Raw genomic sequence first — 55372 nt, forward strand, 5'->3', positions numbered from 1 at the left:
GTTGCGCGCGCGCGGCGCGCTCCATCCCGGCCAGCGTGAGTTCTCCCACGGGCATCCTCGATTCCGGGCGGCCACGCGTGGACCAGCCCCGGTTCCGCAGCGTAGGAGCAACAACCACATTGGTATAGACCTTGATTTGACCAAACGTCTGTGCAATCGTCTGGCAACGGAATTGACCGTTTTGGTTGTGAACGGCGTCCATGTCAAATCCCCTCACTTGTGTGGAGCGGTGTTGACCGGCATTTCCCCCTCTTCACTTCCGCCTTCCTCACCGCCGCACGCCGACGCCCCGGACGCCTGGGTCGACCGGCTGTTGCTGGCCGGTCCTGGAGGCGAGGAGTGCCTGCATCTCGGCGTACCACTCGACCGGAACGCCCTGCGCGCCCTGGTCGACGAACAGGCCGCGCACCTCGCCGCGGCCGGACTCGGCCCCGGCGGCACGGCCGCGCTACGGCTGCCGCCCTCGGTGGCGTTCGTCACGGTGCTGCTGGCGTGCTGGCGGCTCGGCGCCCAAGTGGCGCTGCTCGACCACCGATTGACGGACCACGAGGTCGACGCGGCGGTGGCGCGGCTGGCCCCGCAGGTCCTGGTAGGCTCCGCCCACCGGCCCGCGGCGGCCCTGCGCGGCTTCTCCGAGGTCGAGCCGGTGGCCGTCCGGCTGCCGGAAGGGCGCCCGGCCCGCACCGGGCACGCGCTGATCCAGCTCAGCTCCGGGTCCACCGGCCCGGCCAAGGTCATCGCCCGCACGGCCTCCGACCTGCTCCGCGAACTCGACTGCTACCACAGGCTGGTGGAGTTCCCCGGCGAGGGCGAGCGGGTCGTCCTGCTGTCCTCCGTGGTGCACGTGCTCGGCCTGGTCGGCGGACTGCTCAACAGTCTGCACGCCCGGGCCTCGCTCACCGTGCCCGAGCGGATGACGGCGGCGGGCATCCTCGCCGCGGTCGCCGCCGGCGACCGGCCGACCACCGTCATCGGAGTGCCCTTCCACGCCGAACTGCTGGCCGGCGCCGTCGCTCCCCCGGCGCTGCCGGGGCTGCGGCGGATGATCGTGGCCGGCGAGCTGGTCCGCCCGGGCCTGCCCGCGCTGTTCGCCGACCGCTACGGCGTCCCGCTCGGCACCATGTACGGGATGACCGAGACCGGGGTCATCGCCACCGACCTGTCCGGCACGCTCCACCCGGCCAAGCAGCCCGTCCACGGGATGCGGCTGCGGCTGGTCGCGGGCGAGCTGCGAATCGGCGCGGAATCCTCGCCCTACCCGGGGCTGGACGACCCGACCCGCTGGTCGGACGGCTGGCTGCACACCCGCGACGCGGCCGAACTCGACCCGGCCACCGGCCTGGTCACCGTCCTCGGCCGCCTGGACTCGCAGGTCTCGATCGGCGGCCTCAAGGTCGACCTCACCGAGGTCGAGCAGACGCTCACCGCGCTGCCCGAGGTCCGCGAGGCCGTCGTGGTCTTCGAGGACGGCGCGATCGAGGCCTACCTCGCCACCGAACCCGACGCCGACCTCGCCCTCGTCCAGGACGGGCTGGCCCGCCGGCTCGCCGCCTACAAGCGGCCGCGACGGCTCGCCCTGCTGCCCCGACTCCCCCGTACCGCCACCGGAAAACTCCTGCGCGACCCGGCCGCCCTGCGCAGCACCGCCACGGCCGCCGCGCTCTGATCCACCGCACGCACCCCGACAAGGAGCCACACCATGCAGGACCGCGTCCGCGAGTTCGTCCTCGCCTCGCTCACCGAGATGCAGTACGACGTCTCCGAGGTCACCGGGGACACCGACCTCGGCCCGGCCGGGCTGGACCTCGAATCGCTCGCGCTGGCCGAGCTGTCGGTGCAGGTCGAGGACGAGTTCGGGATCAAGTTCGACCTCGACGAGATGGAGACCACCGCGCTGATGACCCTCGACGAGTTCACCGCCGACGTCGTCAAGCGGATCGCCGCCAGCGCCACCGCTGCCACCGCCACCGCCGGCAGCCCGGCGTGAGCGGCTCCGCCCTCCCCGACCGGGCCGAGGTCCGCGCCATGCTGGCGGCGTTCGGGCAGCGCGCCGCCGACACCGTGCCCGACGACCTCGGATCGCTCGAACTCACCTGGCTCATAGCCGAGTTCGAGCAGCGCTACGGCATCCAGGTGGACCTCGACGACGACCGCTTCGGCGCCATCCGGACGGTCGACGACGCCACCGAACTGCTGCGTTCGGCCGTCCTCGCCGAACGTGTGGGCGCCCGGCCATGACCACCGGCGCGCCCTCCGCACACCGGCCGCGCGGCCGGCCGGTGGTCACCGGGCTCGGCGTGCTCAGCGCCGCCGGGCGCGGACTCGGCCCGCTGACCGAGGCCGCCGCCCACGGCAAGACCGCCTTCGGCCCCGTCACCCGCTTCGACGTGAGCGCCCGCCGCACCACCCGGGCCGCCCTGCTGCCCGACGACGTGCCGCTCGCGCACACCTTCCCGCTGGCCCGCGCGGTGCTCGACGCCGTCGGCCAGGCCTGCCGCCAGGCCGGACTGACCGCCGCCGACGGCGCGGACACGCCCGTCCTGCTCGCCCTGCACAGCGACGAACGGACCAGGGGCACCGCCGACGCGGTGGCCGCCGGCGTCCGCGCCGCCTGGGGCACCGCGGGCGTCACCCGGGTGTACACCGGCGCCTGCGTGGCAGCCGCGACCGCCGTCGCGGACGCCGCGGCGCTGGTCGCCACCGGGCGGCACGAGCGGGTCCTGGTCGCGGCCGGGCACCTGGTCGAGCCGGGCGTGTTCGCCGTCTTCGACGCCGGCCGCGCGCTGGCCCGGGACGGCGAGCTGCGCCCGTTCAGCACCGGCCGCACGGGCACCCTGCTCGGCGACGCGGCCGCCGCCGTGGTGGTCGAGGCCGCCCCGGCCGCCGAACGGCGCGGCGCCACCGCCCTCGCCCGGCTGGCCGGCTGGGGCCGCGCCGGGGACGCCCACCACGTGTGCCGCCCCGAACCGGACGGCGCCGGAGTCGCCCGGGCCGTCGAGGCCGCGCTCACCCGCGCCGGCGTCGCCCCGGCCGAGGTCGGCTACGTCAACGCCAACGGCACCGGCTCCACCCTCGCCGACCAGGCCGAGGCGAGCGCGCTGCGCCGGGTCTTCGGCACGCACACCGCCGAACTCCCGGTCAGCTCCAGCAAATCCGTCCACGGGCACGCTCTGGAAGCCTCCGCCCTGCTCGAACTCGCCGTCACCATCGGCGCGTTGGGCACCGGCCTGCTCCCGGTCAATGCCGGCTGGCTCGGCCCGGACCCGGACGTCGGCCTGGACCTCGTCCTGGACGGCCCCCGCGCCGCCCGCCCCCGCTACGCACTCAGCCTCAACTCCGCCTTCGGCGGCGCCAACACCGCCCTGCTGGTGGCCCCCGCATGACCGGCCACCGGCCCCCGCCCGCCGTTCGACGGCGCCGACCCCGTACCCCGGCACCCACACCATGACCACCGACGCCACAGACCCCGACGCCACAGACCCCGACGCCACAGACCCCGACGCCACAGACCCCGACGCCACAGACTCCGATGCCACAGCGCCCGACGCCACGAGCTTCGGCGCCGCACCCGCGCCGGCCGCCGCCCGGCTGCGGGTCCTCGCCGAGGCCCGCCGACCCGACCCCGGCTCGGCCGACCCCGACCTGGCCGGCCCGCCGCCACCGCTGCCCGGCTTCGCCGCCTCCGGCTTCAACCCGCTGGTCGCCGACACCGCCGACCGCTGCCTGCGCGCCCACCACGGCGCCCCGCCCGCCCCCGGGCGGACCGCACTGCTGCTGGCCAGCGCCGGCGGCGACCGCGCCACCGCGCGGGCCATCGACCGGAGCGCCGAACCCGGACGGCGCCCCGCACCCCTGTTGTTCTTCCAGTCCAACCCCAACGCCGTCCTCGGGCACATCGCCGCCCGCTGGGGCCTGACCGGCCCCGTCGTGGCGATCAGCCCGGCCCGCGCCGTCCCCGGGCAGGTGCCCTCGGACGCGCTCGACCTCGCGGCGCTGCTCCTCGCGGACGGCGACGCCGACCAGGTGCTGGTCATCGCCGCCGAACCGGGCGACGACGGACCGGGCGGGGCCGCCGGACACGCGGTGGCCGTCCTGGTCACCGGCTGACGTCCCGGTCACCGCCTCAGTCACCGCCTCAGTCACCGACCGAGTCACCGACTGAACCGTCCGGCCACCGCCGGCCGTACCCACGAACGAGGCCCGACGACTGAAGCAGCCGCACCCGGCAGACCAGCACCCGGCCCCGTCACCCACCCAGGCCCCGTCGCACCCGCCGACAGCCCACCGACACCCGCCGACACCCTTCGCCGCCCGCGCGGCCGCCCGACCCACGCCAACCGATCAGCCGCCCGGGCCGTCTCCGGCCCCGAGGGAGGGATCCACCCCGTGACCATCCGCAGTGTCCGCAGCCTGATCGCGGACGACCCCGACGTGGGCGCCGGCAACGTCCTGACCGCCCGGCTCGCACTCGGCCTCGGCCTCGACGAACCGCTGCTGACCTTCGACACCCCGGTGGACGACCACCCCGCCTGGCAACCGCTCACCCTGCGCGAACTCGACCGCGCCGTCCGGGCCCGCGCCGCCGCCCTGCACGCCCTCGGCATCACCCGGCGCGACCCGGTGGTGGTCTTCGCGAGCGACGCCGCAGACCACGTGCTCGCCTTCCTCGCCCTGACCCGGCTCGGCGCCATCCCCGCGCTGCTCAACCCCAACGTGGACGGCGAGCGGGCCGCCCGCTACATCGCCCGCCTCGGCGCCGTCGGCGTCCTCGCCGACCCGGCCCACCTGGCCGCGCTGGTCGGCCACGACCCCGGCGCGCCGCTGCTGCCCGAGATCTCCACCCTCGGCGCGGGCGACCCGGACGCCGCCCCCGAGCCGTACCGGCACTGGTCCGGCGACCCGGTGGCGATCACCCACTCCTCCGGCACCACCGGAATGCCCAAGGCCGTCGTCCACTCGCACGCGAGCCTGTACGCGGCGATCCGCCACCGGCTGCGGCTGCCCCGCCCGCAGGGCCAGGACCGGATGCTCAGCGCACTGCCCGCGCCGCACGCCGCCACCCTGATCGCGCTCAACCTGGCGCTCAGCTCGCACACCGAACTCGCCGTGCTGTCACGGCAGTCCGGCGCCGGGGTGCTGGACGCGATCGAGCAGTGGCGGCCCACCGGGGTGATCGGCTTCGCCGCCACCTGGGCCGAACTCGCCCACCACGACCTCGCCGCCCGGGACCTCGCCACCGTCGCCCTGTGGTGGAACACCGGCGACTGCGCGCACGAGGTGCACATCCGCCGCCTGATCGCCACCGGCAGCCGGGAGTCCGTCACCCGCGCGGGCCGCACCCGGACGCCGGGCTCGCTGTTCGTCGACGGCCTGGGCTCCACCGAGATGGGCCACTCGCACTTCTTCATCACCCACGGCCCCGGCACCGAGCGCTACGGGCGCTGCGTCGGGCGCCCGCACGCCTTCGTCGACTGCGAGGTGGTCGGCCCGGACGGCGAGCCGCTCGACCCCGGCGAGGTCGGCGAACTCGCCACCTCCTCACCGACCCTGGCGCTCGGCTACTGGAACGACTCGGCCACCACCTTCCGCACCCGGATCCGCGGCCGCTTCCTCACCGGCGACCTGATGTACCGGGACGAGGAGGGCTACTACTACCACGTCGACCGGGCCGTCGACTCGGTCGAACTCGGCGACGGCAAGCGGCTGTTCACCGCCATGTCGGAGGAGCGGGTGCTGGCCGCCCGCCCGGACGTGGCGGACTGCACGGTGGTCGCCGTACGGGACGGCGAGCGCGTGGTCACCGACGTGCTGCTGATCCTCACCGCCGACGCCGACCCGACCGCCGACCGGACCAAGGACGTCATCGCCGCCCTGGACGAGGCCGCCGCCGCGACCGTACGCCAGGTGCTGGTCGTCTCCGGGGACGACATCCCGCTCGGCCCCACCGGCAAGGTCCGCAAGGTGCTGCTGCGCCAGCGCTACCTCGACGCCGCGGCCGGTGCCCGATGACCCGCCGCGAGGGCGCCGTCGTCACCGGCCTCGGCCTGGTCTCGCCGCTCGGCCGCAAGCCCGCCGAGGTGTTCGACGCGCTCAACGCCGGGCGCTCCGGACTGACCGCCGTCCCCGAGGGCCACGCCGCGCACGGCTGGCTGCCCGCCGCCGGGATCGCCCCCGCCGTGGACGGCCGCGAGGTGCTGCCACCCACCGAGACCCGCTGCGTGGACCGCTTCGTGCTGCTCGCCCTGGCCGCCGCCGACGACGCGCTCGCCGACGCCGGCCTGGTCGTCGGCCGGGACGCCGACCCGCACCGCACCGCCGTGGTGCTGGCCACCGGCGGCGGCGGACTGGAGACCTTCGAGCAGCAGTCGCACCGCCGGCTGGAACGCGGCCGCCCCGGCGTCAGCCCGTACCTGCTGCCGGGCATGCTCTCCAACATGGCCACCGCCCGGATCGCCATCAAACACGGCATCCGCGGCTACAGTTCGGCCGTGGTGACGGCCTGCGCGGCCGGCGCCCAGGCCGTCGCCGAGGGGCTGCGGCTGATCCGCTCCGGCGACGCGGACGTGGTGGTGTGCGGCGGCACCGAGTCCTCGCTGCACCCGACCATCGCCGCCGCCTTCACCAACGCCCGTGCTCTCGCCCAGGGTTGGGAGGATCCGGAGCAGGCCAGCCGGCCCTTCGACACCCGCCGCAACGGCTTCGTGCTCGGCGAGGGCAGCGCCGTCCTCGTGCTGGAACGCGCCGACCACGCCGACGCCCGCGGCGCCGCCGGGTACGCGGACGTCATCGGCTGGGGCGCCTCGACCGACGCCCACCACCCGACCATGCCCCGCCCCGACGGCTCCGGCGCCGCCGACGCGATGCGCTCCGCGCTCGCCAACGCCGGCCTGGCCCCGGGCGACATCGACTACGTGAACGCCCACGGCACCGGCACCAAGCTCGGTGACGTGGCCGAGACCGCCGCCCTGCGCGCCGTCTTCGGCGCGCACCCGCCCGCGGTCAGCTCCACCAAGGGTGCCACCGGCCATCTCCTCGGCGCCGCGGGCGCGTTGGAGGCGGCGGTGACCGCCCTGGCGGTGGCGAGGGGGACGCTGCCGCCGACACTCAACCTGACCGACCCCGACCCGGCCTGCGACCTGGACCACGTCCGGGGCGGGGCCCGGTCCGCACCGGTGCGCGCCGCGCTGAGCAACGCCTTCGCCTTCGGCGGCCACAACCTCAGCCTGATCCTCGGCCCGGCGTCCACCCGGGCCGCCAAGTAGCGCGCCGATCCACGCCCTTCCATCCCTCCGGGGGAGATCCCGTTGTCCATCCAGTCCATCACCCACGTCGAGTTCTACTGCGCGGACGCCGACAAGACCGCGGCCGGGCTCTGCGCCGACTTCGGCTTCGCCGCCGACGCCCCGGAGACCGCACCGGACGGCGCCCGCACCATCCGGCTGCGCCAGGGCTCGATCCGGATGCACCTGGCCTCCGCCGCCGACCCCGACCACCCGGTGGCCGGCTTCGTCGCCCGGCACGGGGACGGCGTCGCCGCCCTCGCCCTCGCCTGCACCGACCCGCAGGCCGCGCTGGAGCGCGCCGAGCGGCACGGCGCCCGCGTGCTGGACCGGGCCGGCCGGCTGATCGCCGGCTTCGGCGACACCGCCCTGAGGTTCGTACCGCCGCGCCCGGCCGAACCCGCCGACGAGCCTGGCCTGCTGGACGCCCTGGACCACGTCGCGATCTGCGTCCCGGCCGGCGAACTCGCCGACGCCGTACGGTTCTGCGAGGCCGCGCTCGGCTTCCACCGGATCTTCGGCGAGTACATCGAAGTCGGCCGGCAGGCCATGGACTCCAGCGTGGTGCAGAGCGCCTCCGGCGAGGTCACCTTCACCCTGATCGAGCCGGACACCACCCGGCGGCCCGGCCAGATCGACGAGTTCCTGGCCTCCCACGACGGCGCCGGAGTGCAGCACCTGGCCTTCCGCACCGGCGACATCGCCACCGCCGTCCGCACCGCCCGGGCCAACGGCGTGGAGTTCCTGAGCACCCCGGGCGCCTACTTCGACGCCCTGGCCGAGCGCTTCGGCGAGACGGCGATCCCGGTGGAGACCCTGCGCGACCTGCACGTGCTCGTCGACCAGGACCACGGCGGCCAGCTGTTCCAGATCTTCGTCCGCTCCACCCACCCGCGGCGGACGTACTTCCTGGAGCTGATCGAGCGCCAGGGCGCCGGCACCTTCGGCACCGCGAACATCAAGGCCCTGTACGAGGCCGTCGAGCGGCAGAGCTCCGACGCCGCCGTCTGACCGCCGCCCACACCTCAAGAAGGGGCACACCCCATGACCACCGCCGTCGAGTTCCGCCTCAGCGAGGCCGAACACGCCCTGCTGCCCACGCCCGAGGAGGTGGCCCACTACCGCGAGCACGGCTGGTACCTGTCCCGGAAGCTGTTCAGCGACGAGGAACTGGACACCCTCCAGGCCGCCACCGAGCTCTACTACGGCGGCCACCGCGACCGCGAACTGCCCGCCCGCCCGCCGCGCCTGGCCGCCTGGGATCCCTCGCAGGGCCCGATCCAGCGGCACAACGACTACGTGCACTACGAGAGCGACGCCATCGGCGCGATCCTGCGCAAGCCGCTGATCGGCGCGGTGGCCGCCCTGCTGGCCGGCGCCGAGGAGATCCGGGTGTTCCAGGCGACCCTGATCTACAAGCCGCCGGTGCCCGGGGAGCCGAGCAACCAGGTGCCCTGGCACTTCGACAAGCACTACTGGCAGACCTCCACCTCGGAGGAGATGCTCACCGCGTTCATCCCGTTCCACGACTGCCGCGAGGAGAACGGCACCATCACCATGGTGGACGGCAGCCACCGCTGGCGGGAGCTGGACTCCGGCGAGGACTCCACCCGCCACTTCGCCGACCGCGACCGCACCCAACTCGACGGCATCCTGGCCGCCAACGCCGCCCACAACGGGCAGCAGGTGCGCACCGTCCCGATGCACATCCCGCGCGGCCACATGTCCTTCCACCACTGCCGCACCTACCACGGCAGCGGCCCCAACCTGGCCTCCTTCCCCCGCCGGGCCGTCTCGCTGCACCTCCAGGACGGCGCCAACGAGTACCGCCACCACACCCGGGCGGACGGCGGCCCGGTGGTGTACAACCACGACGTGCTGGTGCGCCGCACCGCCGACGGCCGGCCCGACTACGCCGACCCGCAGTTCTGCCCGACCATCTGGCGGGGGACCCGGTGACGGCTCCCCCGGCGACCCTGTCCCCCGGCACCGCCGCCCCCGGCGCCGCACCGCTGGACACGCCGGCCGAGCGCTACCGGATGCTGCGGCTGATCCGCGGCTTCGAGGAGCTGGCGCTCGGCCTGGTGAAGGCCGGCGCGATCCCCGGCGGCATCCACCCGTACATCGGGCAGGAGGCCGTCGCGGTCGGCGTCTGCTCGGCGCTCGGCCCCGCCGACCGGCTCACCAGCACCCACCGCGGCCACGGCCACGTGCTCGCCCGGGGCGCCGCACCGCACCGGCTGCTCGCCGAACTCGCCGGCCGCGTCGACGGGTTGAACGGCGGCCGGGGCGGCTCGATGCACGCCGCCGACCTCTCGCTCGGCATCCTCGGCGCCAACGGCATCGTCGGCGCCGGCGCCCCGATCGCGGTCGGCGCCGCCTGGGCCGCCCGCCAGGCCGGGGACGGCCGGGTGGCCGTGGCCTTCTTCGGTGACGGCGCGCTCAACCAGGGCGTGCTGCTGGAGTCGTTCAACCTCGCCTCGATGTGGCGCCTGCCGGTGGTGTTCGTCTGCGAGAACAACGGCTACGCCACCACCCTGCCAGCCGCCACCGCGGTCGCGGGCAGCGCGACCGGGCGGGCGGCCGCCTTCGGCATCCCCGCCGAGGAGGTGGACGGCATGGACACCGAGGCCGTCCGCGCCGCCGCCCTGCGCGCGGTGGAGCGGGCCCGGTCCGGCGGCGGCCCCGGCTTCCTGGAATGCCGCACCTACCGCTACGAGGGCCACCACACCATGGAACGCCGGATGAAGCTGCACTACCGCACCCCCGAGGAGGTCGAGGCCTGGCGCGCCCGCGACCCGCTCCCCCGGGCCGCCGCCCAGCTGGAGCGGTCGGCCGTCGCCGAACTCGACGACGCGGTGGCCCGCCAGCTCGCCGCCGCCGAGGAGTTCGCCCTCGCCTCCGAACACCCCGACCCGGCCGGCGCGTTGGACCACCTGTACGCCGACGGCCTGCGGCCCCGGGCCGGGGCGGTGGCATGACCAGGCTCTCGTACACCAAGGCCCTCAACCGGGCGATCGCCGACGAACTCGCCGACGACCCGGCGGTCTGCGTCTTCGGCGAGGACATCGGCGCCGGGATGGCCGGCCCGACGCTCGGCCTGCTGGACCGCTTCGGGCCCGAGCGGATCGTCGACACCCCGCTGTCCGAGCAGGCCTTCACCGCCATGGCGATCGGCGCGGCGCTCGCCGGGCGGCGCCCGGTGCTGGAGTTCCAGATCCCCTCGCTGCTGTTCCTGGTCTTCGAGCAACTCGTCAACCAGGCACACAAGTTCTCGCTGATGACCGGCGGGCAGGCGAGCGTCCCGCTGACCTGCCTGGTGCCCGGCTCGGGCTCCCGGGACGGCTGGGCCGGGCAGCATTCCGACCACCCGTACAGCCTGTTCGCGCACGCCGGGGTGAAGACCGTGGTGCCCGCCACCCCGACCGACGCCTACGGGCTGCTGCGCTCGGCGATCCGCGACCCGGACCCGGTCGTGGTGTTCGCGCCCGCCGCCGCCCTCCCGGTGCGCGAGACCGTCACCTGGGACCTCGCGCCGATCCCGCTCGGCCGGGCCCGGATCCACCGCCCCGGCACCGACGTCACCGTGGTCGCCGTCGGACACCTGGTGCACGACGCGCTCGCCGTGGCGGACGAGGTCGCCGAGGACATCTCGGTCGAAGTCCTCGACCCCCGCACGCTGTACCCCCTAGATTGGGCCGCGCTCGCAGCCTCGCTGGAACGTACCGGCCGGCTGGTCGTCTTCGACGACTCCAACCGCAGCTGCGGCTTCGCCGCGGAGGTGCTGGCCACCGCCTCCGAGGAGATGCGCCTGATCGCCCCGCCCCGCCGGGTCACCCGCCCCGACGGCGCCGTCCTGCCGTTCGCCCCCGCCCTCGACCGCGCCCTCCAGCCCGGCCGCGAGCAACTGCGCCACGCCCTGCACGCCGTCCTCAAGCACCCCTGAGCAGAAGGAGCCGCCTTGTCCACCAACCGCTACCACTGGGACCGTTCGCACCCCGGCCTGACCAGCCTCCAGCAGGCCATCGACCCGCTGCGCCGCGAGGTCGTCGGCCACGGCGTGTACGGCGGGCTGACCAGCATCGGGCGCGTCCGCACCTTCCTGGACAGCCACGTCTTCGCGGTCTGGGACTTCATGTCGCTGCTGAAGAGCCTGCAGCGCGACCTCACCAGCGTCGAGGTCCCGTGGGTCCCGAGCGGGCCGACCGCCAGCCGCCGGCTGATCAACGAGATCGTGCTGGTCGAGGAGAGCGACGAACTCGGGGAGGGCTACACCAGCCACTTCGAGCTGTACGTCGAGGGCATGCGGCAGGCCGGCGCCGACCCGGGCCCGGTGGAGGAGTTCCTGGGGCTGCTGGGCACCGGCACCGCCGTCCCGCAGGCGCTGAAGGCCGCCGCGGTGCCGCAGGCCGCCGTCGACTTCACCGGCACCACCTGGTCGATCATCGAGAACGCGCCGGTGCACTGCCGGGCCGCCGCCTTCGCCTTCGGCCGCGAGGACCTGATCCCGGACATGTTCGCGCAGGTGGTCGGCATCGACGACCCGGACGGCGTGCTCACCGTCTTCAAGGACTACCTGGCCCGGCACATCGAGGTGGACGGCGAGCAGCACACCCCGATGGCGATGCAGATGCTGATCGACCTGTGCGGCGACGACCAGGCCAAGTGGGACGAGTGCGCCGAAACCGTTCGTACCGCGCTGCGCGCCCGGGTGCAGCTGTGGACGGCGATCGAGGCCGCCTTCGCGTAGCGCGGCCCAGGCGCGGCTCACCCCGCGGCTCACCCCGCGCGTCGCGGTACGACTCACGCCACGCGCGGTACGGCTCAGATCACCTTCGGGACGGCGGCGGCCGACGCGGGCAGTTCGTCCGCCGCCGTCCGGAAGCGGTGCAGCGCGGCCCGGCCCTCCGCCCCCCGCACCCGGGCGGCGAGCCGGGCCGGCAGCACCACGGTGGTCAGGTATCCGGCGCCGCCGAACCCCTCGACCGTCCAACTCACCCAGGGAAGCGGATAGTTGGCGGCCGGGCTGAAGAACACCGGCCGGTACCCCTGGAAGCTCACCCGATAGGCCCCGAACCGGCTCCAGTTCGAGAAGCTGAACCGGCGCTCCTGCGGGTCGAAGCCCAGCGGCACGCAGTCCCGCAACCGGGAGCGGCCGAGCGAGGCCAGGAAGCCGAGATTGGAACGCAGGTTGAGGTGGGCGGCCGGGAACTCCTCGACCGCCGCCCGCAGCGCGCCCGCGAGCGCCGCCGGGCCGTCCTCTGGCCGGTGCGACACGTGGACGTCGCCCAGCAGGTTGCCCACCAGGGCGGGTGAAAGTCCGAGCCAGCGCCGGGCGTTGACCGGTACGGTCAGCCAGCGCTCCGCCTCGTCGCCATCCAACTCCCTTATGGTGCTGACGACATGGGCGCAGAGCACGTCACCGGAGGAGAGCCGTCGGCCGGCCGTCGCGCTGAACTCCGCGCGCATCCGCTCGACTTCGGCGTCCCCGAAGTAGATCTGGACGGTCCGGTTGGCCCGCGGACCGACCGCGACCTCGCGGGCCAGCAACTGCGCCTGCGCCGTCGAGGGCACCCGGAAGCCGGGCCGTCCGCAGTCCTCGGCGGGGAGCACCCGGTCCAGCAACTCGTCCTGATCCTCGACCAGTTCGGCCTCCGGCAGCTCCTCGTCCTCGACCGCCGCCGACCAGATCCGCAGCAGCAGCATGAAGCTGTGCAGATCGCCGATCGCGTGGTGCCAGGAGCAGCCCAGCACCGTCCCACCGTCCCCGGTGCGGGTGACCCGGACGGTGAGCAGCGGTACGCCGCCGCCGCGCGCGGCCGGGGCGTCCACCGGATCGACCAGTTCGGAGCCGGCGGCCGTCACCCGGCCCATCGCCTCGGCGAGCGTGCCGTCCACGGTGTAGACGTCCAGCGGGACGCCGGAGTCGTCGCAGACCGCTTGGAGGGCGCCTCCCCCGCCGGTGCGCAGCCGCCCGGCGAACACCGGCACCCGGTCGAGCGCGCGGGCCAGTCCTGCGGCCAGCCGGTCCTCGTCCAGCGCCTGGTCGAAGTAGAGCACGACCGAGACGGCGAGGTCCGCCAGCATGGTGTCCATCAGGCCGCAGTGCAGCACCGTTCCGGGGGCACGGCCGGCACTGACAGTCCGGGATCTTCGCAACACCGGCCAACTACTCATGCGTTCCGTCCCCGATTGTTCGGCGGGTGGCGTGCGGGCACGCCGAACGATAGTGCCGCGCCGTCACAGTGGTCCAGTCCAATCCCGGGATCCGGAAAGGCCGCTGGACTGCTGCGGCGATAGAATGCCCAGCATGGGAGAGCGCCCGGGCGCACCCACCGCGCCGCCCCTCGTCCTGGTCACCGACACCGGGTCGCTGCTGATCGACCCGGCCCTGGCCTACCACCTCGGCCGCGACCCGACCAGCGAGGTCGTCCTGGACGACCCCCGGGTCTCCTGGCACCACGCCGTGCTGCGGGCCACCGACGGGCACTGGCTGCTGGAGGACGCCGGCAGCACCAACGGCACCTACGACCAGGGCCGCCGGGTCGAGCGCGAGGACATCGGCCCCGGCACCCGGCTGCGCTTCGGCGATCCGGCCGACGGCCCGTCCGCGACCTTCGCCGGCCTGCCCCGCCCCGACCCCGGCGAACGGCCCTCCCTGCTCGCCCCGCAGGCCTCCGGCACCTTCCGCAGCCCCAGCTCGGTGCTCCAACTGCCCGGCCGCACGGTCCGGATCGGCCGCTCGCACGACAACGACCTGGTCCTGGACGACCTGGTGGTCTCCCGCCACCACGCCGAACTGCGCGAACTGCCCGGCGGCGGCCACGAGATCGTCGACCTGGACAGCCACAACGGCACCTACCACAACGGCCGCCCGGTGCAGCGGGCAGCGGTCGGCCCGGCCGACATCGTCGGCATCGGCCACTCCGCGCTCTGCCTCGCCGACGACCACCTGGTCGAGTACACCGACACCGGCGAGATCTCCCTGGACGTGCGGCACCTGGTGGTCCGGGTCGGGTCCGACCACCGGGTGCTGCTGGACGACGTGAGCTTCCCGCTCGCCGAGAAGGCGCTGCTGGCGGTGGCCGGCCCGAGCGGCGCCGGCAAGTCCACCCTGCTCAACGCACTGACCGGGCTGCGCCCCGCCGACGAGGGCACCGTGCTGTACGACGGGCGCGACCTCTACCGCGACTACGCCGAACTGCGCCGCCGGATCGGCCTGGTGCCGCAGGACGACATCCTGCACACCCAGCTCACCGTCCGCCGCGCGCTCGGCTACGCCGCCGAGCTGCGCTTCCCCGGCGACACCGCGAAGCACGAGCGGGAGGCCCGGGTCGTCGAGGTGGTCCACGAGCTGGGCCTGGCCGGCCGGGCCGACCAGGTGATCGGCAGCCTCTCCGGCGGCCAGCGCAAGCGGGTCAGCGTCGCGCTGGAGCTGCTCACCAAGCCCTCGCTGCTGTTCCTCGACGAGCCGACCTCCGGTCTGGATCCGGGCATGGAGCGCTCGGTGATGCACATGCTGCGCGGGCTGGCCGACGACGGCCGGACGGTGGTCGTGGTGACGCACAGCGTGCTGAGCCTGAACGTGTGCGACCGCCTGCTGGTGCTCGCCCCCGGCGGCCGGACGGCCTACTACGGCCCGCCGGGCGAGGCGCTGGCGTTCTTCGGCTTCGCGGAGTGGCCGGAGGCCTTCGAGGCCTTCGAGAACGAGGACCACGAGTCCTGGCAGCGCCGCTTCCGCACCTCCCCGCAGTACGAGCGGTACGTCGCCGCCGAGGCGGTGTCCCTGACTCCGGCCGCGGCACCGGGAGCGCCGGGGGCAGCGGGGCCGCCAGCGGAGCCGGCGCGGGCGCCGGGGGCCGGGCGGGACCCGATCGGCTGGGAGAAGCCGCAGGGCTGGTTCTCCCAGCTGGGCACCCTGGTACGCCGGTACACCGCGGTGCTCGCCGCCGACCGGCTGTTCCTGACCATCATGGTGGTGCTGCCCTTCGTGATCGGCCTGATGTGCCGGGTGATGGCCGGCTCCCGGCTCACCCCGGACAACGCCGTGAACTGCCTGCTCACGCTGTGCATCGGCGGCCTGCTGACCGGCGCCGCCAACTCGGTGCGCGAGGTGGTCAAGGAACGGGCGATCTACCGCCGGGAACGCGTGGTCGGACTGTCCAGATCCGCGTACCTGGTCTCCAAGGTGGTGGTGCTCGGCACGGTCACGGCCGCCCAGGCCGTCGTGCTGACCGTGGTCGGCCTCGCCGGGGTGGACCTCTCCTGGGCGGTGCCGACCGGGGTGGTGATGCCGCAGCTGCCCGAACTGATCATCGCGGTCGCGCTGCTGGCGTTCTCGGCGATGATGCTCGGCCTGGTGGTCTCGGCGATCGTCGACAAGGAGGAGGCCACCATGCCGCTGCTGGTGCTCCTCTCGGTGGTGCAGATCGTCTTCAGCGGCCTGATGCTCAAGCTGCACGGCGTGCCCGGGCTGGAGCAGTTCGCCTGGCTGATCCCGTCCCGCTGGGGCATGGCCGCGATGGCCCGCACCGTCGAGCTCCACGGCATCTTCCCGAGCGCGATCACCGCCGACCCGATGTTCCGCCACGAGCGCGCCGGCTGGCTGCTCGACATCGCGGTGCTGCCCGGCCTCGCGGTCGCGTACGGGCTGCTGGTGCTGGCCCTGCTGCGGCGGCACGAGCCCGCGATCATGCGGCGCTGAGTCCCGAACAGCGGCCCCGGGCCCCGGCCGACCACCGCCGGTACAGTGGGAAGCGACCTGTGGTGCGAGTCCCATCGCTATGACCGCGCGCAGCCGCGGGCTCGCGCGGCGGAGGAAATGTAGCCGCCCATGGACGAGTTCGCGTTCCGCCCCACCCACGTCGCCCCACCGGCCGGGATGGCCACCTGGGCGGCCCCGGACCCGGCCCGGCCCGCCACCCGGCTGGACGCGCTGCTGCCGGTGCGGGTGGTCGCCCGGCAGGGCGACTGGGCGCAGGTCCTCTGCTCCAACGGCTGGACGGCCTGGGTCGACGGCCGCCTGCTGGTCGCCCTCCCGGAGCCGCCGCCCACCGCCGGGGGCCCGCCCACCCGGACGGCGGACCCGCGCCCGGCGCTCGTGGAGGCCGAGGCCGCGGTGGCCCGCTACCGCGCCCTGCTGGAGGACCTCGCGGCGGGCGCCCTGGACCTGGAGGCCTTCCGGGAGCGGACCCGTGGCCTGCGGATCGGCCTGGTCGTCGACGCCGAGGCTCTCTGGGTGTTCGACGCGGTGCGCGACCGCTGGTGCTACTGCGACGGGCTCCAGCTCCAGACGTACGCGGCCACCGGCCGGCCGGTGCCCGGGCCGTCGCCCACACCGCCCCCCGCCCCGTCGCCCGCCCCCGCCGCCCCGCCGGGGCCCGCGCCCGGTCCGTACGCCCCCACCCGGCCGGGCGCGCCGTGACCCCGGCCGAACGACCTCCCGAACGCCCCCTCGACCGTTCGGCCGCCCGGCCCGCGGCCCAGCCGGCAGAACGGGTGCCCGAAGACCGCCCCGACCGCCCCGGCCATGCCGACCAGCCGGACCACCCCGACCAGCTCGACCACCCCGACCGGCCGTCCGCGCCCGGCCTGCCGGCCGGCATGGTCGGGCGCCGGATCGCGGGCTACCGGCTGGAGCGCGAGATCGGCCGCGGCGGCATGGCCGTGGTGTACCGGGCCAAGGACCTGCGGCTCGGCCGGACCGTCGCGGTCAAACTGCTCGCCCCCGAACTGGCCCGCAACGAGGTGTTCCGGCAGCGCTTCATGCACGAGTCCGAGGCCGCCGCCGCGATCGACCACCCGCACATCATCCCGGTGTTCGAGGCCGGCGAGCACGACGGCATCCTGTTCATCGCGATGCGCCACGTCGAGGGCGGCGACCTGCGCGGGCTGATGAACCGGGGAGGCCCCTTCTCGGCCGAGCGGACCGCCCGACTGGCCCTGCAGATCGCCTCCGCGCTCGACGCCGCGCACGACCACGACCTGGTCCACCGGGACGTCAAGCCCGGCAACGTGCTGGTCGCCGCCGGGACGGACAGCGAGCACCCCGAGCACCTGTACCTGGCGGACTTCGGCCTCACCAAGAAGTCCCTCTCGCTGAGCGGCCTGACCAGCGTCGGCCAGATCGTCGGAACGCTGGACTACGCCGCGCCCGAGCAGATCTCCGGCAAGCCGCTGGACGGGCGCTGCGACCAGTACGGCCTCGGCTGCGTGGTCTTCGAGATGCTCGCGGGCTCCCCGCCGTTCCGCCGGGAGAGCGACGTGGCGCTGCTCTGGGCACACCTCAACGACCCGCCGCCCACCTTGCGCGACCACCGCCCCGACCTGCCCGCCGCCGTCGAGGCGGTGGTCGCCCGGGCGCTCGCCAAGGCCCCCCAGGACCGCTACGCCAGCTGCCTGCAGTTCGTCGCCGAGCTGCGCGCGGCCACCGCCGTCGTGCCCGGCCACGGCGCCGCGCCGAGGGCGTGGAGCGGAAGCGGGAACGGACCGCCGACCCGGGTCGTCCAGGCGGTCGTCCCCGGCCTCGCCGCGGCGGCCGTCGTGCCCGAGCCGCCCGCGTGGGCCGCCCCGGTCGTCCACCCGCCGCCGTGGTGAGCGCCGTACCGTCCACCGCCGTCCGCCCCCCCCAGGAAGCCGACCGCCATGAACGCCGTGAGCCAGGTCTTCGCCGTGATCGCCGCCGCGGTCCACCTCCTCGCGTGGCCGCTGGAGAGCTTCCTGTACGGCCACCCGCGGGTGCGCTTCCTGCTCACCGGCAGCACGGCGGACGCGCCGGAGGTCCGACTGTGGCGCTTCAACGTCGGCTTCTACAACCTGTTCCTGGCGCTCGGCCTGGTCGCCGGACTGGTCCTGCTGCACACCGGGCACGCCGCCTCCGGCCGCGCCGTGATCAGCTACGTCGCCGCTTTCATGGTCGCCGGCGGGGTCACCCTCTTCGCCTCGGAGCCGAAGGTCTGGCGCGGCGCCCTCGCCCAGGCGCTGCCGGCGGCGGCGATCCTCATCGCCGAGGCATTCTGAGCGCGCGCCGCCCGGCAGCCGTCAGCCCGCCCCGGGCACTTCCTTGCCGCCGGGTACTTCGCCACCCGAGACCTCGCCGCCGGGGACATCGCCGCTGGAGACCTCGCCCCGGCGGCCGGTGCGGGCGGCCAGCAGGGCGCCCAGCGCACCGGTCAGCAGGCCCCAGCCCGCCGCCAGCGGGACGGCCGTCCACAGCACCGGGCGCAGGGTGAGGCTGCCGCCACCGAGGCCGGCCAGCGGGTTGGCGCCGCCGAGGAGCGAGCCGATCAGGTCGCCGAGGCCGCCCTGGCCGACGCCGACGCCGAGCACCGACAGCCCGTAGTCGGCGTCCGCCCTGGTCCAGAGCCCGACCAGCAGCACCGTCACCGCGCCGGCCAGGGCGAACCGGACGGCGTGCTGCCAGAGCCGGACGGTGCGCGGCGAGCGGTACGCGGCGAGGAAGCCGGCCGCGAGCAGCAGCACGGCGGCCAGCGGCAGCAGCCACCAGCTGCGCGCGTCCTGGTCGGCGAGCGTGCCCAGGCTGATGGTGGCCTGCTGCCCGTCCGGCGCCCGCAGCACCTCGGCGAGCGGCCTGGGCACCGGCAGGCCGAGCGCGCCGCTGAGCCGCCCGTGCCACTGCGCGCCGAGCCCGACGCCGAAGGCGAGCCAGACCAGGTCGGGCAGGGCGAGCAGCAGCACGGCCAGGGTCTGCCGGGCGTTGCCGTGCACGATCGCGGTCAGCACCCCGGCCGCCAGCCCGATCACCAGGTACGCCAGCAGGACCAGCCAGAGCGCGAACGCGGCTGGGCGGACCGCGAGTTGGTAGGGCAGCAGAGCGCGCGGCAGCGGCGCCCGCCGGGACACCGCGAAGGTGCCCGCGAGGACGACGAGCAGCCAGGCCAGCCCGATGCCGACCGTGCTCGGGGCATCCGCGTGGAAGCCGACCTCCGGGGTGAGCCCGAGCGCGCCGCCGATGGTCTGCGCCAGGTCGCCGCCGAGCGGGACGTCGAAGGTGTGCCGGGCGCCGAGGGTGAGCAGCGCGAGGGCGACCAGCCAGATCACCACCGTGCGGGCGATCCGGCCGAGCAGTTCGCCGCCGCCGGCCACCGCGCGGAAACGCAGCTGACGCAGGAACACCTCGGCCATCACCACCGCGCCGGCCAGCGAGACGGACAGCGGCATGGCGCTGATCCCGGCATCCACCGCGGCGAACTGCCCAGCCCCACCGTCGAGTTGGACGGATCCGCCGACGGCCAGCGCCACCGCCCCGGCCAGCACGGCCGGGAAGCCGCCGCCCGGGAGGTCGTCGGCGCCGGCCAGCCAGAGACCGAGCGCGGCCACCGCCGCCATGGCGGCGAACCCGGCCAGCACCACGGCCAGCGCGTCCAGCCAGCCGCGCAGGGCGCCGGGCGGGCCCGCGACCCGGGTGGTGGGCTGCTGCATGGCGCCTCCTCGGTGCGTCGGGCTTCGCGTTCCAGGGTGGCCGACAGCGGGCGGGCACGCTCGGCGACGGCCCCCGCACCTGCTGTTGCGGCGGGTGGGGAGCCGGGGGGAAATGGAGGCCAGTGGCAGGAGCTTCCCGGGTCGGCGCGTCCGTCGGCCGCCTGCGAAACGGAGCCTCGATGAGTTCCCAACCGCCGCCCTCCGGCCCGCCGAGCGAACCGCCCCACGGCCCCCCGTCCGGACCGCTGGCCGGTCCCCCGTCGGGCGGCGGCCGGTTCGGGCCGCCGTCCGGGGCATCCGGCCAGTCCGGTCCGCCCGGGCCCCCGTCCGGGCCGCCTGGTCCGTCCGGTCCGTCCGGTCCGTCCTCCGGGGACGGTCGGGGGCCGCACACGCCGTGGTGGCGCTCCGGACGGGGGCTCGCGTTGGCCGCCGGCACGCTGGCGGTGGCCGCGGTGGCCACGGTGCTGATCGTGAACAGCCAGGGTGGCGGTCACCACGACACCCTGCCGGCCGCCAACGAGGTGGCCCTCCAGGCCCCGGCCGACCCGGGGCCGGACCCGTTCACCCCATCGGTGGAAACCCAGGGGGTGAGCGCCCCCGCCCCCGCCCAGGCGCCGCAGTCCGGGCAGGCACCGCAGTCCACCCAGGCGCCGCGGTCCGGGCCGGGCGGCCGGTCCACGGCCGCCTCCCCGGCGGTGATCCACAGCGTCGAAGGCAGCTCCGCCGGGCTGTACGGCGGGACGATGACCAAGCCCAGCTGCGACACCGAGCGCCTGATCGGGATGGTCTCCAGCGGGGACGCCGGCCGCGCCTGGGCCTCCGCCGCGGGCATCCAGCAGTCCGACGTCCCGTCCTACCTGCGCTCGCTGACCTCGGCCTACCTGCGGGTGGACACCCGGGTCACCAACCACGACTACAAGAGCGGCGCCGTGGTCGAGTACCAGTCCGCGCTCCAGGCCGGCACCGCCGTCCTGGTGGACGCCCAGGGCGTGCCCCGGGTGCGCTGCTCCTGCGGCAACCCGCTGAAGCCGCCGGTGCTGGTGAGCGACGCCAAGTACACCGGGAAGGCATGGGCCGGCTTCCACCCGACCACGCTGGTCGTCGTGGTGCCCGCGCCGCAGCCGGTGACCGAGATCATCCTGGTGAACATCGAGACGGGCGGCTGGTTCTCCCGGCTGACCGGGCGGATCGACGTGGTCGACCGGAACGTCGGGCCGCCCAAGGGGCCGTTGGCACCCGGTATCCCGCCGCCGGGGAAAATGACGCCCACCACGCCGGCGGGCACGGCCTCGACGTCGCACTCGACCTCCGCCTCGTCCTCCGCCTCGTCCTCCGGGGCGTCCTCCGGGTCCGGCTCGGCGACGACCTCGGGTTCGACCTCCTCGGGGGCGACGTCCCCGGGCGCCTCGACCGGGACGGGCTCCGCCTCGGCAACGTCGTCCACCTCCTCGGGCGCCCCGACCGGGACGACCAGGTCGACCGGCACCGCGTCTGCGTCCACCGGCTCCTCGACCGGCTCGTCCACGGGGTCGTCCACCCCCAAGACGCCGACCCAGACGCCGAGCACCAAGGCCCCGGCGACCACGGCCGGCTCCACCACGACGAACACCACCAACGGCACCACCACGACGACCACCGCGACGACCACCGAGCCCTCGGAGACCGCGACGGCCGGGAGCGCCACCCCCAGCTGATCCGCCCGACTCCCCGGCACCGCCCGCCGCCCATCCGCCGCCGGTGGCGGCGCGCCTCAGGGCAGCAGCACCTCGGCGTCCTCGGGCCCCAGCACCCGGCCGCCGGCCACGCGGACCTCCATCGCCTCGATCGGCGCGCCCGTCCCGCGTTCCACCAGCCGGGCGCGCGGCTCGCCCTCCGCGAAGAACCACTGGTCGCCCCACTGCCGCAGCGCGGTGATCACCGGGAAGAGGGCGCGCCCCTTCTCGGTCAGCACGTACTCCTGGTACGGGCTGCCGTCGGCGGCCGGCGCGAGCTCGAACACCCCGTTGGCGACCAGGTTGGCGAGGCGGGCCGAGAGGATGTTCCTGGCGAGGCCCAGGCTCTTCTGGAACTGGCCGAAACGGCGCAGCCCGTCGAAGGCGTCGCGGACGATCAGCAGCGTCCAGCCGTCGCCGACGACGTCGAGCGGGCGGGCGACCGGGCAGGTCGACTCCTCGTGCGTGGTGCGCTTCGGCACTTCTCCCACCTTCCACCGGTCGGCGCCCAGCCTATCGGCGAGTCGCGTGGTTGCTTATTGAAACCACAGTATGCCAGGGTGGCGTGGTAGCACTTTGAAACCAGTCGGCCGCGCCCGCCACCAGGAAGACCCGCCCATGACCTCGCCCACCCGCGCCACCGCCGCCACCGCCGAAGCACCCCCACGCGGCCTGCCACCCGCCGCCGCCTGGCTCCTCTCCGTCGCCTGCGGCCTCGCCGTCGCCAACGTCTACTACTCACAGCCCCTGCTCGACCTCATCGCCGCGGACTACGGCATCGACCCGGCCACCATCGGCCTCGTCGGCACCCTCACCCAGACGGGCTACGCGCTCGGCCTGCTGCTGCTCGTCCCGCTCGGCGACCGCGTCAACCGCCGCACCCTCACCACCGCCCAGCTCGGGCTCTCCGTGCTCGCCCTCGCCGCCGTCGCGCTCGCCCCCTCCGCGTTGCTGATGCTCGCCGCGATGGCCGCCGTCGGCGTCCTCGCGGTGGTCGCCCAGGTCGTCGTCGCGTACGCGGCCTCGCTCGCCGCGCCCGCCGACCGGGGCCGGGTGGTCGGCACCGTCACCAGCGGCATCGTGGTCGGCATCCTGCTCGCCCGCACCGTCGCCGGCACCATCGGCGACCTGGCCGGCTGGCGCGCCGTCTACGTGGTGTCCGCCGTCGCCACCGGCGCGATGGCCCTCGCCGTCGCGGTCGTCCTCCCGGCCGAACGCCACCGACCGTCGGCACAGACCGAGCAGACCTCGCAGACCGCACGGATCAGCTACCCCCGGCTGATCGGCTCGGTGTTCACACTCTTCGCCGAGGAGCCCGTGCTCCGCGCCCGGGCGGTCCTCGCACTGCTCACCTTCACCTCCATCACCGTCCTGCTCACCCCGATGGTGCTCCCGCTCGCCGCCCCGCCGTTCAGCCTCAGCCACACCCAGATCGGGCTGTTCGGCCTGGCCGGCGCCGCCGGAGCCCTGGGCGCCGGCCACGCGGGCCGCCAGGCCGACCGCGGCCGGGCCGAACGCACCGCCGGCATCGGCCTGTTGGCCATGCTCGCCGCCTGGATCCCGGCGGCCCTGCTGCCGCACTCGGTGTGGTGGCTGGTGCTCGCCATGGTGGTGATCGACTACGGCCTGCAGTCCGTGCACGTGGTCAACCAGCACCTGCTGTACCAGGTCCGCCCCGAGGCGCAGAGCCGGCTCACCGCCGGGTACATGCTCCTCTACTCCGCCGGCTGCGCGGCGGGCGCGATCGGCTCCACCGTCGTCTACGAGCGCTGGGGCTGGACGGCCGTCTGCCTCCTCGGCGCGGCCACCAGCCTGGCCGCACTGCTCTACTGGCTTGCCAGGAAGCAGAATTGACGAAACCCCCGAACCGCTCCTCCCCCTGATCCGACGGCGCGCCACGGGGCGGGTATCGTCCCGGCCATGAAGGCAGTGTTACGCCGGATGTGGTCCCTTCCGTTGGCGGGCGCGGTGGTCTCGCTGCTGGTGCTCTGCTGGAGCCTGGTCGCCGCGTCCGCGCAGTGGCGGGCCGCGAGCCGGATAGACGCCGCGCCGCTGCGGGTGGACGGGACGGTCAGCGCCGTGGCCCTGCGCAAGGGCGGCTGGCTCTACACCGTCACCTACCGGGTGGGGGATCGCGACTACCGCACGTCGGCGCTCGGCCTCAAACGGGTCGAGAAGCCGCACGTCGGGATGACCGTCCCCCTGGAGGCGGCGGCGGACGACCCGGCCACCGTCCGCGTGGCCGGTGACCACTACCCGAACGACGACATGCCCGCGACCTACGTGCTGGCCGCGGTGGGCGCCACGGCGGTCCTGCTGTGGCTGGTCGGCCTGCTCGTCCAGCGCGCCCGGGGCCGGACTCCCCTCCCGTGACGGCCGGTTCGGCCGCCGGGCCGGTTCGCCCGCCGCCTCGTGGGTGCGGCCGCGCGGCGCCCGCCGCCGCCCGTCAGTCCACGCAGGGGATGCCGCCGGCCCTGACGGCGGGGCCCTGCATGGGGAGGCCGGCGGCGGGGTCGGTGGCCGCGTCGCCCGGCCCGGTGGCGGCGGCGGAGGGGCTGGGGGTGCGGGTGACGGCGAGGGTGACGACGATGTGGCCGGGGGCGACGACGGCGGCCGCGGTGGCGGTGACGCCGTAGCGGGTGGCGAGCTGCTGGGCGTCGGCCTTGGCGCCGCTGCCGTAGGTGACGGTGGTGGCCCTGGTCCTGGCGGCGGCGTCGCCGATCTTCCCCGGCTGGTAGCCGAGTTCGGTGAGGGCCTTGGACTCGGTGGCGGCCGCGCCGGCGCCCGCGACGGCGTTGACGTCCACGACGGCCCTGGTCGCGGTCGGGGAGGCCGCGGACGGCGAGGGCGTGGCGGTCTCGGCGGCCGTCTCGGTGGGCGCGGGGACGGCCTGGACGGGGGCCGGCTCGCGGTTGAACAGCTGCCGGACGATCTTCTTGATCAGCTCCGGGTTGACGGTGTTGACCTCCTGGCCGCCGACGGTCTTGAACCCGGTGATCGGCAGGGTGTTGAACTCGACGTTCCCGCCGGTGAGGTTGGGCGCCTGCTGGGCGAAGTCGAGGATGTTCCACTCGTTGTCGATGACGACGTCCTTCTTCACCACCCCGAACAGCTTCTGCATCTGCCCGAAGTCGTTGAGGATGCCCTGCTGCTTGAGCCGGTACTCGACGGAGGAGATGAACGCCTGCTGCCGGTGGGTGCGGTCGAGGTCGCCGTTGGCGAGGTGGTGGCGCTGGCGGACGAAGGAGAGGGCCTGGGCGGCGTTGAGGGAGCTGATGCCGGCGGGGAGCTTGAGGCCGGTTCCGCCGCCCTCGTGGGCGGCGGTTCGGGCGATGATCGGATCGTCGACGGGGTGGTTGAGGCAGACCTGGATCGGCTCGACGGCCTTGGCGATGTCGTAGAAGCCGATCAGGTTGACCTCGGCGAAGTGGTCGATCGGGACGTCGAGGAAGCTCTGCACGGTCTGGATGGTGGCGGAGCGCCCGGCTTCGCGGCTCTGCCGTTCCAGGTCGGCCTTGGAGAGCCCCTTGCCGGCGAGTTTCTGCTCGGCGGCCACCTTGGCGATGCCGTAGGCCTCCTTGATCTTGTGCATCTTGCCGTCGGCGCCGGCGGTCTGCACGTAGTCGTCGCGCGGGACGGACAGCGCGGTGACCTTGCCGCCGTTGGCCGGGATGTGCAGGACGATCAGGGCGTTGGTGTTGTAGCCGCCGATCTCGCTCGACCCGGCGTGCAGTTCGTCCTCGACGAACTGCTTGGGCAGGTCGTTGCCGTCCATGTCCTTGCGGCTGTCGAGGCCGATCAGCAGCAGGTTGACGGACTTGTCGAGGTGGGGCGGGGCGTTCTTCTTGGCCTCGCTCAGCGCGGTGGACTTGGTCATGCCGTCGTCGAGGCTGCGGTACTCGTACCAGGTGAAGCCGCTGGCGCCGAGGACGGCGACGGAGACGGTGCAGGCGAGGGTGCGCCCGGCGACGGTCAGCGGGGCGGTGCCGCGGCGCGGGGCGCGGCCGCGCGGGCGGAGGCGGGCGGCGCGTTCAGCCACGACGGCTCCTTCCGGTCGGGGTGCCCGCACTGCGGGGCCGTCGACGGTCGAGCGCGACGCGGACCGCGACGACCAGCAGCGCGACCCCCACCGCCGCCGCCATCACCGGGAACGCCCCCACCACCCACCGCAGCGCGCCGGTGCCGAGCTGCTTGCCCCGGTACGCGTCCCGGTTCGCCAGGTACTCGATGCCGGCGGCGCCGAGCAGCACCACGAGCGGGGCCGCGGTGACGACCCACCAGCGGCCGGCCCGGCTGCACAGCGCCGCCGCGGCGCCCGTCCCGCCGACCGCACCGACCGCGAAGAGCACGCCGACGCCGGGGCCGCCGAGTTCGTCCGCGACACCGCCGAGGACGGGCAGGCCGACGGCGGTGAGCAGCACCGGCAGCCGGCCTCCCCGGCCTCCCCGGCGGGCCTGCGGCCGGCGGCGGGAGGCCGCGGTCCGTGGCGGGCGGGCGGCGGGTGGCGCGGCGGGCTCCGCCCGGTCGGCCGCGCGCGAGCGCTGCGCGGGCAGGGCGGGGTCCTCGGTGCGCGGTCCCGCGTCCTGGTACGGCGTTCTCGCCCGCTGCCCGGCCATGCGCACTTCCCTCGCTCGTTTCGGCTGCCGCGGCGCGTGCGCGCCGCCGTGCGTGCCGGGACGCGTTCCGTCCTGGTGGCGGTTCCCAATTTCTACAGTGCTGTAGAAGTTGGGCTGGAGCATACAAACCCATTTCAGCAAAGTCCTCCGCCGTCCTTCGGCAGCGGCCGAGCGCCCGGTGGGCCGTCGTTAGGATGGTCATGATCCCCCGCCACGTCGGCACACCATCAGGAACGCGTCAGAGGAGCAGAGCGTCACCATGTTTGAGAGTCTGAAGAACCTCGCGGACAAGGCCACCGACCTCGCCCGCGAGCACAGCGACGTGCTCGGGCAGGGCCTGGACAAGGTCGGCGACGTGATCGACGACCGCACGGACGGCAAGTACAGCGGCCAGATCGACACCGGCGTCGAGAAGGCCAAGGGCTTCCTGCGCAACCTCGACGGCGAGCAGAAGCCGGCCGAGTAGCCTGCCACCGGGCACGGTCGCCGGCACGATCGGCAGTACGACGGTCGAACAAGGACACGGGCGCACGGGGAGGGGTCGGCAGCGATGAGCGAGGGGCAGCAGGGGTCGCGCTGGGGGCGCTGGCTGGTCGTCGGCGTACTCGTCGCGGCCGGGTGGGGCATCGTCCACGGCGGCGACCACCCCACCACGGCGTCGTCCGGCGCCTCCCCGTCGGCGACCCCCTCCCCGGACGGTGCCGCGCCCTCCGCGTCCGCGTCCTCCCCGTCCGAGTCCGCCTCGACCGCGCCGTCGAAACCGTCGAAGCCGTCCGGCCGCTACGACCCCGCCGACTACGCGGCCCCGGTGCGCCGGTACGCCGCCGAGGCCGGGGTCAACCCGCAGCTGCTGATGGCGATCCTCTACAACGAGTCCTACAAGCCGCACGACCCGGAGCTCGAACGGGCCTGGCAGCGCGGCAAGCCCGAAGCCTCGTTCGGCATCGCCAACATGCACCGCGCCGCCTTCGACGACACCAAACCCGGCCGCCCCTTCGCCGACCGCAAGTGGGAGGAGCTGCCGGACGACCGCGACCTGGCCGTCCAGGCGGCCGCCTGGCACCTGCACGACCTGGCCGGGCAGCTCCCGGCGCGGCCGAGCGCGCCGCTGAACCACGACGAGCTCCTCGCCCTCGGCTACAACGCCGGCGCGGGCAACATGCTGGCCTTCGCCCGCGGGGTCAAGGTGGGCTCCCAGGCGCAGTCCTACCTCGACCGGCTGCACGACAACTGGGCCAAGTCCGGCACGGCCGTCCAGTAGCGCGGGTGCCCCCGGGGGCACCCGCGCCGGGGATCAGCTGGCGCCGAGGCGGGCGGCCCACTGCGCGCGCCAGGCCAGCGCGTCGGCGACGCCCTCGGCGATGCCCCGCCGCGGCTGCCAGCCGAGCAGCTCGCGGGCGGTGTCGACGGCCGCGTAGCAGCCGATCACGTCGCCCGGCCGGGGGCCCGCCTCGCGGACGTCGAGCTTCACGCCGACGGCCTGCTCGAAGGCGGCGATCAGCTCGCGCACGGTGGTGCCGTCGCCCGTGCCCACGTTGATGACCCGGTAGCGGTCCTCGGCGCCCTCGGCGATCACCTCGTCGAAGCGGAGCAGCGCCGCGACGTGCGCCTCGGCGAGGTCCCGCACGTGGACGTAGTCGCGGATGCCGGAGCCGTCCCTGGTCGCCCAGTCGACACCGGTGACGGTGAACGGGGTGCCGTTGGTGTGCGCCTCGATCAGCTTGCCCAGGGCGTGGGTGGGGTTGAGGTCCTGGAGTCCGGTGCGCAGCCGCGGGTCGGCCCCGATCGGGTTGAAATAGCGCAGGGAGATGACCCGCTGCCGCTCGGCGCCCTCCCCCCTGGTCCAGTCCTGGAGCACCTGCTCCATCATCAGCTTGGTGCGCGCGTAGGGGCTGTTGGCCTCGACCGGGCTGCTCTCGTCGACCCGCGCGTCCGGGGTGGGCGCATAGATGGAGGCGGAGCTGCTGAAGACGACCCGGGTGCAGCCGTGGCGCTGGAGGGCGTCGAGCAGTTCGACGGTCTTGCCGACGTTCTCCCGGTAGTAGTACAGCGGCCTGGCCACCGAGTCCGGGACGACGATCCTGGCCGCGCAGTGCACGGCGGCGTCGATGTCCGGGTGCTCGGCGAAGATCCGGTCGAGCAGGGCCGCATCGGCGACGTCGCCCTGGTAGAACACCTTGCCCTCGACGAACTCGGCCCGGCCCTTGGACAGGTCGTCCAGGATGACCGGGGTGATGCCCTGGTCGAGGAGGGCGAACACCACCGAACTGCCGATGAATCCCGCGCCGCCGGTGATCAGGACCTTCTTCATGCGCGGACGCTCCCTTGCGGTCGGCCGGGCGCCCGGTGGCGCCCGGTGGCTTGTGGGACGGTGGTTCGCGCTCGATGGTTCCGCCGCCGGGCTCACCGGCGGCGGAGCCAGAATCCGGTGGCGACCAGCACGACGGCCGCGACGGCGGTGCCGATCGCGGCCCAGGTGGCGGCGTCGGGCGTGGTGTCGGAGGGGGTGTCCCGGGCGGCGGAGCGGGCCCGGGCGGCGCTGTCGGCGGCCGTCGGGGCGGTCGGGGCCGTGGGTGTGGGAGTGGGTGTGGCCGTGGGAGCGGGCGCGGGTATCGGGGCCGGGGCGCCGGTCGTCGCGCCCGTCGCCCCCGGCAGCGGAGGATCGCCGATCACCGCGGCCTCGACGTCGAGTTCACCCTCGCCGTGCCCCGGCGAGGGGAACGCGCAGTCGACGCTCACCCGCCAGTGCCCGGCCGGGAGGATCTCCCGGGTGGTGTACGTCCCCGGCTCGCCCGGGACGGCGACCAGGCGCCAGGGGCCGACCGTGCGCCCGTCGGTGGCCGTCGCGGCCAGCGTGCCGGTGAACTCCCCGGTGACCGGGTCGTGGTCGTTCTCCCAGGTGGCGCTGGTGCTGACGCGGCCGTTCCGCTGGCCGGAGACGTCCAGGTGGACGGTGTCGCCGTGGGCGGCGACCGGCACGGCGGCGGGCAGCACGGCCGCACCGGCGAGGGCGAGGGCGACGACGAGGGGTCGGGTTCGCATGGCGGGAAATCCTCGTGAGGGGTGAGGGGCAGGGAGCGGTGACGCCGGGTGCGGGCGCCACCGGACGGTCTCAGGAGGCCTTCAGCAGCGGCCGGTTGTTGCGCGGCCGGCCGTTCGGGCTGCTGGAACTCCCCCGGGGCGGGTCCGACGGTTCGCGCCCTGCGAGAATCGTCGGACCCGCCCTAGCCGACCACCGTAGTACCAGCGGCCGTCGAGCCCGAGCACCAGCGCGCCGCCACCCGCCGTGAAGTGAACCGGCCGACACCGGAGGCGAGTTGCCGCTACGGGGGGCGCGGCTCCGCGCTCCGGCGTCCCATCGCGTTTCCCCTCCTCGTACGAGGTGCGGGCACCCCGCGGAGCGGGGCCCGAACCTTCCGGCACTCAGGAGAGCGGTGGGCCGCACGGGAATAACGAAAACCTCTTGCGGAATTCGGCCGCCCGCGCGCGGCGGGCCGGGTCGCGCGGAGCGGAGGACACCGGAGGTGCGGGCCGAGGACGGCCCGAGAGACCCCGGGGACGGCCCCGGACGCGACGGTGCCGGGAAGCGCACTCGGGGGGTGTGCGCTCCCCGGCAACGGGGTGGTGGCGGCCACCCGGCCGGAGTCCCGGGGCCTGGGCTCAGACGGCCGTGACGGAAATGCTAGGGCGTGCCACGGGGCCCTGAACAGAGTCCTGAACTGGCCAATTCCCGCCCAGAACATGCCAGCTGAGGCCGATGACCGACATTCCGTCAACCACCGGTCAGGCCGCCGCCCGCACCGGGGCCTGCTGCGCCGCCGCCCGGCCGCCGGCGCAGCCGCCGTGCAGTCGGGCCAGCCCGGCGGCCAGCCCCGCCCGGTCCCCGGCGAGCCACAGGCGCAGCGCGGCGGACAGCGCGGCGCTGGCCGGTCCGCTCGACGGGCCGCCGGTCCGCGCGATCCGCTCGCCCAGCAGCGGCAGCAGGTCCGCGATCGGGGCGGGCAGCCAGAGGGTCAGGGCGCAGGGGGCGGGTCGGGCCAGGACGCGCCGCAGCGGCAGCGCGGAGGCGTCGTCGTGCAGCGCGGGGATGACCTCCAGCAGGCCGTCGACCACCACCTCGGAGACGTCCCCGCCGTGGCCGCGCGCGAGGGCCCGCAGCAGCGCGCGTTCGGCGGCGGTGATCCGGACGGTCAGCATGACCTCGTCGCAGTCCATGGTCCCGGTTCCCCTGTCGTGGAAGTCGTGGCGGTCGTGGCGGTCGTGGCCATCGGGGCCGGTGGGCCCGCCCCGGTGGTTCTCCTGCCCGTCAACGAGGCTCCGCTACCGGCGTTATCAGGCCGTAGTGGCCGTCGTAGCGGCGGTAGAGCACCCGGGCACGGCCGTCGCCGGGGTCGGCGTAGCGGACGAACGGGCCGCCGGTCAGCCAGAGCCGCCGGGCCGCCTCGGTGAGGTCGAGCGGGCCCGCCGGGTCGGCGCCCGTGGACCGGCCCACCCCGGGCGCGCCGCTGAGCGGGCAGCGGTGGACCAGCGCGTCCCGGCCGGTCGCGGCGTCCACGAAGAGGTGGAACGGCCGGTCCAGCGCGAGCAGTTCGCGGGTGGCCTGCTCGGGGGTGCGGCGGGCGAGGACGACCTCCTTGCGCCGGGCGATCCGCCGTTCGGCGAGCGGGCGGGCGGCGTACTGCGGGCGGTAGGCGCTCTCGTGGGCGGCGGCGAATCCGATGTCGCCCTGCTCGCGCAGCCGACCGGCCCGGCCGGCGAGGGTGCCCAGGGCGACGTCGACGGCCTCACGGGCGGTGACGGCGGCGAGTTGCACCCGGACCGGGCCGACGCCGGCCAGGTCGACGTCGGCCTGCGCGAGGGCGGGCCGGGTCATGGCCCGGTCGCGCACGCGGGTGAGCCTGATGCGCAGCGCGCGGGTTCCGGGACCGAGCCCGGCCGCCGTGTCCAGTGCCTGCGCCCGGGCGTACTCGGCGTCCTCGCGCGGCAGCTCGCCGCGGATCTCCACCCGGACGTCGAGGGCGGGCCGGTGGCGCAGACTGGTCATCAGGGTCCTCCTTCTCCCCGACCATGCTGGCCCTCGGGCGGCCAGGCGGCGAGGGTCCAAAGACCCTGCGCGAGGGGCCCGGCCCGGATCTTTCCGGTGGGGCCTTCACCGCAGGTCAGCAGCACGTTCCGGGGCAGTCGGAGCCACTGCGGATGATCGACCGTTGGAGTGATCCGCCCGCGTTCGGCGCAACGCCCGTCGGACCGGCGCGTTTGCCATGACGTGCGCCCCTCCAGCCGGGGCACGCGCGGATCCGCGCGAGCCGGCCCCCCACCTCCCGGCCGGCCCGTCGGGGCCCCCGGTATCGTCCGCACCGGCTCCTCTGATGAGAGGTACTGACATGACCCTGCTGACCGAGACGCGGCAACGGGACCTCCCCCCGAGAACCGCACCGACCGCACCCCGCACCACCCGTGCGGCCGTCCCCCCGCTCGCCCCCGGCGCGGTCCCCGGCCTCGGCCACGCGGCCGCCCTGCTCCGCGACCCGCTCGGATTCCTCGGCTCACTCTCCCGGCACGGCGGCGTCGTCCGGATCCGGCTCGGGCCGCGCACCGTCTGCGTGGTCACCGACGCCCCGCTCGTCCACACCCTGCTCGTCGCCCTCGCCTACGACTGCCCGCGCGGCGCCGTCCAGGACACCCTCAAGACGGCGTTCGGCGACGGCCTGCTGATGTCCGAGGGCCAGGCCCACCGCGACCGCCGCCGGATCATCCAACCCGCCTTCGGGCCGGACCGAATGGCCGAGTACGTCGCCGTGATGCACCAGGTCACCGAGGAACGGGCCGGACGCTGGCACCCCGGTCAAGTCCTCGACGTGGCCAAGGAGATGAACCACCTCGCGCTGGAGATCGTCACCCGCTCGCTGTTCGACGCCCGGCTGAGCGAGGACGCCACCCTGGCCTTCCACCAGGCCCTGCCGGACCTGGTGAAGGGCCAGATCGTCCAGTCCCTCTACCCGCACCCGGCGCTCGCCCGGCTGCCGCTGCCCGTCAACCGGCGCTTCGACGCCGCCGTCCGGGTGCTCAACCGGGTCGTCGACCAGGCCGTCAGGCCGACGGGCACCCGGTCCGCCGAGCGGGGCGGCACCCTGCCCGCCCTGCTGCGCGCCGCCACCGACCCGGGCACCGGCCGGCCGCTCACCGAGGCTGACGTCCGGTCCGAGGCGATCACCATGTTCGGCGCCGGCACCGAGACCGTCTCCACCACGCTGACCTGGCTCCTCGACGAACTCCTGCGCCACCCCGAGGTGGAGGCCCGGGTGCTCGCCGAACTCGACGAGCACCTGCCCGCCGGCGCCGCCCCCACCCCCGAGGCCCTGGCCAGGCTCACCTACACCCGCAGCGTCACCCAGGAGGTGGTGCGGCTGCACGCGCCCAACGCCTTCCTGATGCGCACCGCCCAGGTGCCGGTGGACCTCGGCCCGTACCGGATCCCGGCCGGCACCGAACTGCTCTACAGCCTCACCGCGCTGCACCGCGACCCGGACCGCTACCCGGACCCGCTGCGCTTCCGCCCGGAGCGCTGGCAGTCGGGCGGGGCCGGGCGGCACTCCTTCCTCCCGTTCGGGGCCGGCAAGCACAAGTGCATCGGGGAGGCCTTCGCCTGGGCCGAGCTGACGGTCGCGGCGGCCGCGATCCTTCGCCGCTGGCGACCGGTGGCCGTCCCCGGCTCCCGGGCCCGGGAGGTGGTGTGGACGACGGTCCAGGCGCACGGGCTGCGCGTGCGGCTGGCCCCGCGCGGCGCCCGGGTGCCCCGCCCGGACAGCCCGCCGGACGACCGGGTGGGGGACGACCGGGTGCCGGACGACCGGGTGGGGGACGACGAGGTGGGCGTCGAGGCCCCGCCGGCGGCCCGCTGCCCGGTGAGCATCCCCGACCCGGCCCCCGCCGCGCCCCAACTCCCGCAGCGGTCCGGCGAACTGCGCACCGCCGCGGCCCGGCACGCCGCCTGGGTGGTCGGCCGCAACCTCCTCACCCCGCCCGAGATGACCCGCTACGGGGCCTACGCCCTGCACGAGTTGATCGGCCACGCCTTCCCCCGCGCCCACGGCGCCAACCTCGACCTGCTGGTGGACATGCTGGGCTGGTTCACCATCCTCGACGACCGCTTCGACGGCCCGCCGGGGCGCCGCCCCGCCGAAGCCCGCGACGTCGTCGACCCGCTCATCGACGCCCTGCGCCGCACCGGGGCCGATCGGACGGGCGCCCCCGCGCCGGTCGGCGAGGGCCCGGCACCGCGCTCGGGCGACCACCTGCTCCGCGCCTGGCACGACCTGTGGAGCCGCCAGGCGCAGGGCATGTCGCCCAACTGGCGCGTCCGGGCCGCCCGGGAGTGGCAGGCCTGTCTGGAGACCTTCCCCGCCGAGGCCGAACACCGCGCCCACGGCACGGTGCCCGCCCTCGGACTGCCCGAGACCATGCGGCTGCGCCGCCACGGCAGCTGCCTCTACCCGTTCATGAACATACTGGAACGGGTCCACGGCGCCGACGCCCCCGCCGCCCTCCACGCGGAGCCCGCACTGCACCGGCTGCGCGCCAACACCGCCGACGCCGCCACGCTGATCAACGACCTGTACTCACTGGAGCGGGAGGAGCGCCAGGCCGCGGCCGCCTTCAACACCGTCCTCACCCTGCAACGGATCCGCGGCTGCACCCGCAGCCGGGCCGTCGGCGCCGTCCGCGCCCGGGTCGCCCGGCTGCGGCGGGAGAACGAAGCCCTGCGCAGCGACCTGCGCCGCCGCCACCCGGCCGGGCGCTGGTACCTGGACGGCACCCGGGAGCTCATCGAGGGCGTCCAGGCCTGGACCAGCACCAGCGACCGCTACCTCGTGAAGGACGGCCCTCGGACGTAGGAGGTGCCTACTTGCGGCCGCCGAGCGCGAACAGCAGCAACACGAAGCCGGCGAACAGGTGCGTGGCGAAGATGTAGATGCCGGCCCGGATGAGCATGGCCTTGCGTCGGCGCTTCTCCTCGCGCGTGCCGTCGCTCGTGCTCTCGCTCATGGCGGGGGTCCTCCTCGGGTCGGCCGGTCGGGTCGGGCGCGGGTTCAACGGGCTGGCCGGGCTCCTCGGGTTCAGCCGGCCCGAGGGCCTCGGCGGGCTCAACGGTGCGGCCGGCCGCCGGGCTCGCGCAGTTCGGTGAGCAGCGCGCCCTGGTCGGTGATCAGCTCGGTCAGGATCCGGCGCGCGGCCCGCAGCAGCTCGGCCACGTCCGGGGTGCTGAGCGCGTACACCACGGTGTTGCCCTCGCGGGTGGCGGCGACCAGCTGGGTACGGCGCAGCACCGCGAGCTGCTGGGAGAGGTTGGAGGGCTCGACCTCGATCTCGGCCAGCAGCTCGCGCACCGGCCGGGGCCCGTCCTGGAGCAGTTCCAGCACCCGGATCCGGACCGGGTGGCCGAGGGTGCGGAAGAACTCCGCCTTGGCCTGGTACAGCGGGACGGGCATCGTCGGCGCCCCTCCCTCGGGTACGGCTCGCTGGGCGTGCGGCCGCGCCCTCAACGGCGGCCGGCAAGCATCATCGCCACAGATGAAGGTTTCTTCAAGTCGTCACAGTGGGCGCCCGGCCGTCGCCTGTCGGTCGCCCGGCCCGCCGGGGCCGCCCCCGAGTGGTCCACGTCACATCCGGAGGGCGCTCGGGAACGCCGGAAGCCGAGTCCGGGACGCTGCCAACTCCCGGACTCGGCGGTCATGGTGAGGTTCCGTCAGCAGCCTACAGGTACATCCACCTCGACCGGGGCCGGACCCCGCCAGATCGACTCGACGGAGAAGGTCGCGTGAAGGACCGAACCGCACGGCACGGTGACGCTGATGCCGTCGACCCGCACGGTGGCGGCCGTGAACACGGCGCGCACGCTCGCCGAGCCGAGCGACTCGCCGCCGACCACCCCGGCCGACAGGCGGGTGAGCAGCTCCTGCGGCTTCGGCGGCAACGGGGTGTCCGGGGTGGGCGGACCGGCCAGGCCGATCTGCCCGTACAGCACGACACTGCCGCCGGTGACCTCGGCGCAGACCTTGGTCGACAGCCCGGCCTGGAGACCGTTGTAGCCGCAGGTCGTCACCGTGGCGACGGTCTCGGCCGCGCCGCCGGCCGACGCGGCGAGCGCCGGCGCCGGCGCCACGAGCAGGGCGACGGCACCGGCCGCGCCCGAGGCGATCCGAGTGATGCGGTTCATTGCCTTCTCCTTCGGAGGGTACGAGGAACGATCAGAACAGGTGAGGTCACATGTGACATTTCACATGTGCCATGACGGTACTTTGCCATGCGATTCCCATGCCATGACTGGGATTCTGCCTTCGAAGTGCCGAGCCGACCGAAACCAGACCTTCGATGGCGTAATCCCACCCCGGAGGGTCGGGATCCGCGCACCTGCCACGGCCGGTCTGCCCGGCGCCCGGCGCGGGGCGGTCGCCCGCCTCGCAGGCGTCGGCCTGGGGACGGCCCGCACGGCGCCCGCGCCCACGGGCGGGCCACTGTCGGCCACCGCCGGCCGACCACCGCCGGTCGGCCGCCGCCGGCTCAGTCCAGAGAGGCCCGCAGGGCGTCGACCCGGGTGACGGCGTCCGCGAAGGCCGCGCGGTCGAGGCGGCCGGAGTCCAGGGCGTCGGCGAGGGCCGTGGTGGCGTCCTCGGCCTGCTGCGGGTCGCGGGCGGAGCAGAGGATCAGGTCCATCCCGGCCTCGGCGGCAGCGACCGCACGGTCGCCCGCGCCGCCGTACGAGGCGAGGGCCTCGGCCTCCAGGGCATCGGTGACCGTGACGCCCTGGAAGCCCAGGCGTCCGCGCAGCTCGCCCTGGACCACGGCGGGCGACATCCCGGCCGGGCGGTCCGGGTCGAGCGCCGGGTAGACCGCCCAGGAGGCCATCACCAGCCGGACACCCGCCGCGATGGCCGCCCGGTAGGGCTCCTCGCCGCGGGTGCGCAGCTCGTCCAGCGGCACGGACAGGGTGACGGGGCGGTCATCGGTGTTCTCGCCGTTGGCGGCCGAGCCCAGCCCGGGGAAGTGCTTGGCGGTGGCGGCCACGCCCAGGCCCTGCTGGGCGGCGAGGAAGGCGCTGCCCAACTCGCCTACACCGGCCGGGTCCTGACCGTAGGAACGCTCATGGCGGTCGATGAAGTTGCCCGGGGTGTCGTAGACGTCCAGCACCGGCGCGAGGTTCACGTTGAGCCCCGCGTCCGCGAGCGTCCCGGCGGCGCCGACACCGGCTCGGCCCGCCGCGCCGAGCGGATCGGGGTCCGATCCGGTCCGGCGGGCGGAGAGTTCGGGCGCGCCGGGCAGGCGGCGCACCTTGCCGCCCTCCTGGTCGGTCATCAGCAGCAGCCCCTCGGGCACCGGCGACTGCGCCGCTGCTTCCCGCAACTGACCGACGGCCTCGGCGAGTTGCGCCGGGCTCGTGACATTCTCGGCGAACAGGATGACCCCGGCCGCCCGCCCCTCCCGGATCGTCCGCAGCACGCCCGGCGGCGGTGTCGGACCGGCGTACGAGAGCACGATCCGGCGCCCCGCGAGCTGCCGCGCGTCCTGATCGGCCATCTCCGCCGCCACCATCCCCTCTCCCGGGGCAACTCCGCGCCCCGGTATCGACTCCGGTATCGACGCCGGCGCGGACACCGGCGCGGACACCGGCGCCGACGCCGGTGCCGACCCGGCCGGAACCGGCCCGAGCGTGGCCGCCAACACCACCAGCATCGCGCCGAACTGGACGGTGCGCCGAAGCACGGCCATCACGCCTCCCTGAGGTCGGCAGCGGGATACGGCCCGTCAAGGCACCCACGCCTGTCAAGGCACCCGAGCCCGTCGCCACCATAGCCCGGACCCCGGAGGAGCACACCCGCGCCGACGCGGACGGGGGACCCGGGCGCCGGACGCCCTCAGCAGCCCTACCGGCGCAGCAACCGCCCCAGGACGGCGATCCCCTCCGCGATCTCCCCCGGCGCACCCGCCGCGTAGCCGAGCACCAGCCCCGGCGGGTACGGCAGGCGCGCGTGCCAGGACAGCGGCTGCACCTTGACGCCCTCGGCGAGCGCCGCCGTGGCCAGTTCGGTGTCCGTGCAGCGGGCCCCGGGCGGCAGGGTGAGCATCAGGTTCAGGCCGGCCGCCGCGCCGTGGACGGTGGCGCCGGGGAGGTGGGCGTGGACGGCGGCGATCATCGCGTCCCGTCGGCGGCGGTGGCGGTGGCGCAACAGCCGTAGGTGGCGGTCGAGTTCGCCGGACTCCATCAGCCGGGCCAGCACCAGCTGCGGCAGCACCGGGTTGCCCAGGTCGGCGAACCGCTTGGCCTCCAGGACGGCCTCGCGCAGCCGCGGCGGCACCAGCAGCCAGCCGGTGCGCAGCGCGGGGGCGAGCAGCTTGGAGATGCTGCCCGCGTAGCAGACCTGCTCCGGCAGGGCGGCGCGCAGCGCGGGGACGGGCGGGCGGTCGTAGCGGTGCTCGGCGTCGTAGTCGTCCTCGATGACCAGGCCGCCCTCGCCCGCCCAGCGCAGCAGTTCGCGCCGCCGCTCGCCGCCGAGGACGACCCCGGTCGGGTACTGGTGGGCCGGGGTGAGCAGGACGGCCGGGGCGCCGGTGGCGCGCAGCGCGTCGACCCGGACGCCCTCGGCGTCGACCGGGACGGGCGGGGTCGCGGCGAGCCAGTGGGCGAGGTGCTGGCGGGCGCCGAGCGAGCCCGGATCCTCGACGGCGACCTCGGTGACGCCCACCCGGCCGAGCGCCCGGCCGAGCAGGGCGAGGGCCTGGGCCGTCCCGGCGACGATCAGCACCTCGTCCGGGTCGGCGCGGATGCCCCGGTTGCGGGCCAGCCAGTGGGCGACGGCCTGGCGCAGTGCGGGGGTGCCGCGGACGTCTCCGTAGCCGAGGTCCGCGGCGGCGAGGCCGTCGAGGACGGCGCGTTCGGCGCGCAGCCAGGCGGCGCGGGGGAAGGCGGCGAGGTCGGGCACACCGGGGGTGAGGTCGATCCGGGCGGGCGTGCCGCGTAGCAGGTCGAACACCTCGGGGTCGGGGTCGGCGTGGAACAGGACGGGCTCCGGCCGGGCGCGCGACGGGGCCGGGGCCGGGGCCGTGTCCGACAACGGAGATGTGGCCGACCACGGGGGCGCGGGCGGCGCCGGGGCCGCGACGACGACGGTGCCGCCCCTGCCCCGGCCGGCGATCTGGCCCTCCTCGGCCAGCCGCCGGTAGGCGTCGGTCACCACTCCCCGGGAGACGCCGAGTTCGGCCGCCAGCCCCCGGGTGGCGGGCAGCCGGCTGCCCGTGGGGAGACGGCCGTCGGCGATGGCCTCGCGCACCCGGCGGGCGAGCCAGCCGGTCAGGCCGCCGGGCGGGGCGTCGGCGGTGTCGAGCTGGAGGAAGTCGGCGCCCGGGTCCGCCTGTTTGGACCTGCCGTCCGGCGCTTCTTTGGACCTGTTCACCGGGCCATTGTGGCGCGAGGGTGGGGCCATGACCACGGAAACGGCATCACTGAACGACCGGCAGGACGCCGCAGACCCCGGCCCCGGCCCCGACTACGCCCCGGGTTACGTCCACGGCTACTCGGAGACCGAGGCGCAACGGCTCGGCGACCAGGCGGACACCCTCGCCGAGCTGCTGCACGCGGGCACCGCGTACCCGGCGGGCAGCCGGGTGCTGGAGGCGGGCTGCGGGGTGGGGGCGCAGACCGCGCACCTGCTGGCCGCCTGCCCCGGCGTGCTGCTGACGGCGGTGGACGTCTCCGCGGAGTCGCTGGCGCGGGCCCGGGCCCGGGTGGCGGCCGAGGCGCCCACCGCGCGGGTCACCTGGCACCACGGCGACCTGCACCGACTCCCCTTCCCGGACGGCTCCTTCGACCACGTCTTCGTGTGTTTCGTGCTGGAGCACCTGGCCGACCCGGTGGCCGCGCTGACCGCGCTGCGGCGGGTGCTGCGGCCGGGCGGCACGATCACGGTGATCGAGGGCGACCACGGCTCGGCCTTCTTCCACCCGCAGGGCCCGGCGGCCCGCGACGCGGTCGACCTGCTGGTGCGGCTCCAGGCGGCGGCCGGCGGTGACGCCCTGCTCGGGCGCCGCCTGTACCCGCTCCTGACCGAGGCCGGCTTCCGGGACGTGGCCGTCCGCCCCCGCACCGTCCACGCCGACGGCGCCCGCCCCGCCCTGGTCGAGGGCTTCACCCGGCGCACCTTCGTCGCGATGGTCGAGGCCGTTCGCGCCGAGGCGCTGGCCGCCGGTCTGACCACCCCCGACGCCTTCGACCACGGCATCGCCGAACTGCGCCGCACGGCCGAGCCGGGCGGGACGTTCCACTACACCTTCTTCAAGGCGGTGGCGGTCAACCCGTAGGCCGGTCGGGCGGGGAGGTCCGCCCGCGCGCCCGACCGCTCACTCCGGGCTGTCGCCGAGGGCGGCCAGGAGGGTGCGCATGGCGTCGACGAGGGCGGCGGTCCCGGGGTCGTCGAGGCCGGCGAGGAGGGCGCGCTCGGTGGCGAGGTGGTCGGGGAGGGCGCGGTCGATCAGGGCGTGGCCCTCGGGGGTGAGCGCGACCACGCGGCTGCGGCCGTCCTGGTCACTCTGGGTGCGGGTGACCAGGCCGCGGGCCTCCAGACGGTCGAGGCGCTGGGTGATGGCGCCGGAGGTGACCATGGCGGACTGCATCAGCCCGGTGGGGGTGAGGCGGTAGGGCGGGCCGCTGCGCTTGAGGGTGGCGAGGACGTCGAAGGAGGCGGCGTCCAGGCCGTGTTCGCCGAAGGTCCGGTTGAGCTCCGCGTCCACCAGGCGGTAGAGGCGCTTGAGCCGGCCGAACACCTCCATCGGAGAGACGTCCAGGTCGGGGCGCTCGACGGCCCATTGCGCGACTACTCGGTCCACATGATCTGCATCTGCCACAGGTTCAGGGTAGGGGATCCCGTCGGGATTCCTTAGCGATGAGGTAACTGTGAGCCACGTCACCCCGCCAAAGCGGTGAGAGATACCTTAGCACTGAGATACATTTGCTTAGTGCTAAGAAATCGCCTCGGAATCGTGCTGGTGACGGCGACGGCCCCCGCCGTCTGGGGGTCGACGTACATCGTCACCACCGAACTGCTCCCGCCCCACCGTCCGCTCCTCGCAGCCGTCCTCCGGGCCCTGCCCGCGGGGCTGCTGCTGATCGCCGTCACCCACCGGCTGCCGAAGGGCAGCTGGTGGTGGCGCGCACTGGTCCTCGGCGCGCTGAACATCGGCGCCTTCCTCGCCCTCCTCTTCATAGCCGCCTACCGCCTCCCCGGCGGGGTCGCCGCCACCGTCGGCGCCGTCCAGCCGCTGATCACCGCCGGACTCTCGGCCGCGCTGCTCGGCGACCGGCTCACGCCGCGGACGGTGATCTGCGGCATCGCGGGGATCGCGGGCGTCAGCCTGCTGGTCCTGCGGGCCGACGCCCAGCTGGACGCCGTCGGCGTGGCCGCCGCGTTCGCCGGCGCGGTCGTCATGGCCACCGGCGTCGTCCTCTCCAAACGCTGGGTCTCCCCCGCCCCGCTGCTCGCCACCACCGGCTGGCAGCTCACCGCCGGCGGACTGCTGCTGGTGCCGGTCGCACTGTTCGTCGAGGGCGCCCCGCCGTCCCACCTCACCGGCGGCAACCTGCTCGGTTACGGCTACCTCAGCCTGATCGGCGCGGCGCTCACGTACGCGCTCTGGTTCCGCGGGATCCGGGCACTGCCGCCGACCTCGGTCTCCTTCCTCTCGCTGCTCAGCCCGGTGGTCGCCACCGCGATCGGCTGGCTGGCCCTCGGGCAGGACCTCAGCCCGCTCCAGGCGCTCGGCGCACTGATCGTCCTCGGCTCGCTGATCGCGGCCCAGACCCGGCGCCGCCCCGGCACCACCGCGCCCTCCGCGCCCTCCGCGCCCTCCGCGCCCTCCGCTCCGGCCGCCCCCGCCTCCGCACCGCCCGTCCGCGAGAACGCCTGACCCCGCCTCGTCTCCGCCGAAGCCCCTTCCGCACTCCCCGATCCCCGCCCAGCAGCCGCTGGCACCCACCGCACCAGGAGAACCTCCATGCACATCACCGTGTTCGGCGCCACCGGCAACGTCGGCAGCCGGGTGGTGACCGAGGCGCTCGCCCGCCGCCACCGGATCACCGCCGTCCTGCGCGACCCCGCCAAACCGCACGGTCTGCCGGCCGCCGTCGCCCTCGGTGTCGGCGACGCCCGTGACCCCGAGGACGTCGCCCGCCTCGCCGCCGGGCAGGACCTGGTGATCACCGCCACCCGCCCGGCGCCCGGCAGCGAGCACGAGCTGTCCGCCGCCACCCGGGGCCTGCTGGCCGGTCTCGCCGGAACGGGCGTGCGTCTGATGGCCGTCGGCGGCGCGGGCAGCCTCACCCTCCCCGGCCGCGGCGGGACGGCCCTCGCCGACGACCCCGGCTTCCCCGCCGAGCTCCGGCCGATCGCCCGGGCCTGCCGCGAGCAGCTCGACCTCTACCGCGCCGCCGACCCGGACGTCGACTGGACCTACCTGAGCCCCGCCGCCCTGCTCGAACCCGGCGAGCGCACCGGCCGCTTCCGGCTCGGACGGGACGAACTGCTGGTGGACGCCGAGGGAGCCTCGGTGATCTCCATGGAGGACCTCGCCGTCGCCCTTCTCGACGAGGCCGAGCAGCCCGCGCACCGCCGCACCCGCTTCACCGCCGCCTACTGACCTGGGGCGATCCTCCGTGTCCGGGGTGTACCCAGCACCACCCCGGACACGGAACCCCGCATGATCGACCGTCAGGTCGAGCTCGGACAGGATCATTCCCGTGAACACCAACGCATCGAACACCACGGCCTCGCACCCCATCACGCCGAGCACCACCGCGCCGAACACCACCGCCTCGCACACCCCGGCGGCCGGCGCCACCGCCTCCCGCACCCGGCGCGCCGCCCTGGCCGTCGCCGCCGCCGTCCTGGCCGGCCTCGCCGTGCCGGCCACCGCCAGCGCCGCCCCGGACGCCGGCCGGAACCCGGGCGACGCCGAGGTCGCCCCCGCCCGCTACACCCACCAGGCCCTCGCCTGGCAGCCCTGCGCCAAGCAGCCGGCGCTGGACTGCGCCACCATGACCGCCCCGCGCGACTGGCACCACGCCGACGCCGGCGCCGACGTGACGATCGCCGTCTCCCGGCACCGCGCCGGCGACCCGGCCAAGCGCAAGGGCACGCTGCTGATGGCCGCCGGCGGCCCCGGCGCGTCGGGCCTGCTGCGCCCGGCGAACCTGGCCACGGCCGCCCCGGCCGTCGGCGCCGCGTACGACATCGTGGGCTTCGACCAGCGCGGGGTCGGCGAGAGCACCCGGGCCGTGTGCCAGACGCCGGAGGAGTTCCAGGACTTCCTGGCCGGCGACTTCCGCGACCAGTCCCCGGCGGCGATCGACCGGGTGGTCGCCAACTCCAAGAAGCTGGCCGCCAGTTGCCAGGAGCGCACGGGCGACCTGCTGCCCTACCTGAACACCGAGCAGACCGCCCACGACATCGACCTGTTCCGCGGCCTGCTCGGCGAGCAGAAGCTCAGCTACTTCGGCCCCTCCTACGCCTCGATGATCGGGGCCTACTACGGGACGCTCTTCCCGCACCGGGTCGAGCGGATGATCCTGGACAGCAACATCGGCTTCGACGGCACCTGGGAGAAGTTCGAACTGGGCCAGCCGATGAGCTTCCAGCGCCGCTTCGACGAGGACTTCGTGCCGTGGCTGGCGGCCCGCGACGCCACCTACCACTGGGGCTCCACCCCCGAGGAGGTGCAGGCGCACTGGGAGCAGCGGCGCGCCGCGCTGCACGACCAGCCCATCGTCGACGGCTCCCTGACGATCGGCCCGAACCAGCTGGACAACGGCGCGATCAGCGCGATCTACGAGCGGGACACCTTCCCCTTCCTCGCCCAGGCCCTGACCGCCGTCGACGACTGGCAGGGGACCGACCCCGCGGCCAGGACGATGGCCGGGCGGCTGTTCGGCCAGTACCTCAGCCCGGAGTTCCTCGCCGAGTACTTCTCGGTGACCTGCAACGACACCCCGTGGACCAAGGACATGGACACCTGGGTCCAGCGCGGCGCGGAGAACACCGCGCGCTATCCGCTGGCGGGCGCGCGCACGCTGGCCTTCAGCGCGGTCTGCGCGGCCTGGCCGACCGCGCCCGCCCCCAAGGTCAAGGTGACCGGCGCCCACCTGCCGACGGTGCTGATGCTCAACTCGGTGCACGACCCGGCGACGTACTACGAGGCCGCGCTCGGCGCGCACCGCGCGCTGCGCGGCTCCAAGCTGGTGACCGTCACCGGGAGCGGCGACCACGGCCAGTACCCCACCGCCAACTCCTGCGTCACCGACGTCGTCGAGAGCTACCTGCTGGGCGGCCGCGCCCCCGAGCGCGACCTCGTCTGCCCCACCCCGCAGGCGGGTTGAGTGCCCGGCCGCTCGACCGCGGCCGTCGGGGCGCGCGTCGGGTGAGGCACGGCGGGGCGCCGACCGTCACGGGTCGACGCCCCCGCCGTGCCGGCGCCCCTCGGGGCGCGTTCGTCCAGCAGGCGGCCCGCGACTGGCCGAAAGACTGCGAAAGCCCGAGCGGGCGGCCGCTGTTGTGCCTCACGTCCCCCGGCTCCGGGGAATACTGCCATGGCCGTAGTCGCCACACACGGGAGCGAGCCCATGGTGAAGGTCGTCGAGACCACGGATACCCAGATCACCGCCGCAGTGGCCGAGCAGGCGCAGCAGGCCGGCCTCGGCCTGCTGCGCCAGTGCTTCCTGGTGCTGACGAAGACACGGCTGTTCGGCAAGCCGCGCGACGAGGAGAAGCTCCGGGTCTACCACTTCGACCACGGCCTGGTGCACGAGGGCGGGGGCCTGGAGCTCACGGTCTTCCGCTGGGACGAGGTCTCGACCGTGATGCAGGCGACCGTCGCCCACTACTCGCACAACATCTACACCGAAACGGACTTCTCCTACCGGTTCATCCGGGACGACGGGGAGACGTTCACGATCGACGGCAAGTACCGCGACCCGCGGCGCGCCAAGCTCAGCGGCGGGGACAGGGGCACCCAGCTGGGCAGGTGGGCGGAACTGGGCGAGGTCGCCGCGCACTACGTCGCGGCCACCCAGCTCTCCGGGGCCCGGGCCTCGCTGGCGGACGGAGGGGAACTGGCCTTCGGCGACCTGCTGGTCAGCTCGGCCGGTCTGCGCACGGTGAAGCGCGGTCTGGTGCCCTGGTCCGACATCAAGTCGATCAGCGTGGTCAACGGCTACCTGGTGGTCAAGAAGGACGGCAGGTTCCTCTCGCTGTCGAACACCGCGGTCAGCCGGATCCCGAACTACGCGCTCTTCATGATGCTGCTGGGCCGTTCCGGCTGACGCACGGCCGGCCCGGACAGGCCCTGGATCGCCGTCAGGACCGCGAGTCGCTCGCCGCACGCCCCAGCCGCGACCGGAGCCAGGCGAAGGCGGCGGCGAGCCCGGCGAAGCCCCCGACGGCGAGCTTGATGCCGGCCTTGGCGACGATCCAGCCGACCCAGGGGACGCTCCAGCCCAGCCAGTGGAAGACGGCCAGCAGGACGGCGGCGCCGCAGAGGGCGGCGAGCACCGTCACGGCCACGGCGGCGGCCCGCGAGAGCTCTCGCGGGCCGTCGTCCGTCGCGTCCTGCGCCTGGTCGCCCGTCAGCTGCTTCGTGTCCCCATCACCCATGGGGATCATCCTACGGATTCCTCACCGGCGGGCGCGATGGGTGTCGCCGAGGTGCTCGCCGGTCTCGTCGTCGGGAAAGCTGACGGCGAGGGTGACGCGGTACTCGTCCACGTCCTCGCGGTGCCCCGGCACCCGGGCCCAGGCGAGCGAGTGCACCTCGGCCCCGGGGGCCTGCCGGCACCAGGCGGCGGCCTCCTCCAGTACGCGGGCGGCCGAACGCCCGGTGCACACCACCGCGGTGTACGCGGCGACGGCGAGGTCCCCACCGCTGCGGGCGACCCGCGAGACCGCCCGGACGGCGGCCGCGGCCTGGGTCAGGTCGCGGGCCAGGTCGTCGACCGCCCGAGGGGGGGCCGGAAGGACGACCGCTCCCTCGGCGACGGTCTCGGGCAGGTTCGCGCTCACAGTCCGGGCCTCCATCCGCATGGTCACGGGGCACAGCATGCCGGGCGGAGATTCCTGGCATGCCCTTTTCACCAGAACGTCACCCGTCCAGGGGCGAGTTGGGGCCGCCCCCTGGTGTCCGCACGCCCGCCCTGGTAGGGAAACGCCCGCCCGGCGGCGGACATCCACGCAGGTCAGGAGGGTCAGCGGCGGGCGCCGCCGGGGAGCCCGGAACGACGCGCACGCACCACCCCCGCGCCCCGGACCGCCGGTCCGGGCCCCTGCACGCCCGGCCCACCACCGGCACGCCCCCGGCCAACTCCCTTGGCAGGAACGGGAGATACCGCCGACGCTCGACCCACACAGCCCTCCGGTGCCGCCACCGGGCCTGCGGACGGAACCCGTGGCGGACGCGCACACGCCCCAACTCGCTTACCCGGCCGGGCCGTCGGCCAGCCTGGCCGCGACGCGGATCGGGCCCCCGGCCCGAGCCCGAGCGGGCATTCCCCCACCCCTGCTGACCTGCGGTGTTCGACGTCGGCGCCGGGCCGCGGCAACCTCCGGCCGCCCCTGTCGCGTCAGACCGTCGTGATACTAATCGTTGCGACGGCGGGAGCCGCCGTCCGGCGGCAGGCACGATGACGACGGTTCATCCGTTCCGGCAGGGTCGGGACGGCTACGGGGAGGGGCACGGTATGACGGCGAGGTTCGGCAAGGTGCAGGGCGGGCGCGGACTGCGGCTCGGCAAGCGGGTCACGGGGACGGCTGCGGCCTTCACCGCACTCGCCGCACTGACGGGCTCCCAGGTGACGGGCTTCGGGCTCGCCCCGGTCGCGGCCGCCGACGCCGTGACGTCGCCGGACGCCTCCGCCTCCCAGCCCGGCTCACCGGCCGGCGGCAGCCCGACCGGCGGCGCCGGCAGCGCCTTCGGCACCGGCGTCCCGGCCGACGGCGGCGGCACCGTCCAACTGCCGCAGCCGCCCGGCACGGTGCCCGGCGCGCCCGCCGCCGGCCCCTTCGCCGCCACCGGCCCGGCCCTGCCCGCGACCGTGCTCGCCGCCTACCGCCAGGCCGAGGCCTCGGCCGCACAGCGCTCGCCCGGCTGCCACCTGCCGTGGCAACTGCTGGCCGCGATCGGCCAGGTCGAATCCGGCCAGGCCAACGGCGGCCAGGTGGACGCGACGGGGACGACCCTCACCCCGATCCTCGGTCCGGCGCTGGACGGCAACGGCTTCGCCGCGATACCCGACAGCGACGGCGGGCGCTACGACGGCGACGCGCGCTGGGACCGCGCCGTCGGGCCGATGCAGTTCATCCCCTCCACCTGGGCGACCTGGGGCACGGACGCCAACGGCGACGGCAAGGCCGACCCGAACAACATCTTCGACGCCGCCGAGAGCGCCGCCCGCTACCTGTGCGCGGGCGGGCGCGACCTCGCCGACCCGGCGCAGCTCGACCGGGCGATCCTCAGCTACAACAACTCGGGCGAGTACCTGCGGACGGTCCGCAACTGGATGGCGCACTACGGCAGCGGCAGCGTCACCACCGTGCCGAACCGCCCGGCCTCCTCGACCCCGCCGGCCTCGCTGCCCTCCCCGCTGCTGCCGCTCGCGCCGCTGCTGCCGCCGACCGGGACGACTCCTGGCGCCACCCCCGGGACGCCGAACGCCCCCGGGACCACCCCGACCCCGGGCGGGCAGCCCTCGCCGAGCGCGCAGCCGACCTCGCCGGCCCCGACGCCGTCCTCCTCCGCGCAGCCGACGACGGACCCGAGCACCCCCTCGACGGGCACGCCCAGCAGCACGCCGCCGTCGACCCCGCCGGCCACGCCGTCCGGCACGCCGTCGACCACTCCGTCGGGCACCCCCTCCGGCACCCCGTCCTCGACGGCCACCCCGACCGGCACGCCGTCCGGCACCCCCACCACGACGCCGACCACGACGCCGACCGGAACTCCCACCGACTGCCCGAGCCCGACGGCCACGACCACCCCGACGGGCAGCCCGTCCCCGACGGCCACCCCGACCGGAACGCCGTCCGGCACCCCGGCCGCCCCCGGGTGCGCCACGGCGACGCCGACCCCCGGTGGCACTCCCACCCCGGGCGGCACCCCCTCCTCCGCCGCCCCGAGCACGACCCCCAGCGCGGGCCTCTCCCCCTCGGCCGCCCCGCCGACCCGCTGACACCGCCCCATCCGCCGACGGCCCGCACCCCTGGTGCGGGCCTTCCGCGTTCCCCGCCCCGCCCCGCCAAGCTTCCGAGACCGAGACCGAGCCCGAGACCGAGAGCTGGACCGAGACCTACGCCGGATCCGACCCGGCCCCGGCCCCGGGCAACGCCCCTGGCCCCAGCGCCGCCCGGTGCACCCGCCACCGCGCGAGCATCCCGTGCAGTTCGTCCACCATGAACGCGAAGAAGGCCGCGCTCTCCGCCAGCCGCTCCCCCGCGACGGTGCCCGCGCCGACGGTGGCCTCGCCCTCCCTGAGCACCCGCACCCAGCGCAGCAGGTACTCGTCGCGCCGGGTCAGCGACTCGAACCAGACGTCGTTCAGCACCCGATAGCGGTCGCGCCGCGAGCCCGGCTCGCGCTCCTTGGCGGCCAGGCCGATCTGAGTGAGGTAACGCATCCCGCCGGACACCGCGGCCGGGCTGATCCGCAGCCGTTCGGAGAGCTCGGCGGAGGTCAGGACGCCGCTCTCCTCGGCCATCAGGCAGGAGAAGAGCCGGGCCGGCATCCGGCCCATGCCCGCGGCCACCAGCTCGGCCGCGAACCGTTCGACGAAGTCCGACACCGCCTGCTCGTCGCGCTCCTTCTCCGCTTCCCGCTCCACCACGCGCGCCTTCCCCTCTCCGGTGATCAACAACTCGACTGAACTTTAACGCCTTCCCAATATTCACGTTTTTCTGAAACTACGGTAGCTTCAGCAGCATGACGAAGGCAATCGCTCTGACCGGCCTCCGCAAGACCTTCGGCCGGACCACCGCGCTGGACGGCCTCGACCTCACCGTCGAGACCGGCGAGGTGCACGGATTCCTGGGGCCCAACGGCGCCGGGAAGTCCACCGCCATCCGGGTGCTCCTCGGTCTGCTGCGCGCCGACGGCGGCAGCGCCCGGCTGCTCGGCAAGGACCCCTGGCACGACGCCGTCGAACTGCACCGCCGCCTCGCCTACGTCCCCGGCGACGTCGAACTGTGGCCCAACCTCACCGGCGGCGAGGCCATCGACCTGCTCTCCCGGCTGCGCGGCCGGCTCGACCGCCGCCGCCGCGACGAGCTGATCGAGCGCTTCGACCTCGACCCCACCAAGAAGGGCCGCAGCTACTCCAAGGGCAACCGGCAGAAGGTCGCCATCGTCGCCGCGCTCGCCTCCGACGCCGAACTGCTGCTGCTCGACGAGCCGACCTCCGGCCTCGACCCGCTGATGGAGGTGGTCTTCCAGGACGTCGTCCTCCAGGCCCGGCGGCAGGGGCGGACCGTCCTGCTGTCCAGCCACATCCTGGACGAGGTGGAGAAGCTCGGCGACCGGGTCAGCATCATCCGCCACGGCCGGGTGGTGCAGACCGGCAGCCTCGGCGAACTGCGCCACCTCACCCGCACCACGGTCGAGGCCGAGACCCACCGCCCCGTCACCGGGCTGGAGACGCTGGAGGGCGTGCACGCCGTCCGCACCGAGGGCACCCGGGTGCGCTTCGCCGTGGACGGCGCCCACCTCGACGCCGCCGTCCGCCGCCTCGGCGAGGCCGGGCTGCGCAGCCTGGTCAGCCACCCGCCCACGCTGGAGGAGCTGATGCTGCGCCACTACGGCGACGAGCTGGCCGCCAACGGGCACCCGGTCGACGGCGAGGCCGCCCGATGACCGCCACCACCACCGCGACCAGCGCGCCCGCCACGGCCCCGCGCCCGCCACGCCCGCGCACCACCCTGGCCGGCACCGCCACGCTGCTCCGCTTCGCCCTGCGCCGTGACCGGCTCCGCCTCCCCGCCTGGGTGCTCGGCCTCGGCCTGCTCACCCTCGCCAGCGCCAACAGCGTGCACACCCTCTACCCGACCGCCGCCGACCGCGCCTCGATCGCCCACGCCTCCGCCGGCCCGGCCGTCCTCGCCATGACCGGCCCCGGGCACTACCTGGCCGACTACACCTGGGGCGCCATGCTCGGCCACCGGCTGCTCGGCCTGCTGGCGGTGCTGGCCGGGCTGATGAGCGTGCTGACCGTCACCCGGCACACCCGGGCCGAGGAGGAGAGCGGGCGGGCCGAGCTGGTCCGCTCCGCCGCCGTCGGCCGGCACGCCCAGCTCGCGGCCGCCCTCGGCGCCGCAGCCGTCGCCGACCTCGCGCTCGGCCTGCTGCTCGCCGCCGGGCTGCCCGCCCTCGGCGTCCCCGGGCTCGGCACCGGCGGCGCGCTGCTGTTCGGGGCCGCGACCACCGCCGCCGGACTGCTGTTCGCGGCGGTCGCCGCCGTCGCCGTCCAGGTCACCGCGCACGCCCGGACGGCCTCCGGGCTGGCCCTCGCGGTGCTCGGCACCGCCTACGCGGTGCGCGCGGCCGGGGACGCCGGGTCGAACGGGCTCTCCTGGGCCTCCCCGATCGGCTGGCTCCAGCGCAGCTACCCCTTCGTGGACGACCGCTGGTGGCCGCTGCTGCCCGCGCTCGCCCTGGCCGCCGTCACCGGGGCGGCCGGCTTCGCACTGAGCACCCGACGGGACGTGGGCGCCGGGCTGCGCGCCGCCCGCCCGGGGCCGCCCACCGCCCGCCCCGCCCTCGGCACCCCGCTCGGCCTCGCCCTGCGCCTGCACCGCGGCCTGCTGGGCGGCTTCGCGGTCGCGCTGCTGCTGCTCGGCGCGATGTACGGGTCACTGCTGGGCGGCGCCGACGCGATGGTCAAGGACGTCGACCAGCTGAAGGAGGCCCTCGCCCGGCTCGGCGGCCGCTCGCTCACCGACTCCTTCGCCGCGATGACCCTGCTGGTGGTGGCGGTGGTCGGCGCGGTCTACGCGGTGCTGGCGACGCTGCGCCCGCGCGCCGAGGAGAGCGCCGGGCGGGCCGAGCCGGTGCTGGCCACCGGGGTGTCCCGGTCCGGTTGGCTGGGCGGGCACCTGGCGGCGGCGCTGCTGGGCTCGACCGCGGTGCTGCTCGCGGCGGGGACGGGCTTCGGCCTGGCCGGGGCGCTGTCCACCGGTGACGCCGACGCGTTCCCGCGACTGGTCGGCGCGGCCCTGGCGTTCGCGCCCGCCCAGTGGGTGACGGTGGGGTTCGCCGCCGCCGTGTACGGCTGGCTGCCCCGGGCGACGCAGCTGGCCTGGCTGGTGCCGGCGTACGCGTTCGTGATCGGTTACCTGGGCCCGCTGCTGAAGCTCCCGGCGGGCCTGGACCGGCTCTCCCCGTTCGGGCAGGTGCCCCGGCTCCCGGCGGCCGCCATGGACTGGACGCCGCTCGCGGCGCTCACCCTGGTCGCGGCCGCCCTGATCGCCCTGGCGCTGGCCGGGTTCCGGCGCCGCGACCTCGAAACGCGCTGACTCCCGGGGCCGCGGCGGGGGAAGCGGACGGGGCCGGCCACGGCGGGCCGGCCCCTGGCCGGGTCACAGGTGCTTGACCAGCTCCGGCATCAGGTCCTGGAAGGTCCGCCCGCTGGCCGGCTGCCCGATCGCGGTCATCTGCCAACCGGCGGGCGTGCGCTGCACCTTGGCCATGATCTGCGCGGTGTACGGGCCGCCCCCGGTGAGCGTGTACCGGGCCAGCTCGGCGCCCGTCTGCTCGTCGACCAGCCGGCAGAAGGCCGCCTCGACCTCCTGGAAGGTCTGGCCGGTGAAGGAGTTGACGGTGAAGAGGATCTGGTCGACCTCGGCGGCCATCTTGGTCAGGTCGACGGTGATCGACTCGTCGTCGGTCGCGTCGCCCGCGCCGCCGACCAGGTTGTCGCCGCTGTGCCGGACGGAACCGTCATTGCTGTTGAGGTGCTGGAAGAAGACCACGTCCACCGGCCGCCCCTGGGAGAACAGCACCGCCGAGGCGTCCAGGTCGATCTCCCGACCGGCGGCCAGCAGCTTGGCGAAGAAGCCCTTGGGCTGCGCGGCCTTCCAGCCCAGGCCCATCCGGACCACACTCAGCTGACCGCCGCCCGGCTTCTCCAGGCTGATCTTCTGCCCCTTGGCCAGCGAAACGCTCATCGTGCCCTCCTCGTCCCTGCCGCCGCTCCGTGCCGTGAATCTACAGCACTGTCGAACATCTATGATCATCCGACCGGCGCGCTCCCAGCACCCCTACCCCGCACTCCCCCCGCCGTCACCACCGGGGGCGGTCTGCACACTGTCAAGCGCCCCGGGGAGGAGCTTGTGCGGGGCGGCGCGCAATCCGGCTCGGCCAACCTGGCAACCGGCGATTCCGACGTCTGGCGTAGCCGCGAGCAGGGGCCGAACAGGCGGGCGGCCCGCGGACTAGGGTCGGCTCGGAGGCGCCGCCGACCGGGAGAACGGCCGCCGCCGCACCGAGCGTTCCGCGCACGTTCCCGTGATCCGCCAACCCACGCTGGGGGGACCACCATGTCCGAGCACGAAGGAACACCGCCCGCACCCGCCACCGCCGCCACCACCTCGCGCCTCGGCCGCCGCCGCCTGCTGCGGGCCGGCCTGGGCACCGGCGGCGCGCTCGCCGCCGTCCGGCTGCTGCCCGGCGGCCAGGCCTGGGCCGCCGCCCCGGAACCCGCGCCCGCGCCCGTACCGGAGTCCGTGCCCGCACCCGCCACCCTCCCCGGCGGCGGCACCGCCACGGCGCAACCCTGGCCGGACTGGGCCCGGTTCGCCCGCGTCGGCGACGGCACCTTCAACGAGCCCGCCGACATGCAGAGCGCCGTCGACGCCCTCAAGGCGCAGAACGTCAGCGTCATCGAACTCGACACCCTGCTCTCCAACTGGCTCACCGACGCCGAGTTCGCGGCCCACATGGCCGAGGTGAAGACCTTCACCGGCCTGGCGCACGCCGCCGGCCTCAAGGTCGTCATGTACTACCCCTCCCTGGAGCTGATCTCCCCCGGCGGCGAGAAGGGCCGCTCGTTCTACAAGAACGACCAGGGCGGCGCCTGGGTCCAGCGCGACCTCGCCGGAAAGCCCAACGTGTTCTACGGCAGCGTGGTGGTCTGGGTCGACCCGGGCGACGAGAGCGTCTGGCTCAGCCCCAACTCTCCTTGGCGGGACTACTACCTCAAGCGGATCAAGGGCGTGGCCGCCACCGGCGTGGACGGCATCTGGCCGGACGTCCCGATCTACTTCGACGGCGTGCTCTCCTGGTGCGACGCCTCCACCTGGGGCGCGGCCGCCTTCAAGGCCGACACCGGCCTCGCCCTGCCCAAGGCCGCCGACTTCACCGACCCGGCGTTCCGCCGCTACCTCGAATGGCGCCACCGCAACCTGCTCCAGTTCCAGCTCGACATCGCCGCCGCCGGGCGCGCGGTCAACCCCGACCTGGTCACCTTCGTCGAGACCGTCTCGATGGACTACCGCTACGCCACCTCGATCGGCCTGGACGGCGGCTACCTGCGCCAGGCCGAGGGCGCCGTCAGCCAGGTCTGGGAGGTGGACATCCTCGGCAACTACGACGGCATGCGGCACGCCACCGCCTCCGACTGGGTCTGTCTCATCTCGATGTACAAGTACGCGCGCGGCGCCAGCGGCACCAAGCCCGCCTGGGCGTTCTCCTACGGCTGGCAGGCCGACGACGCCTCGCTGGTGATGTCCCAGCTGATCGCGGCCGGCTGCAACCCCTACGAGGTGAAGACGCCGTACAAGAACGACACCGTGGACGCGGCGATGCGCGCCCGGATGTACCGCTTCGTCCAGACCAACCAGGAGCGGCTCTACAACGCCGCCTCGGCCGCCCAGGTCGGCGTCTACCACTCCAGCCCGTCCCGGGACTACGTCAGCCCGGGCGCGGGCATCGGGATGTACGTCAACGCGACCGCGCCGGCCGGGATCAGCGACTGGTGGGGCGGCGACGACCCGGAGCAGAGCTGCGCCTCCGTCCCCTGGCTGGGCGAGTTCCGGGGCGCGGTGAAGGCGCTGGTGTACGCGCACATCCCGTTCGACACGGTGCCCAGCCCCGGCCTGGCCGCCGCCGACCTGGCCCGGTTCAAGGTGCTGCTGCTGCCCGACCTCCAGGCGGTCTCGGACGCCGAGGCGGCCGTGCTGCGGGGCTTCGTCGCGGCCGGCGGGACGATCGTGATCACCGGCCCGGCGCCCACCGCGCTCGACGAACTGGGCGGCCAGCGCGCCGAGTTCGCGCTCTCCGACGTGCTCGGGCTGCGCCGGGGCAGCCCGCTGCCGGCCGGCAAGCAGAACGCCTACGGCAGCGGCACCTGCTGGTACGTCCGCAACCGGGCCGGGCTCAGCTACCTCACCAAGACCGACCAGGCCTCGGCCGACCAACTACTCGCCCCCGTCCGCCAGTCCGCACCGCCCGCCGTCACCCTGGCCGGGGACCGCCGGATCTTCCTGGACGCGCGGCGGCTCGGCAACGACACCGTCGTCCACCTGGTGAACTTCACCAACTTCGGCGACACCCCGGCGGCCTTCCGCACCACGCCCGCCAACTGCGCGCTCTCCTACGCCCTCCCGGCCGGCGCCGCCGTCACGGCCGTCACCGTCGCCACCCCGGACGGCACCGACCCGACGCCCAAGCCCGTCCCGTACACCGTCACGGGAGCGACGGTCAGCGTGCCGCTGACCGTCGTGCAGTACTCGGTGGTGACGGTGACGGTGAGCTAGAGCGCGGGCGCGGGGATGCGCCAGAGGGCGGCGGGGTTGGCCTCGCCGCCCGGGGCGGACTCGAAGGCGATCCACTTCCCGTCCGGGGACCAGCTCGGCGCGCCGTCGTACGAGCCGTCGTCGCCGGTCACCCGGACGGGGCGGCCGCCGTCGGCCGCGACCACGAAGACCTGGGCGTTCGGCAGGTCGCCGAGGTTGGAGGAGAACACCAGGTACCGGCCGTCCGGGGACCAGGTGGGGTCGGTGTGCTCGCCCGGCACGTCGGTGACCTGGCGCAGGCCGGTGCCGTCCGCGCCGACCGTCCACAGCGCCCAGTTCTCGCCGCCGGCGGCGCGCCGCTGGAAGACGATCCGGTCGCCCCGGGGCGACCAGTTCGGCTGCCGGTTGTCGGTGCCGGTGCCCTTGCCGTCGACCAGCCGGAGGGGGGCGCCGCCGGCGCGGCGGACCTTCCAGAGCGAGTCCTGTTCGGCGTCGTCGCCGTGCACGGCGGCGTGTTCCGGCTCCCAGCTCTGCTGGAAGACGATCCACGCGCCGTCCGGGGAGAAGCTCGGCTCGCTGTAGCCGCTGCCGTCCTCGTGCCGGGTGACCCGCTCGGGGCTGCCGCCGGGCGTCATCAGCCAGACCTCGTCGTGGCCGGACTCCCGGTCGGTGGCGAAGGTGAAGGCGCCGGTGGCGGCGTTCCAGCTGGTGCCCGGGAGGTTGACGGCGGCCTTGTCGGGATCCTCCAGGACCTTCTGCGGCGCGCGGGCGCCGTCCAGCGGCAGCACCCCGAGGGCGGCGGCGCCCTTGTTGTAGCCCTCGCTGAACTCGGTCAGCAGCACCGAGCGGCCGTCCGGGGCGAAGGCGGGGTTCTGGGCGCTGCGACCGCCCTCGGCCCGGTAGAGCAGCTCGGCGCCGTCGGCCCGGCGCTCGCCCCCGGTCGGCGGCGCGCCGCCGGCCCGGCTCGGCCTGGGCTGCGGCCCGTCCTCGGAGCCGGATTCGGCGCAGCCGGACAGCAGCAGCGCCGTGACGGCCGCGGCGGCGAAGAACGTGCGAGTCCTCATGACCCACAAGCTAGTTGACGCTTCGTCACATCGCGTCCGCCCGCAGGCGGATCAGGCGTCGCCGTCCAGCAGGTGCTGGCGGACCTCCTGGAAGGTCCAGGCCCCGCCGGCCGGGCGGGCGAACACCCAGACCAGGTCGAAGCGGTCCGGCCAGGTGGCGGGTGCGCCGCTGCCGGCGGCGCCGAGCGCCTCGACGATCCGCGGGATCCGCGAGTGCTCCCAGCAGATCAGCACCGGCCGGGGCCCGGCCAGGGCAGCGCCGGCCAGGGCGGTCTCCTGGGACTCGGCGTACCCGGTGTCGACGGTCAGCCCGAGTTTGGCGGCGAGCGGGGTGACGGTCTGCCGCATCCGGTGCGCCCCCGCCAGTGGGCCCTGGTCGGCGGCGGCGAGGATCCGGGCGGGGGTGCGCAGGCCGGGTGCGGGCGGGGCGAACAGGGTGGGCAGCGCCCG

53 protein-coding genes (2 of these 53 cut by a window edge) are annotated in these 55372 nt (G+C 75.0%); 31 read left to right on the plus strand and 22 right to left on the minus strand.

Annotated elements, in window-relative coordinates; all coding sequences use genetic code 11:
* Nucleotides 1-49, minus strand: the 5' end (the start) of a protein-coding gene (locus AB0O19_RS02620) for an alpha-hydroxy acid oxidase (protein ID WP_363582540.1). It extends 1046 nt beyond the left edge of the window; only the first 49 of its 1095 coding nucleotides appear in the window; it begins with the start codon at nt 47-49; the stop codon falls past the left edge of the window.
* A gap of 180 nt (nt 50-229) precedes the next feature.
* On the opposite strand from AB0O19_RS02620, the gene AB0O19_RS02625 reads away from it, so the two are divergent.
* The 12 genes from AB0O19_RS02625 (at nt 230) to AB0O19_RS02680 (ending at nt 12030) form a co-directional block, all read left to right on the plus strand.
* A complete protein-coding gene (locus tag AB0O19_RS02625; RefSeq protein WP_363617199.1) occupies nt 230-1666 on the plus strand; it encodes a fatty acid--CoA ligase family protein in 1437 nt (478 codons plus the stop codon).
* A 33-nt stretch (nt 1667-1699) separates the two neighbouring features.
* Entirely contained in the window at nt 1700-1987 is a 288-nt protein-coding gene (locus AB0O19_RS02630; protein WP_363617201.1) for an acyl carrier protein, read from the plus strand.
* Entirely contained in the window at nt 1984-2238 is a 255-nt protein-coding gene (locus AB0O19_RS02635) for an acyl carrier protein (protein WP_363617203.1), read from the plus strand. The genes AB0O19_RS02630 and AB0O19_RS02635 overlap by 4 nt, the downstream gene beginning before the upstream one ends.
* A complete protein-coding gene (locus AB0O19_RS02640) occupies nt 2235-3383 on the plus strand; it encodes a beta-ketoacyl synthase N-terminal-like domain-containing protein (protein WP_363617205.1) in 1149 nt (382 codons plus the stop codon). The genes AB0O19_RS02635 and AB0O19_RS02640 overlap by 4 nt, the downstream gene beginning before the upstream one ends.
* A 61-nt stretch (nt 3384-3444) precedes the next feature.
* Entirely contained in the window at nt 3445-4107 is a 663-nt protein-coding gene (locus AB0O19_RS02645; RefSeq protein ID WP_363617207.1) for a hypothetical protein, read from the plus strand.
* Nucleotides 4108-4386: 279 nt separating this feature from the next.
* Nucleotides 4387-6009, plus strand: a complete 1623-nt coding sequence (locus tag AB0O19_RS02650; RefSeq protein WP_363617209.1) for a class I adenylate-forming enzyme family protein — start codon at nt 4387-4389, stop codon at nt 6007-6009.
* The gene (locus AB0O19_RS02655; protein ID WP_363617211.1) at nt 6006-7262 is read left to right on the plus strand and encodes a beta-ketoacyl-[acyl-carrier-protein] synthase family protein; all 1257 of its coding nucleotides are present in this window, start codon (nt 6006-6008) and stop codon (nt 7260-7262) included. Before AB0O19_RS02650 ends, AB0O19_RS02655 begins: the two co-directional genes overlap by 4 nt.
* A 42-nt stretch (nt 7263-7304) precedes the next feature.
* The gene (gene hppD / locus AB0O19_RS02660) at nt 7305-8291 is read left to right on the plus strand and encodes a 4-hydroxyphenylpyruvate dioxygenase (protein ID WP_363617213.1); all 987 of its coding nucleotides are present in this window, start codon (nt 7305-7307) and stop codon (nt 8289-8291) included.
* Between the two features lie 33 nt (nt 8292-8324).
* The gene (locus AB0O19_RS02665) at nt 8325-9239 is read left to right on the plus strand and encodes a phytanoyl-CoA dioxygenase family protein (protein WP_363617215.1); all 915 of its coding nucleotides are present in this window, start codon (nt 8325-8327) and stop codon (nt 9237-9239) included.
* Nucleotides 9236-10261 carry a thiamine pyrophosphate-dependent dehydrogenase E1 component subunit alpha gene (locus AB0O19_RS02670; protein WP_363617218.1) on the plus strand — a complete coding sequence of 342 codons (1026 nt, stop codon included), beginning with the start codon at nt 9236-9238 and terminating at the stop codon, nt 10259-10261. The genes AB0O19_RS02665 and AB0O19_RS02670 overlap by 4 nt, the downstream gene beginning before the upstream one ends.
* The gene (locus tag AB0O19_RS02675) at nt 10258-11226 is read left to right on the plus strand and encodes a transketolase C-terminal domain-containing protein (protein ID WP_363617221.1); all 969 of its coding nucleotides are present in this window, start codon (nt 10258-10260) and stop codon (nt 11224-11226) included. The genes AB0O19_RS02670 and AB0O19_RS02675 overlap by 4 nt, the downstream gene beginning before the upstream one ends.
* Before the next feature lie 15 nt (nt 11227-11241).
* Nucleotides 11242-12030 carry a DUF3050 domain-containing protein gene (locus AB0O19_RS02680; protein ID WP_363582518.1) on the plus strand — a complete coding sequence of 263 codons (789 nt, stop codon included), beginning with the start codon at nt 11242-11244 and terminating at the stop codon, nt 12028-12030.
* A 74-nt stretch (nt 12031-12104) separates the two neighbouring features.
* Here the strand turns inward: AB0O19_RS02680 and AB0O19_RS02685 are convergent, their stop codons facing one another.
* Nucleotides 12105-13376: an acyltransferase gene (locus AB0O19_RS02685; RefSeq protein ID WP_363617223.1), complete on the minus strand. Its 1272-nt coding sequence runs from the start codon at nt 13374-13376 to the stop codon at nt 12105-12107.
* A 214-nt stretch (nt 13377-13590) separates the two neighbouring features.
* Here AB0O19_RS02685 and AB0O19_RS02690 point away from each other — a divergent pair, with 214 nt between their 5' ends.
* The 4 genes from AB0O19_RS02690 to AB0O19_RS02705 all read left to right on the plus strand — a co-directional run bounded on the left by AB0O19_RS02690 (nt 13591) and on the right by AB0O19_RS02705 (nt 18299).
* Nucleotides 13591-15984 (plus strand): ATP-binding cassette domain-containing protein, encoded by a 2394-nt coding sequence (locus AB0O19_RS02690; protein ID WP_363617225.1) that lies wholly within the window; start codon nt 13591-13593, stop codon nt 15982-15984.
* Nucleotides 15985-16113: 129 nt separating this feature from the next.
* Nucleotides 16114-16704 carry a hypothetical protein gene (locus AB0O19_RS02695; protein WP_363617227.1) on the plus strand — a complete coding sequence of 197 codons (591 nt, stop codon included), beginning with the start codon at nt 16114-16116 and terminating at the stop codon, nt 16702-16704.
* A 179-nt stretch (nt 16705-16883) separates the two neighbouring features.
* Nucleotides 16884-17876, plus strand: a complete 993-nt coding sequence (locus AB0O19_RS02700; RefSeq protein ID WP_363617607.1) for a serine/threonine-protein kinase — start codon at nt 16884-16886, stop codon at nt 17874-17876.
* 48 nt (nt 17877-17924) lie between these two features.
* Nucleotides 17925-18299: a DUF1304 family protein gene (locus AB0O19_RS02705; RefSeq protein ID WP_363617229.1), complete on the plus strand. Its 375-nt coding sequence runs from the start codon at nt 17925-17927 to the stop codon at nt 18297-18299.
* A 21-nt stretch (nt 18300-18320) separates the two neighbouring features.
* Here AB0O19_RS02705 and AB0O19_RS02710 read toward each other — a convergent pair whose 3' ends face one another.
* On the minus strand, nt 18321-19721 hold the full coding sequence (locus AB0O19_RS02710; protein ID WP_363617231.1) for a streptophobe family protein: 1401 nt from the start codon (nt 19719-19721) through the stop codon (nt 18321-18323).
* A 422-nt stretch (nt 19722-20143) separates the two neighbouring features.
* Here AB0O19_RS02710 and AB0O19_RS02715 point away from each other — a divergent pair, with 422 nt between their 5' ends.
* Nucleotides 20144-21415 carry a DUF6777 domain-containing protein gene (locus AB0O19_RS02715; RefSeq protein WP_363617233.1) on the plus strand — a complete coding sequence of 424 codons (1272 nt, stop codon included), beginning with the start codon at nt 20144-20146 and terminating at the stop codon, nt 21413-21415.
* A 56-nt stretch (nt 21416-21471) separates the two neighbouring features.
* Here the strand turns inward: AB0O19_RS02715 and AB0O19_RS02720 are convergent, their stop codons facing one another.
* Nucleotides 21472-21915: a helix-turn-helix domain-containing protein gene (locus AB0O19_RS02720; protein ID WP_363617235.1), complete on the minus strand. Its 444-nt coding sequence runs from the start codon at nt 21913-21915 to the stop codon at nt 21472-21474.
* Nucleotides 21916-22051: 136 nt separating this feature from the next.
* On the opposite strand from AB0O19_RS02720, the gene AB0O19_RS02725 reads away from it, so the two are divergent.
* Together AB0O19_RS02725 and AB0O19_RS02730 are read left to right on the plus strand one after the other, a co-directional pair.
* Entirely contained in the window at nt 22052-23287 is a 1236-nt protein-coding gene (locus AB0O19_RS02725) for an MFS transporter (RefSeq protein ID WP_363617237.1), read from the plus strand.
* Nucleotides 23288-23353: 66 nt separating this feature from the next.
* Nucleotides 23354-23806 (plus strand): hypothetical protein, encoded by a 453-nt coding sequence (locus AB0O19_RS02730; RefSeq protein ID WP_363617239.1) that lies wholly within the window; start codon nt 23354-23356, stop codon nt 23804-23806.
* A 73-nt stretch (nt 23807-23879) separates the two neighbouring features.
* Here AB0O19_RS02730 and AB0O19_RS02735 read toward each other — a convergent pair whose 3' ends face one another.
* Together AB0O19_RS02735 and AB0O19_RS02740 are read right to left on the minus strand one after the other, a co-directional pair.
* Nucleotides 23880-25472 (minus strand): LCP family protein, encoded by a 1593-nt coding sequence (locus tag AB0O19_RS02735; RefSeq protein WP_363617241.1) that lies wholly within the window; start codon nt 25470-25472, stop codon nt 23880-23882.
* Nucleotides 25465-26049 carry a DUF6542 domain-containing protein gene (locus AB0O19_RS02740; RefSeq protein WP_363617243.1) on the minus strand — a complete coding sequence of 195 codons (585 nt, stop codon included), beginning with the start codon at nt 26047-26049 and terminating at the stop codon, nt 25465-25467. Before AB0O19_RS02740 ends, AB0O19_RS02735 begins: the two co-directional genes overlap by 8 nt.
* A 259-nt stretch (nt 26050-26308) precedes the next feature.
* Between AB0O19_RS02740 and AB0O19_RS02745 the strand changes: the two genes are divergently transcribed.
* Nucleotides 26309-26515: an antitoxin gene (locus AB0O19_RS02745; protein ID WP_280680643.1), complete on the plus strand. Its 207-nt coding sequence runs from the start codon at nt 26309-26311 to the stop codon at nt 26513-26515.
* 84 nt (nt 26516-26599) lie between these two features.
* On the plus strand, nt 26600-27310 hold the full coding sequence (locus AB0O19_RS02750; RefSeq protein ID WP_363617245.1) for a lytic transglycosylase domain-containing protein: 711 nt from the start codon (nt 26600-26602) through the stop codon (nt 27308-27310).
* A 33-nt stretch (nt 27311-27343) separates the two neighbouring features.
* On the opposite strand, the gene galE is transcribed toward AB0O19_RS02750, so the two are convergent.
* The 4 genes from galE to AB0O19_RS02770 all read right to left on the minus strand — a co-directional run bounded on the left by galE (nt 27344) and on the right by AB0O19_RS02770 (nt 31093).
* On the minus strand, nt 27344-28360 hold the full coding sequence (galE, locus tag AB0O19_RS02755) for a UDP-glucose 4-epimerase GalE (protein WP_363617247.1): 1017 nt from the start codon (nt 28358-28360) through the stop codon (nt 27344-27346).
* A 92-nt stretch (nt 28361-28452) separates the two neighbouring features.
* Nucleotides 28453-29091 (minus strand): hypothetical protein, encoded by a 639-nt coding sequence (locus tag AB0O19_RS02760; RefSeq protein WP_363617249.1) that lies wholly within the window; start codon nt 29089-29091, stop codon nt 28453-28455.
* A gap of 741 nt (nt 29092-29832) precedes the next feature.
* Nucleotides 29833-30264, minus strand: a complete 432-nt coding sequence (locus AB0O19_RS02765) for a hypothetical protein (RefSeq protein ID WP_063350641.1) — start codon at nt 30262-30264, stop codon at nt 29833-29835.
* Between the two features lie 91 nt (nt 30265-30355).
* Entirely contained in the window at nt 30356-31093 is a 738-nt protein-coding gene (locus tag AB0O19_RS02770) for a sigma 54 modulation/S30EA ribosomal C-terminal domain-containing protein (RefSeq protein WP_363617251.1), read from the minus strand.
* A gap of 340 nt (nt 31094-31433) precedes the next feature.
* Between AB0O19_RS02770 and AB0O19_RS02775 the strand changes: the two genes are divergently transcribed.
* Nucleotides 31434-33944 (plus strand): cytochrome P450, encoded by a 2511-nt coding sequence (locus AB0O19_RS02775; protein WP_363617253.1) that lies wholly within the window; start codon nt 31434-31436, stop codon nt 33942-33944.
* Nucleotides 33945-33951: 7 nt separating this feature from the next.
* On the opposite strand, the gene AB0O19_RS02780 is transcribed toward AB0O19_RS02775, so the two are convergent.
* The 5 genes from AB0O19_RS02780 to AB0O19_RS02800 form a co-directional block, all read right to left on the minus strand.
* Nucleotides 33952-34095 (minus strand): DUF6126 family protein, encoded by a 144-nt coding sequence (locus tag AB0O19_RS02780; protein WP_159398578.1) that lies wholly within the window; start codon nt 34093-34095, stop codon nt 33952-33954.
* 98 nt (nt 34096-34193) lie between these two features.
* Nucleotides 34194-34538 carry a metalloregulator ArsR/SmtB family transcription factor gene (locus AB0O19_RS02785; RefSeq protein WP_063350638.1) on the minus strand — a complete coding sequence of 115 codons (345 nt, stop codon included), beginning with the start codon at nt 34536-34538 and terminating at the stop codon, nt 34194-34196.
* Nucleotides 34539-34795: 257 nt separating this feature from the next.
* Nucleotides 34796-35266 (minus strand): hypothetical protein, encoded by a 471-nt coding sequence (locus AB0O19_RS02790; protein WP_363617255.1) that lies wholly within the window; start codon nt 35264-35266, stop codon nt 34796-34798.
* A 344-nt stretch (nt 35267-35610) separates the two neighbouring features.
* A complete protein-coding gene (locus AB0O19_RS02795) occupies nt 35611-36624 on the minus strand; it encodes a glycoside hydrolase family 3 N-terminal domain-containing protein (protein ID WP_363617257.1) in 1014 nt (337 codons plus the stop codon).
* A 347-nt stretch (nt 36625-36971) separates the two neighbouring features.
* Nucleotides 36972-38498, minus strand: coding sequence for a PLP-dependent aminotransferase family protein (locus AB0O19_RS02800; protein ID WP_363617259.1), 1527 nt, complete (start codon nt 38496-38498; stop codon nt 36972-36974).
* 28 nt (nt 38499-38526) lie between these two features.
* Between AB0O19_RS02800 and AB0O19_RS02805 the strand changes: the two genes are divergently transcribed.
* Nucleotides 38527-39402, plus strand: a complete 876-nt coding sequence (locus AB0O19_RS02805; RefSeq protein ID WP_363617261.1) for an L-histidine N(alpha)-methyltransferase — start codon at nt 38527-38529, stop codon at nt 39400-39402.
* A 39-nt stretch (nt 39403-39441) separates the two neighbouring features.
* On the opposite strand, the gene AB0O19_RS02810 is transcribed toward AB0O19_RS02805, so the two are convergent.
* On the minus strand, nt 39442-39945 hold the full coding sequence (locus AB0O19_RS02810; protein WP_363617263.1) for a MarR family transcriptional regulator: 504 nt from the start codon (nt 39943-39945) through the stop codon (nt 39442-39444).
* A gap of 111 nt (nt 39946-40056) precedes the next feature.
* Between AB0O19_RS02810 and AB0O19_RS02815 the strand changes: the two genes are divergently transcribed.
* From AB0O19_RS02815 to AB0O19_RS02830, 4 genes are all read left to right on the plus strand, one after another.
* Complete coding sequence (locus tag AB0O19_RS02815) at nt 40057-41004, plus strand: EamA family transporter (protein ID WP_363617264.1); 948 nt, start codon at nt 40057-40059, stop codon at nt 41002-41004.
* An 87-nt stretch (nt 41005-41091) separates the two neighbouring features.
* Nucleotides 41092-41733, plus strand: coding sequence for an NAD(P)H-binding protein (locus AB0O19_RS02820; RefSeq protein WP_363617266.1), 642 nt, complete (start codon nt 41092-41094; stop codon nt 41731-41733).
* 100 nt (nt 41734-41833) lie between these two features.
* Nucleotides 41834-43468 (plus strand): alpha/beta hydrolase, encoded by a 1635-nt coding sequence (locus tag AB0O19_RS02825; RefSeq protein ID WP_363617268.1) that lies wholly within the window; start codon nt 41834-41836, stop codon nt 43466-43468.
* Between the two features lie 243 nt (nt 43469-43711).
* Nucleotides 43712-44410 (plus strand): DUF6585 family protein, encoded by a 699-nt coding sequence (locus AB0O19_RS02830; protein ID WP_363617270.1) that lies wholly within the window; start codon nt 43712-43714, stop codon nt 44408-44410.
* 34 nt (nt 44411-44444) lie between these two features.
* Here the strand turns inward: AB0O19_RS02830 and AB0O19_RS02835 are convergent, their stop codons facing one another.
* Entirely contained in the window at nt 44445-44741 is a 297-nt protein-coding gene (locus AB0O19_RS02835) for a hypothetical protein (RefSeq protein WP_363587482.1), read from the minus strand.
* A 21-nt stretch (nt 44742-44762) separates the two neighbouring features.
* Nucleotides 44763-45146 carry a hypothetical protein gene (locus tag AB0O19_RS02840; RefSeq protein WP_363587480.1) on the minus strand — a complete coding sequence of 128 codons (384 nt, stop codon included), beginning with the start codon at nt 45144-45146 and terminating at the stop codon, nt 44763-44765.
* A 674-nt stretch (nt 45147-45820) separates the two neighbouring features.
* On the opposite strand from AB0O19_RS02840, the gene AB0O19_RS02845 reads away from it, so the two are divergent.
* Nucleotides 45821-47308, plus strand: coding sequence for a lytic murein transglycosylase (locus AB0O19_RS02845; protein ID WP_363617272.1), 1488 nt, complete (start codon nt 45821-45823; stop codon nt 47306-47308).
* A gap of 117 nt (nt 47309-47425) precedes the next feature.
* Here AB0O19_RS02845 and AB0O19_RS02850 read toward each other — a convergent pair whose 3' ends face one another.
* Nucleotides 47426-47959 (minus strand): MarR family transcriptional regulator, encoded by a 534-nt coding sequence (locus tag AB0O19_RS02850; RefSeq protein ID WP_363617274.1) that lies wholly within the window; start codon nt 47957-47959, stop codon nt 47426-47428.
* 95 nt (nt 47960-48054) lie between these two features.
* Here AB0O19_RS02850 and AB0O19_RS02855 point away from each other — a divergent pair, with 95 nt between their 5' ends.
* Both AB0O19_RS02855 and AB0O19_RS02860 read left to right on the plus strand, forming a co-directional pair.
* Nucleotides 48055-48981 carry an ABC transporter ATP-binding protein gene (locus tag AB0O19_RS02855; protein WP_363617276.1) on the plus strand — a complete coding sequence of 309 codons (927 nt, stop codon included), beginning with the start codon at nt 48055-48057 and terminating at the stop codon, nt 48979-48981.
* Nucleotides 48978-50639 (plus strand): ABC transporter permease, encoded by a 1662-nt coding sequence (locus tag AB0O19_RS02860; protein WP_363617278.1) that lies wholly within the window; start codon nt 48978-48980, stop codon nt 50637-50639. Before AB0O19_RS02855 ends, AB0O19_RS02860 begins: the two co-directional genes overlap by 4 nt.
* Nucleotides 50640-50702: 63 nt before the next feature.
* Here the strand turns inward: AB0O19_RS02860 and AB0O19_RS02865 are convergent, their stop codons facing one another.
* Nucleotides 50703-51290 carry a TerD family protein gene (locus AB0O19_RS02865; RefSeq protein WP_350879397.1) on the minus strand — a complete coding sequence of 196 codons (588 nt, stop codon included), beginning with the start codon at nt 51288-51290 and terminating at the stop codon, nt 50703-50705.
* Nucleotides 51291-51662: 372 nt separating this feature from the next.
* On the opposite strand from AB0O19_RS02865, the gene AB0O19_RS02870 reads away from it, so the two are divergent.
* Nucleotides 51663-53879: a hypothetical protein gene (locus AB0O19_RS02870; RefSeq protein ID WP_363617280.1), complete on the plus strand. Its 2217-nt coding sequence runs from the start codon at nt 51663-51665 to the stop codon at nt 53877-53879.
* Here AB0O19_RS02870 and AB0O19_RS02875 read toward each other — a convergent pair.
* The gene (locus AB0O19_RS02875; RefSeq protein ID WP_363617282.1) at nt 53876-54922 is read right to left on the minus strand and encodes a hypothetical protein; all 1047 of its coding nucleotides are present in this window, start codon (nt 54920-54922) and stop codon (nt 53876-53878) included. The two genes, AB0O19_RS02870 and AB0O19_RS02875, sit on opposite strands and share 4 nt — an antisense overlap.
* Nucleotides 54923-54973: 51 nt before the next feature.
* Nucleotides 54974-55372 carry the 3' portion of a hypothetical protein gene (locus AB0O19_RS02880; protein ID WP_363617284.1) on the minus strand. It continues 267 nt past the right edge of the window, so only the last 399 of its 666 coding nucleotides appear in the window; its start codon lies beyond the right edge, outside the window; it ends in the stop codon at nt 54974-54976.

This window comes from Kitasatospora sp. NPDC091276 (genome assembly GCF_040684355.1).
Lineage (GTDB): Bacteria > Actinomycetota > Actinomycetes > Streptomycetales > Streptomycetaceae > Kitasatospora.

What these genes read in the sequence shown, in the direction of transcription:
- AB0O19_RS02775 (WP_363617253.1), top strand. Translation starts at nt 31,434, where the DNA reads ATGACCCTGCTGACCGAGACGCGGCAACGGGACCTCCCCCCGAGAACC.
- AB0O19_RS02845 (WP_363617272.1), top strand. Translation starts at nt 45,821, where the DNA reads ATGACGGCGAGGTTCGGCAAGGTGCAGGGCGGGCGCGGACTGCGGCTC.
- AB0O19_RS02870 (WP_363617280.1), top strand. Translation starts at nt 51,663, where the DNA reads ATGTCCGAGCACGAAGGAACACCGCCCGCACCCGCCACCGCCGCCACC.
- AB0O19_RS02640 (WP_363617205.1), top strand. Translation starts at nt 2,235, where the DNA reads ATGACCACCGGCGCGCCCTCCGCACACCGGCCGCGCGGCCGGCCGGTG.
- AB0O19_RS02730 (WP_363617239.1), top strand. Translation starts at nt 23,354, where the DNA reads ATGAAGGCAGTGTTACGCCGGATGTGGTCCCTTCCGTTGGCGGGCGCG.
- AB0O19_RS02745 (WP_280680643.1), top strand. Translation starts at nt 26,309, where the DNA reads ATGTTTGAGAGTCTGAAGAACCTCGCGGACAAGGCCACCGACCTCGCC.
- AB0O19_RS02765 (WP_063350641.1), bottom strand. Translation starts at nt 30,264, where the DNA reads ATGGACTGCGACGAGGTCATGCTGACCGTCCGGATCACCGCCGCCGAA.
- AB0O19_RS02700 (WP_363617607.1), top strand. Translation starts at nt 16,884, where the DNA reads ATGGTCGGGCGCCGGATCGCGGGCTACCGGCTGGAGCGCGAGATCGGC.
- AB0O19_RS02785 (WP_063350638.1), bottom strand. Translation starts at nt 34,538, where the DNA reads ATGCCCGTCCCGCTGTACCAGGCCAAGGCGGAGTTCTTCCGCACCCTC.
- AB0O19_RS02695 (WP_363617227.1), top strand. Translation starts at nt 16,114, where the DNA reads ATGGACGAGTTCGCGTTCCGCCCCACCCACGTCGCCCCACCGGCCGGG.
- AB0O19_RS02855 (WP_363617276.1), top strand. Translation starts at nt 48,055, where the DNA reads ATGACGAAGGCAATCGCTCTGACCGGCCTCCGCAAGACCTTCGGCCGG.
- AB0O19_RS02780 (WP_159398578.1), bottom strand. Translation starts at nt 34,095, where the DNA reads ATGAGCGAGAGCACGAGCGACGGCACGCGCGAGGAGAAGCGCCGACGC.
- AB0O19_RS02665 (WP_363617215.1), top strand. Translation starts at nt 8,325, where the DNA reads ATGACCACCGCCGTCGAGTTCCGCCTCAGCGAGGCCGAACACGCCCTG.
- AB0O19_RS02685 (WP_363617223.1), bottom strand. Translation starts at nt 13,376, where the DNA reads ATGGACACCATGCTGGCGGACCTCGCCGTCTCGGTCGTGCTCTACTTC.
- AB0O19_RS02865 (WP_350879397.1), bottom strand. Translation starts at nt 51,290, where the DNA reads ATGAGCGTTTCGCTGGCCAAGGGGCAGAAGATCAGCCTGGAGAAGCCG.
- AB0O19_RS02760 (WP_363617249.1), bottom strand. Translation starts at nt 29,091, where the DNA reads ATGCGAACCCGACCCCTCGTCGTCGCCCTCGCCCTCGCCGGTGCGGCC.
- AB0O19_RS02630 (WP_363617201.1), top strand. Translation starts at nt 1,700, where the DNA reads ATGCAGGACCGCGTCCGCGAGTTCGTCCTCGCCTCGCTCACCGAGATG.
- AB0O19_RS02710 (WP_363617231.1), bottom strand. Translation starts at nt 19,721, where the DNA reads ATGCAGCAGCCCACCACCCGGGTCGCGGGCCCGCCCGGCGCCCTGCGC.
- AB0O19_RS02875 (WP_363617282.1), bottom strand. Translation starts at nt 54,922, where the DNA reads ATGAGGACTCGCACGTTCTTCGCCGCCGCGGCCGTCACGGCGCTGCTG.
- AB0O19_RS02675 (WP_363617221.1), top strand. Translation starts at nt 10,258, where the DNA reads ATGACCAGGCTCTCGTACACCAAGGCCCTCAACCGGGCGATCGCCGAC.
- AB0O19_RS02790 (WP_363617255.1), bottom strand. Translation starts at nt 35,266, where the DNA reads ATGAACCGCATCACTCGGATCGCCTCGGGCGCGGCCGGTGCCGTCGCC.
- AB0O19_RS02770 (WP_363617251.1), bottom strand. Translation starts at nt 31,093, where the DNA reads ATGACCAGTCTGCGCCACCGGCCCGCCCTCGACGTCCGGGTGGAGATC.
- AB0O19_RS02655 (WP_363617211.1), top strand. Translation starts at nt 6,006, where the DNA reads ATGACCCGCCGCGAGGGCGCCGTCGTCACCGGCCTCGGCCTGGTCTCG.
- AB0O19_RS02835 (WP_363587482.1), bottom strand. Translation starts at nt 44,741, where the DNA reads ATGGGTGATGGGGACACGAAGCAGCTGACGGGCGACCAGGCGCAGGAC.
- AB0O19_RS02645 (WP_363617207.1), top strand. Translation starts at nt 3,445, where the DNA reads ATGACCACCGACGCCACAGACCCCGACGCCACAGACCCCGACGCCACA.
- AB0O19_RS02860 (WP_363617278.1), top strand. Translation starts at nt 48,978, where the DNA reads ATGACCGCCACCACCACCGCGACCAGCGCGCCCGCCACGGCCCCGCGC.
- AB0O19_RS02795 (WP_363617257.1), bottom strand. Translation starts at nt 36,624, where the DNA reads ATGGCCGATCAGGACGCGCGGCAGCTCGCGGGGCGCCGGATCGTGCTC.
- AB0O19_RS02805 (WP_363617261.1), top strand. Translation starts at nt 38,527, where the DNA reads ATGACCACGGAAACGGCATCACTGAACGACCGGCAGGACGCCGCAGAC.
- AB0O19_RS02740 (WP_363617243.1), bottom strand. Translation starts at nt 26,049, where the DNA reads ATGGCCGGGCAGCGGGCGAGAACGCCGTACCAGGACGCGGGACCGCGC.
- AB0O19_RS02750 (WP_363617245.1), top strand. Translation starts at nt 26,600, where the DNA reads ATGAGCGAGGGGCAGCAGGGGTCGCGCTGGGGGCGCTGGCTGGTCGTC.
- AB0O19_RS02725 (WP_363617237.1), top strand. Translation starts at nt 22,052, where the DNA reads ATGACCTCGCCCACCCGCGCCACCGCCGCCACCGCCGAAGCACCCCCA.
- AB0O19_RS02690 (WP_363617225.1), top strand. Translation starts at nt 13,591, where the DNA reads ATGGGAGAGCGCCCGGGCGCACCCACCGCGCCGCCCCTCGTCCTGGTC.
- AB0O19_RS02705 (WP_363617229.1), top strand. Translation starts at nt 17,925, where the DNA reads ATGAACGCCGTGAGCCAGGTCTTCGCCGTGATCGCCGCCGCGGTCCAC.
- galE (WP_363617247.1), bottom strand. Translation starts at nt 28,360, where the DNA reads ATGAAGAAGGTCCTGATCACCGGCGGCGCGGGATTCATCGGCAGTTCG.
- AB0O19_RS02820 (WP_363617266.1), top strand. Translation starts at nt 41,092, where the DNA reads ATGCACATCACCGTGTTCGGCGCCACCGGCAACGTCGGCAGCCGGGTG.
- AB0O19_RS02830 (WP_363617270.1), top strand. Translation starts at nt 43,712, where the DNA reads ATGGTGAAGGTCGTCGAGACCACGGATACCCAGATCACCGCCGCAGTG.